This is a genomic window from Streptomyces thermospinosisporus (genome assembly GCF_039526425.1).
GTDB lineage: Bacteria > Actinomycetota > Actinomycetes > Streptomycetales > Streptomycetaceae > Streptomyces > Streptomyces thermocarboxydovorans.
Genome location: NZ_BAAAIZ010000090.1, coordinates 1 through 52,478, shown reverse-complemented (window position 1 = coordinate 52,478; position 52,478 = coordinate 1). Strand labels below are relative to the sequence as shown.

The window sequence follows — 52,478 nt, the reverse complement described above, 5'->3', positions numbered from 1 at the left end:
GGAGGCTCCGCAGGAGTGTCCCTCGGCCCGTGCTCCGCGATCTCCAGATCGGACGACGTCCACAGGTCCAGAGCCATCCCAAACCGCATGCCAGCGTTCCGGATCGCGTCGCCGATGATCTCCTTCACGGCGTCCCCGCCGCGCTTTCCTTCGGCGTTGCCGTAGCCGAGCCGCGTCACCCCGCACACCGTGAGGCGAATCCACAGGCCGCCGTTCTGGTCGTACTGCGGCAGCCCCCGCTCGTCGAGGCTGACGGGCTCCCACGTCCACCCAGGATCGACGTTCAGGAGCCGGTTCGTTGCCTCGGCGTGACCGACGTAGGCCAGATCGATGTGGGCCGAGCTGATGCTGTTGCGGCACTTCTGGCACTTGACGCGCTGGTGGTTCTTGCACGCGCCCTTCATGTCGCGGCAGGCGCCGCACCAGACGCGCGGCAGGTAGCGGATCTCGGTGTCAGGGAACGGCTCGCGGAGCCGTGCGAGGGCGGTGATTTGCTGCTCCGTCAGGGTGGTCACTGTGCGGAGTCCTTCCTGGTGGTGCTGATGAATCGGACTTCCAGCGCGGTGCCGTCATCCACGGGCACCAGCCGCGTCTCGAACGCCTCGGCCGGCAGGTACGGCGTGCCGTACTTCGGCCCGCTGATGGGATGACCGGTGCGGATCATGTAGGCCATGCCCCTCGCCGTCTGATGGCTGCGGTAGGTGTTGACGGACTGCCACACCCCCGGCTCGCGGCGGGCGTTGGCAGCGGCACGCTTGTGATCGGCGCGCGGCCAACGAGACAGCCGGCTCATGCCGCACCCCGCTGTCCCGGCACCGGCCGCGGCGCCACGATCCGGGCCAGCGCCTCCGCCAGCCGCACCACCTGCGCGCCGTACACCGGCACCGTCCCGCCGCCCAGCTCCTCGACCAGCTCTTGCATGCGCTCGTCGAACTCGTGCCGGGCGTGCGAGTCCGGCCCCTGGTGCAGCGCGGACCGCAGCAGGCTGGCCATGTCGCGGAGCTCGTCGACCAGGCCCTCCGGGTCCTCGTCAGCAGCGGTGATCAGCTCCGTGAGCACCGCCCGCGTCAGGTACGCGGTGATGTCGAGCTCGCAGCCGGACGGAGTCGCCTCCACCCGGATCGGGAACGGCCCGTCCACAGGCGTCACACTCATCGGGCGACCTCCTTCGGAGCCACCAGGCCCGCCCACGCCAGCAGCAGCACAGCCGCCTGGAACCGGGCCCACGCCGCCGCCTGCGCGACCGCCTCCGCAGTCGCGCGCACTGGCACCAGCGTCAGACGCACCGGCTGGTCCTTGTCAGCGAGGGCGAGCACCGGCAGCGCCACGAACGCGCCGAACACTCCGACGCCGACGCCGGCCGCGGCCAGCCACTCACTCGGGGATGCAGCAGGCATCACAGATCACCCGCCTCGGTGATCGGCTCGTGGAACCGCCCGCAGGTGCAGCCGTCGACCGTGCACCCGACGTCGTCCCAGTGCCAGTTGAGGGTGTGGCCGCACGTGGCGCACGGGGTGGCAAGGAGCACCCAGCCGAGGTCGTCGCTGGCCGGCGATGGCAGTTCCTCACCGTTCGCGGCGCGGCGCACGGCCGCGACGGTGAACCAACCACCGGAGACGATCCCGACGTCCTCGGCCGCGTCGCGCAGCGCGCGCACCGTGTCCAGCCGCTCCTCCAGCTCGGCGACGCGAGCGAGCAGCCACTCCACAGCCGGGAGCAGCGCCTCCCCCAGCTCGAACGGAACGCGCCGGCGACCGTCGGCCGGGGCCAGCGCCCCGCGGATGTTCAGCGCGTCGGTCCGCAGTGCGGTCAGCTCCGAGTGCTGCCGGGCCTGCCGCTCCTCCATCTCGGCGATCTGGGCCTGGGCTTCGGCCAGATCGGCGGTCGCCTCCCGCAGGCTCTCGCCCAGCGCCTCACGCTCCCCGCGCAGAATCTGGATCTCCGCCCGCATCTCCGGCGACTGCAACAACTGCGCCTTGTCCAGCGCGATTGCAAACGCCGCAGCCGTCACACGGCCCTCATCCATCGCGGCACGGATCACGTCCGCCGCCGCGGCCACACGCATCGGGTTCATGCCGTCACCGCCGATCGCCCGATCAGCGGACCGAACGCGGACTGCACCAGCCGGTACGTCCACGCGAACGACTCGCCCTCCCCGCAGTCCTCCGGGTTCTTCGGCTGCGGGCACGACAGCAGCAGCTCGCCCGACGGGGTGTGCCCCGACGGCACCCACACGTCGCCGTTACGGTCCACGAACTCCGTGCCCGGCAGCGGCGCCTTGTGCAGCGACACCACCCGCGGAGGGTTCTGCGGCCTGAGCTGGATCTGCAATGATGTGGCCATCTGTGGCCCCTCTCTTCTCTCCTGTCGAGGTGTGTGTAGGGGTCGCCGATCGGGGGTCGCCGTGCCGGTCAAAGCGGGCGGCCCTTCGGCGTTTTCACGGGAGGTCAGGCACCGGCGAGCGCCGGCTTCCTCGCGGTGCGGGTGCGGCGCGGCCGGCCGGTCGACGGGCGGGGCCGGGCGTTCTCGCGGGCTTGGCGCTTCGCCTCGGACTCCTCCAACGCGATCTGCGCGATCACGGCGAGGTCGTCCTCGGTGAACTTCAGGCGGCCGGCCATGTAACGGCCGGGGAACTGGCGGCCCTTGCTGCCGTCGCTGGGCCGGTTGTAGCCGTCGCGCAGCCACTTCTCGCCGGTCTTGCTGCCGGCGAGGTGCTCCGCTTCGGTCTTCAGGCCGAGCTTCACGGCGGCCCAGCCGACGTCGTAGTACTCGGCGAGGCCGGCCTCGTCATTCGGGGTGGGGGCGTCCGGCGCCTCGATGGCTGCCATCGGTGTCCTTCCTGTGCTGTGACTCCGGCGGTGGGGCGAGGAGTCGGTGGTCGTCTCGCTGGATCTGCAGGGCGGTGCGCAGGCGCTTGTATGTGGGGGGCCGCATCTTGCGGCGGGCGCCGGTTTCGATCTGGCTGAGGTAGGGGCCAGAGATTCCGGCGGCCGTCGCGCACTCGTTCCTGCTCAGGCCGAGTTCTTTGCGGCGGGTGCGGATAGCCGCCCCGTCCACCTGCACGGTGGGTTGGGGTCTTTCCATGCCTAGAAACTAGCGCACGGATCTAGATGCAAACTAGATGTACGCATGAGTAACTTCGAGATTCCTCTAGTTTCTTCCAGGAACCTCTAGTTTGAGCGTTCGAAACCGGGCGATCACCCTGCGTATCACGCCAAGTACACAGGTGCGTATAGCGGTAGCTAGAGGTAGCTGACATGATTGCGGTATGGCGCATTCCAGCGATCAGACCGCCCGCCACTTGCAGCGACTCGCTGCCCTCGTGGCGCAGCGACGCGCCCAACTCGGCCTCACCAAAGAGAGCGCGGCCAAGACCTGCGGCATCGCGTACATGACCTACTGGAAGATCGAGGACGCCCAGCGCGTCCGCGCAACCACCTACGCCAAACTCGAAGTCGGCTTCGGCCTGCGCGCCGGCTCCTGCAAGGCCGTCCTCGACGGCTCCGCGGACAGCGTCGTCCTCGACGACGGCACCGAACTCATCGACGGTGGGCAGATCAAGCGCCTCGACTCCGACACCCTGAGCGAAGGCATCCCCGACGCCGTCACCCGCTCCGCCATGCTCGTCGCACCCGAGCTGACCGGCCGGCAGATCCAGGAGCTAGGTGAACAGGTCATGGAGGAATTGCGAAGGCGCGGCCTCGTCCCCTAGCCCGCCTGATCTGCGCTGTTCTCCGTACAACCTTTTCGCTGTAACCGAAACGTTACCTCACGGACCGGATGAAATTTCAAACAAGCCTTCCCGTGCGCGTGATGACTATGTGACGCTAGGCGCCCACCTGGGGGTTCTCCGATAGGGCGACATAAGGGGGGCCTATGGCGACTGTGGTCACTGTCGACAGACCTGGCTTCGAGGCACAGGTCATGACGACGGGAAAGCAGATCGTCTGCATCCTGACCCCAGCAGCAGCCCACGACCGCGCGATTCAGGCGCGCGTTCGACGACTGATGCGCGGACAGGGGATCGACTGCCGAAGCTGCGCTGAATGCCCTGTCGGCAAGGCACAGTAGAGACGGTCAGCACGCGGAGAAGGCCGGCGGCAGGGGTGCCCGCCGGCCCATCCGCGACTTCACGCACATCTGGGGGGATGGCGCATGCCCTACGCGGAGCAGCGCGGCAACACATGGCGGGTGCGGTGGAACACCGGCAAGAAACACCCCGTCACCGGCCGCTGGCTCTACGACAGCCAAGGCGGATTCACCACCCGCGACGAGGCCATCGCCTACGGCCTCGACCGCGAATCCGACGTCCGCAACGACCGCTACATCTCCCGCCGCGACGGCTCGCTTCCGATGAGCGAGTACTGCAAGACCTGGCCCGACACGCAGGACGTAGGCCACCTACGGCGCAGAGCCCTCAAATCGATGATCCGCCTGTACATCGAACCACGCTGGGGCGACACAGCCATCGCCGACATCAAGGCATCCGCCGTGCGCGCATGGAAGATGTGGCTCGAGGACCAGCCCAACATCGGCGAGGACTACAGCCGGGAGATCTTCGGCGTCTTCAGCATGATGATGGACGACGCGGTCGAGGACGGCCTGCGCCTGTCCTCCCCCGTCCAGAAGAAGCGGCGCCGCGGCCGGTACAAGAAGAAGCCCCGCGAACGGAAGCGGGAGATGCGCATCGAGGACGTGCACCAACTCGCGTGCAACGCCCTCACCTACTGGGGCTTTCCCGGCTACGTGTTCATCCTGACGATGGCGTTCACCGGGATGAGGCCCGGCGAGTTGTACGCCCTGCGCCGCGAGTACTGCCACCCTGGGTGGCCCGCCACGGACCCGCGGCACGACCCGGCCGAGGAGGTGCGGTACGAGGAGGACATGGAGCGGTACGCGGGTGAGGAGCCGATGCCTGCGATCCGGGTGGAGTGGCAGCACCAGCGGGACGAGGACGGCGAGCTCAAGCTGTTCCCCCCGAAGTACGGAAGCCGGCGAACCCTGGTGGTGCCTCAGTTCCTCGCCGAGCTCCTGGCGTTGCTGCTGAAGTCCCATGACAGCGAGTGGGTGTTCCCGTCAATCAATGGCGGGGAGTTGGCGAACGCCAACTTTTCCTACGCCTACTGGCGGAAGATCGCGGACGGCCAGCCGGAGGTTGAGACGTTCACCCGTGTCCGGGGCGGCCGGGTGCAGACAGTGACCTCGCGGCGCCCCCTGCCCGAGATCCCCGCCGTGAAGAACTGGGCGGGCAAGCGTCTGTACCTGCTGCGCCACGGGCACAAGGAGTGGCTAGACGAGGACGGCCACAGCCGGATCGCCAGCGAGTCGCGGATGGGGCACGAGGTGGCCGGCGTCGAGGGTCTGTACGCCAATGTGACCCCGGCCATGGAGCAGCGGATTGCCGATACGCTCCAGGGGCGGTGGCTGCGGTTCGTTGAGTCTCTCCCTAGCGACTGGGCGCCGTCGTCTCCCACTCCTCTCCCAGTGGATCTTGGGGAGTGGATGAATGCGCAGGTCAAGGCCGCACAGTCTGCGCAGACAGAGACTGGTTCATGAAATTCATCTCCACGAAGAGCTTCATGCCGTTCGTCTGGTACCGCATCGCGCTGGGCATCGTCATCATCGCGCTGGTCGGCACCGGTGCGCTCAGCCCCGACGCGGGGGAACCGGCGCACTGACCGAGCGTTTGCGGCGCTGTGACCGTCCGGTAGCGCACTGTCAGTCCCTGGCCCTAGGCTTGTCCGCATGTCCCCCGAATTAACGACCCCTGGCCCGGTGCGGCCTGCTGCCGAGGTCAACGAGCAGATACGCGCGCTGTGGCTGCGGGCGGGCGGCTCGCTGTCCCCGCAGGAGCGGGCGGAGTACGAGCTTCTGGTGATCGAATGGGCGGCAGCGATCCGCAACCGGGTCGTCGAGGTCGCCTGAGCTCCCCTGCTCCTCCTGCCCTACCGCCCACGTGACCCCGTGTTCCCTGTGCCCCTGTGCCCCCTCTGATTCCCTTGGACCCCTCCGGCCGGTCGCTCAGCGTCCCCCGGCCACCCGCAACACCGCCCCCGTGGTGTAGGAGGCCTCCGGTGACATCAGCCAGGCGACGGCGGCGGCGATCTCGTCGGCCCGCCCCGCGCGGCGCAGCGGCACCGTGGCACCGATCTTCCGCGCCCGGTGCGGTGCGCCCATGGCGGCGTGCATCTCCGTGTCGACGACGCCCGGCGCGACCGCGTTGACGCGGATCCCTTCCGGCCCGAGCTCCTTGGCCAGCCCCACCGTGAGCGCGTCCACGGCGGCCTTGGTCGCCGCGTAGTGCACATACTCACCGGGGCTGCCGAGGGTGGCGGCCCCCGACGAGATGTTGACGATCACGCCCGAGCCCCTGGGCGTCATCAGCTGGGCGGCCCGTCGTGCGCACAGCAGCGTCCCGACCAGATTGACGTCCACGACCCGGCGCAGCGTGCCGGTGTCGACGTCGGCCAACCGGCCGAGCGGCCCGGTCACCGCGGCGTTGTTCACCAGCCCGGTCACCGGCCCCAGCCTGCTCTCGGCCACCTCGAAGAGCCGGTCCACGTCCGCCTCGACGGAGGTGTCGCCCTGGACGGCGACGGCCCGGACCCCGGCAGCCCGCGCCTCGACCACCACCTTCTCGGCCGCGTCCGGGTCCCGGACGTACCCGACGGCCACGTCGTGCCCCTCGGCCGCGAGCCGCCGGCAGGTGGCGGCCCCGATCCCCCGGCTCCCCCCGGTGACCACGGTGACAAGACGCTTCATGACTTCCTCCAGGTGACGGGGCGCGTCATCTCAGGCTCGCAGATGACCGAGCACTTCGTCGCCCAGAGGCATCGGCCGCTCGTCGGGAAGCACGGCGGCAGCCCGTTCCAGCTCACCGGCGCGCACCCGCGCACGGATCTCGGCGGCGAGCGGTGTGACGTCCTCGATGCCCACGATCCACTCGTCGGCGTACCGCGCGACCGCTTCCCCGCCGAGTCCGAGCTGCAGCGAGCGGTACGGCAGCGGGTTGAAATGCAAGTCCCGCTCCGGGTCCCACTGCACCCGTGCGGGCGCCTCGCGCAGCCGCCGCTGCCAGTCGGCCCGGTCACCGTGCAGGGCGGGCACATGGTGCGACAGGCACGCGTTGCGCAGCGCCCAGCAGAAGCCCTCCCGGCTGATCTCCAGGGCCAGCACGGTCTCCTGGTCCCTCTTCGTGCCCCAGCCGCAGCGGTACATCATCCACAGGAACGTCGGCTTGATCCAGGTCATCCGCTCCCGGCGCCAGGACGGCGGGAACCGGCCGTCGCGGGCCGCCGGGCGGCCGATGTCCGGGCGGTAGGCCTGGTAGACGGTGACGGTGGAGTCGGTGTGGCGGGCCCGTACCTCGAAGCGCGGGCGTGTTCGGCCGGTCGGTCGGTCTTCCATGGCGTCAAGGCTCGCCGCCCGCTGCCACAGGCGGCCAGTGATTTTTCCGGTCGGCGCAGCCCCCTTGGCTCCGGGCCCGTCATGGCCAACACTGTGCCGATGACGCAGCGTGTGGAGCTCGCGACCGTGAGGGACCGGCTGGCCGTGGACGAGCTGGTCACCGAGTACGCGGTGGCGGTGGACGACGGGGACTGGGCGGCGTACCGGGGGCTGTTCGCCGAGGACGGGCGGGCCGACTACCGCTCGGCCGGCGGTGTGGAGGGCGACGCCGGCGCGGTGGCTGCCTGGCTGGCGGAGAGCCTCGCGGCGTTTCCGCTGCGCCAGCATCTGATCGTCAACCGCCGGGTGCGGTTCGGGATCTGGGAGCACGACACCGGGGACACGGCGCAGGTGCAGGCCGACTACGTCACCCCGATGGGAGCCGGGACGGGCGGCGACGGTGTCCCGGCCGCGCCCGACTTCGTGTGCGGCGGCCGGTACGCGTTCGCGATGGTGCGCACCCGGGACGGCTGGCGGCTGAGCGAGGTGGTCGTACGGGAGAAGTGGCGGCGCCTTCCCGGCCGGCGGCCCGCCGGTGTGGTCGACTGAGCGGGCACCCCCGCTGATCGACGCGCCCTGTCGCGGATCACCGCCGGGACGCACACTGGAGGCAGCTCGGGGTAGAGAGGCGCCTATGAAGACGCTCGGCCAGTGGCTCGCATCCCCGTGGCGGCGTGCGGTCGCCGCCACGCTCGCGGGCGCCCTGCCTGTCCTGGCTTTCCCCGCCCCGGGGTTGTGGTGGTTCGCCCATGTGGCGCTGGTGCCGTGGATCCTGCTGGCTCGCGGCGCGCCCACGGGCAGGTGGGCGCTGCGGGACGGCTGGTGGGGCGGGTTCGGCTTCATGCTGGCGATGCATCACTGGCTGCTGCCGAACCTGCATGTGTTCACCTTCGTCATCGCCGCGCTGCTCGGAGCGCTGTGGGCGCCGTGGGGCCGGCTGGTGCGCCGGCTGCTGGGCGGCGTGCCGTCGGGGCGGGCGGTGGCGGCTGCGCTGCTGGTGCTCCCCTCGGGCTGGCTGGCGATCGAGCTGGTCCGTTCCTGGCAGGGGCTCGGCGGCCCCTGGGGGGTGCTGGGCGCGAGCCAGTGGCAGGTGGAGCCGGCGCTGCGGCTGGCGTCGGTGGGCGGGATATGGCTGCCGAGCTTCCTGATCGTGGCGGTGAACGTCGCCGTGGCCGTGCTGGTGGCCCTGCGCCGGGCGTGGGTGCCCGCGGTGGCGGGGCTGGCGCTGGTGGCGGTGGCCGTGTCCGCCGCGTGGGTGTGGTCGCCCCGTCCCGTCACTGACGACCATGTGGCCCTCGCCGTGGTGCAGCCGGGCGTGGTCACGGCGGGTGCCGGGGCCCGGTTCGCCCTCGAGGAGCGCCTCACCCGTGAGCTGGGCGGCCGGGACGTGGACCTGATCGTCTGGGGGGAGAGCAGCGTCGGCTTCGACCTGACCGCCCGCACCGACCTGGCGCGCCGGCTGGCCGCGCTGTCCCGGGAGACGGGCGCGGAGATCCTGGTCAATGTCGACGCGCGGCGGGTCGACCGGCCCGGTATCTACAAGAGTTCGGTGCTGGTCGGGCCGGAGGGGCTCACCGGGGACCGCTACGACAAGATGCGGCTGGTCCCGTTCGGCGAGTACATCCCGGCGCGCTCCCTGCTGGGCTGGGCGACCTCCGTCGGCAAGGCGGCGGGCGAGGACCGGATGCGGGGCACCCGGCAGGTGGTGATGGAGTCGGGCGGCGGGCTGCGGTTCGGGCCGATGGTGTGCTTCGAGACCGCCTTCCCCGACATGAGCCGCAGCCTCGCCGAGGACGGCGCCGACCTGCTGCTCGCGCAGTCCTCCACGTCGACGTTCCAGCAGAGCTGGGCGCCCGAGCAGCACGCCTCGCTCGCCGCGCTGCGGGCCGCGGAGACCGGCCGCCCCATGGTGCATGCCACCCTCACCGGTGTGTCGGCCGTGTACGGGCCGAGCGGGCAGCGCATCGGCCCGTGGCTGGGCACGGACGCCAGCACCACCCAGGTGTACGAGGTTCCGCTCGCCCACGGCACCACGCCCTATGTGCGCTTCGGCGACTGGCCGCCGCGGGTCGCCCTGCTGATCCTGGCGTCCTGGGCCGTGACCGCGGCCCTGGTGCGCCTCAGGCGGACGGCTCCCGGACCGCCCGGACCACGCGCTCGCACAGCTCATGAGTGGCCAGCGCGTCCCGGGCGCTGAGCAGCTTGCCCGCACGCACCGCGTCCAGGAAGGCCAGCACCGCCTGCTCGATGCCCCGCTGCCGGGCCACCGGCACCCAGTCGCCGCGACGCCGCACGGTCGGCTGGCCCTTGTGGTCGATCACCTCGGCGAGGTTGACCACCTGACGCTTGGTGTCCTGGCCGGACACCTCCAGGATCTCCTCGGCCGAGCCGCTGAGCCGGTTCATCACCCCGAGGGCGGTGAAGCCGTCCCCGGCGAGCTGGAGCACCACGTGGTGCAGCAGCCCGTCCACGACGCGGGCCCGCACGGTCATGTCGTCGACCGGTCCGGGGACGAGGAAGCGCAGAGTGTCGACGACATGGATGAAGTCGTCGAGGATCATGGTGCGCGGCTCCTCGGGGAGCCCGACGCGGTTCTTCTGCATCACGATCAGCTCGCGCGGGTGGTCCGCGCACTGCGTGTAGCCGGGGGCGTAGCGCCGGTTGAAGCCGACGGCGAGGCTCACCCCGCGCTCCTCTGCGCGCCGCACCAGCCGCTCGGAGTCGGCGAGTTCGTAGGCGAGCGGCTTGTCCACGTAGGTGGGTACGCCGGCCTCGAGCAGCCGGGTCACGATCTGCGGGTGGACCGCGGTCGGCGCGTGCACGAAGGCGGCGTCGAGGTCCTGCGCGAGCAGGGAGTCGAGGTCGGCGTGGCGCTGCCCGTCCGGCAGGTGCATGCTGTCGGCGACCCGGGCGAGGGTCTCCGGCGTGCGCGTCTGCAGGTGCAGCTCGACGCCGGGCTGGAAGCCGAGGACCGGGAGATAGGCCTTCTGCGCGATGTCACCGAGTCCGATGCAGCCGACCTTCACTGGGTGGTCTCCTCTACGGGGGGGGTTCATCTGGATCACGGGGCGGATCTCCGGATCACCGGGCGGATCCGGGAAAGAACTTTCCCTGCCCGGTCACACTGATCGTCGAGACGCAGCCGGTCAAGGGCATCACTACGACGAGGCACAGAGCATGCGGAGAAGACTGACACGCACCGCGTCCCGTGCGGACTCGGCGGACAGCCGGCGCGGCCTGCTCCTCGCTCGCGGCATGGCCTAGAGTGATGGCCGCCGAGACCAGCCAGTCGAGGGGGAGCCCGGCGCCCTGCCGGCCCGGCGGCATCTGCCGGCCCGGTCGTCGAACGCAGCGCGGCAGGGACTTCGACCACCATGTCCGTACGCTCCGCCGGCGCCGCGCGCGCCGGTCTCGTCGCCGACACCGCCCCCGCCCTGCTCGCCGAGCGCGGGATGCGCGGGCCGACCCACCGGGCGGTGGATGTGGCGGCCGGACTGCCGCAGGGCTCCACCTCGAACGTGGCCCGCACCCGCCAGGCCCTGCTGGAGCTGGCCGTGCGACGGCTCGCCGACCGGGAGGCGCGGGTGCTCGCGCTGGATGAGATGCCGGACCCGGCGGCCGGGACGGATTCCCTGGTGGACGCCCTCGCGCTCGCCACCCACCGCGCGCTGACCCGCAACCGCGATCTCACGCCGGCCCGCTACGAACTGGCCCTGGAGGCGACCCGCCGTCCGGAGCTGCGCGCCTACGTCGACGCTGCCGGGGCCCGCTTCCTCGACCAGGTCGTCGCGCTCGTCACGGCGCTGGGCTCCCCGGATCCGGAGCGGCACGCGCTGTCGCTGATCGCCTGGGCGGACGGGCTGATGTTCTCCTGCGTGGCCGGGTCCTACAGCGCCCGGGTATCCGACCTCACCGCATTGCGGGAGAGCCTGCGGGAGCTGCTGGCGGGGATGACCGGGAGCTGAGACTCCAGCACTGATCACGCCTGCGTGTCCGAGAGCGCCACTCCGAACCGAGACGCCTGAACCGCTCGGAGCCGAAACGCCTCAACCGATCGGATCGGAGGTGCCTGGCCCGCCCGGATCCGGAAAACGCCTGGAGACCAGGTGTCCCGCGGGAGAGGATGCCTCCATGACGACCGAGCGCCGCGTACCCGCCGCCGATGCCGATGAACGCACCATGCTGGAGGGGTGGTTGGACTTTCACCGCCAGACCCTCGCCTGGAAGTGCGCGGGCCTGACCGACGAGCAGCTGCGCACCGCGGCAGTGCCGCCCTCCGAGTTGTCCCTGCTGGGGCTGGTGCGGCACATGGCGGACGTGGAGCGGGCCTGGTTCCGCCGGGTGCTGGTGGACGACGACCCCGGCCCCATCTTCTACAGCGAGGCGGATCCGGACGGCGAGTTCCATCTCACCGATGCGGACACCTGGGAGCAGGCCGACACGGCCTGGCAGGAGGAGATCGCCGTCGCCCGGCGCAACGCGGCGGGCTTCGCCCTGGACGACCTCTCCAAGGGCCACAGCCGGCACGCGGGCGGCCCGGTCAGCCTGCGCTGGATCTACACCCACATGATCGAGGAGTACGCGCGGCACAACGGCCACGCCGACCTGATCCGCGAGCGGCTGGACGGCGCCACCGGCGACTGACCGTCACCCCGGAGGACCGGCGGCGCCTCCGTCCGGGGGCGGAGATCACCCGTGCGGGGCATCCTGTGCCCGTCCGGCCCTCGCCAGGCCGCCGGAACCAGCAGAGTGACGCGGGTGCATCGAACGACGACCGCAGCGACGCTCGCAGTGACCGTGGCCCTGTCGGCCCTGACCGGCTGTGTCACGGTGCAGCGTCCCGCCGCACCCGGACCTGCGGCCCCCGCCCAGTCACCGCTCGCCCGTTCCGACGGGCGCACCGGTCCCCAGATCGTGCAGGCACCGGCCCGTGAGGCCCTGGAGATGGCCGGCCCCTCCCGCCGCCCCACCGGGGCTCCCGCCTCCCTGTCACCCCGCGGCAACCAGGCCACGCCCGCACCGGGCGTCACGGCGCCGGCCGACGACCGCTCGCAGCACCGGCCCCGCGCCACGCCCCGGCCGGACCGGACCCCCGGCCGTCCTCCGGCGGACCTCCCCGGCATCCCGGAGCAGGCCCGCCGGGACCTGCGCAGCACACCGGACATCTGCGGCCTGGGCAAGCGCTACGGCGGCTGGCGCGCTGACAGCCCGGAGGCGGCCATCTGCCGGAACGCCTACGGCAGATGACCGCGGCCGGGCGGTGTGTGAACGCAACCGGGCGGGTTGGCGGACCCGTCGGCGCAGGGGCGCTGCCATGCCGGGTCGGTGGACCCGGCGGTGTTGGAGCGCTGCCAGCGCAGATCGGCAGTGCTGGCGGCGTGGGGCGCTGCCATGCCGGGTCGGTGGACCCGGCGGTGTTGGAGCGCTGCCAGCGCAGATCGGCGGACCCGGCGGTGTCAGAGGCGCTGCCTCGGCGGCCCGGCCGCCCCCTCGCCCCCGCCGTCGCCCCTGCCCCCGCCCAGCCTCCGCTCCAGGCGCCGGATGGCGCTGCGCACCCCCGCGCCGTAGCGGTCGTCGGCGAGGGTGCCGGCCGCCGAGCGGGCGCGGTGCAGGTGTACGCGGGCCGCGTCGGGGCGGCCGAGGCGGGCGTAGTCGGCGGCGAGGTCGACGTGCAGGGCCGGGTAGAGGGCGCGCACGGCGACGGCTCCCTCACCGGCGGTCGCGCGGTCGCCGCCCGCCTCCTCGGCCGCCGTCAGCGCCCGTAGGTCCCAGGCCAGTTCGGCCTCCGGGTCGTCCTGGGTGTCGGCGAGGCAGCGAGCCAGGGTGCAGCGGTGCAGCGGGTCGCCGTGCTCGCCCAGCTCCGTCCAGAGGCCGAGCAGCCGGTGCCGGGCCTCCTCCCGGTCCCCGGCGTGGTGGAGCATCACGACCTGGCCGATCCGTGTCAGCAGGTCCTCCGCCGCCACCTGCCGCTGCCCTTCGGCCACCGCACCCTCCGCACCGCTCGCCCGCTGTCCGCTGTCCGCTGTCCGCTGTCCGCTCCGACGCTAACGGCAGCGGACGGCGATGCTGGTCAGCCGCACCGTGAGGGGTGGGCCGAATGATCACGCACGGGGTGCGGGAGCCGGCGTCCCGCACCCGGAAACCGGACCACGGCCCGCGTCAGCCGAGGACGGCCCCCATCTGCCGAGGCACGGCCCGCGTCAGCCGAGGTAGTCAGCCGTGGTTCGGAATGGTCCAGTCGATCGGCTCGTGCCCCTGCGCGGCGACCGCCTCGTTGATCTGGCTGAACGGGCGCGAGCCGAAGAACTTCTTCGCCGACAGCGGCGAGGGGTGCGCCCCCTTGACCACCGCGTGCCGCGACTGGTCGATCAGCGGCAGCTTCTTCTGCGCGTAGTTGCCCCACAGCACGAACACCGCCGGGTCGGGCCGCGAGGCCACCGCGCGGATCACCGCGTCGGTGAACTTCTCCCAGCCGCGGCCCTTGTGCGAGTTGGCCTCGCCCGCGCGGACCGTGAGCACCGCGTTGAGCAGCAGCACGCCCTGCTCGGCCCACGGCATCAGATAGCCGTTGTCCGGGATGGGCGTGCCCAGATCGGCGTTGAGCTCCTTGTAGATGTTCCGCAGCGACGGCGGGATCTTCACCCCGGGGCGGACCGAGAAGCACAGGCCGTGCCCCTGGCCCTCCCCGTGGTACGGGTCCTGTCCGAGGATCAGGACCTTGACCTTGTCGTACGGCGTGGCGTCCAGCGCCGCGAAGACCTCCTCGCGGGGCGGGTAGACGGGACCCTTCGCCCGCTCCTCCTCGACGAACTCGGTCAGCTCCTTGAAGTAGGGCTGCTGCAGCTCGTCGCCCAGAACCCCGCGCCAGGACTCGGGCAGCATGGCGATGTCGGTCACGTCAACGTCCTCACGGTCGTGGTCACTTGCAGGTCTCAGAACCTACCGGTGACCACTGACATCGCGCCCCGCGAACGGTCTTACCCCGCTCTACCAGCTGGTCTTCCGGGACAGCTCCCACAGGGTCATGATCGTGGACGGGTCCAGGGCCCGCTCGGCGCCCGAGATGTCCCGGCTCACCGCCAGGAACTGCCGGCCCTGCCACAGCGGCAGCAGACGGACGTCGTCGACCAGGATCTGCTGGGCCTCCTCGAACTGCTTCACCACGTTGCCGCGGTCGCTCTCCCTGCGGGAGGTGGGCAGCAGCTTCTCGGTGACCTCGGTGACCTCGTACGGGGTGCCCAGCGCGTTCTGCTTCCCGACGAACGGGGCGATGTAGTTGTCCGGGTCCGGGAAGTCCGGGAACCAGCCACGGCCGAACACCGGGTACTCGCCCTTCTGGTAGCCGGTGACGTACGTCTTCCAGGGCCGGCTCTTGAGCGTGATCTTGAACAGGCCGGAGGAGTCCAGCTGCCGCTTCAGCTCCTTGAACAGCAGCGCCGTCTCCGAGCCGTAGCGGTCGGTGGTGTACCAGAAGGTGAGCGGCACCGGTTCGGTGATGCCCGCCTCGGTGAGGATCTGCCGGGCCTTGTCGACGCTCGGCTCGCCGAAGTCGTCGAAGAAGCCGGTCGTGTGGCCGGTCACCCCCTTGGGGACCATGGAGTACAGGGGGTCGACGGTGTCCTTGTAGACCTTGTGCGCGATGGCCCCGCGGTCGACGATCTGGGCGATGGCCTGGCGGACCGCCTTCTTGCCGACCCAGGGGTGCTTGGGGTTGAACACCAGGTAGCTGATGTCGGCGCCGGTGCCCTCGACCAGCTGGAGCTCCTCCTCCTTGGAGGTCTTGCCCTGGAGCTTTATGACGTCGGCGGCGGCCAGACCGCGGTCGGTGAGGTCGATCTGCTCGTCCCGGAGCGCCTTGACCATGGAGGCGGAGTCCTGGAAGTAGCGGATCGTCACCGCGTTGTTCTTGCGCTCCGCGTAACCCTTGTACTTGTCGTTGCGGACGAGTTCGGCCCGCTTGCCCTCCTCGTAGGCCTCGAGCTTGTACGGCCCGGAGCCGACGATGGTCTGCTCCTTGCGGAGACTGTCCGCCGGGTAGGCCTTCGGGGAGACGATCGCCATGGCGGGCGTGGAGAGCACGAACGGGAAGGTGGCGTCGGGCTGGTTGAGGTGGAAGACGACCTCGCGCTCGTTGGGCACCTGCACCCGGTCGAGGCTGGTCAGCAGACCGGCCGGGCCACCGTTGACGTTGATCCTGCGGATCCGGTCGATGGAGTGCTTGACCGCCTTGGCGTCGAGAGGGGTGCCGTCGGAGAACTCCAGGCCCTCACGCATCTCGCAGCGGAAGACGCGGTTGGAGCTGTCGGTGAACTCACAGTTCTCCGCGGCGTCCGGCTGCGGTGTGGACGAGCCGACGGGGTAGCTCAGCAGGGTCTGATAGATGTTGCGGAACAGTTCCCAGGAGCCGTCCCAGGAGGCGGCAGGATCCAGCGTGCTGGGGGCACTGGTCGTTCCGACAACGATCGGTCCCTCGTCCTCCGGGGTGTCGGACGACAGGACGCCACAGCCGGCGACCAGCGCCGATATGGACGCGATGGCCGCCACGCGCCGCAGGCATCGGTTCCGGTTGAACACGCGCACGCTCCTCGATCTGCCATACCAAGGGTCGGCAGACCTTACCGCAGTGTTCCGCCTGGTGGCTGCACTCCGTACGGTCCTTGAGACGAGACGCCCGATGACTACGTTGTCAAAGGTCCTGTGCGGCTCCGATACACCGGCACGGACGCCGTTTTCGTCAAGGGCGCCCGTGCCGGGATCGTGCTGACGCCGGCACATCCGATACCGGCGTCAGCACATGAGGTGCCGCTCGGCTCAGGCGACACCCGCGTTCAGGAAGATGCCGCCGTCGACCACCAGGGTCTGTCCGGTCACCCAGTCCGACTGCTCGGAGGTCAGGAAGGCCGCGGCGCCCCCGATGTCGGAGGGCACGCCGAGCCGGCCCAGCGGGTAGGCCGCGGCGGCCTCCGCCTCCCGGCCCTCGTAGAGCGCCTGGGCGAACTTGGTCTTGACCACGGCCGGGGCGATCGCGTTGACCCGCACCTTGGGCGCGAACTCGTGCGCCAGCTGGACGGTCAGGTTGATCATCGCGGCCTTGCTGACGCCGTAGGCGCCGATGAAGGGCGAGGGCGCGAGGCCCGCGACGGAGGCGATGTTGACGATCGCGCCGCCGTTGTCCTTCTGCCAGGCGTGCCAGGTGCGCTGGGCGAAGCCGAGGGCAGAGATCACATTGGTCTCGAACACCTTGCGGGCCACGTTCAGGTCGAGGTCGGCGATCGGCCCGAACACCGGGTTGGTCCCGGCGTTGTTGACCAGGAAGTCGACCCGGCCGAAGGTCTCCATGGTGCGCTCGACGGCGGCGGCCTGGTGCTGCTCGTCGTGCGCCTTGCCGACGACGTACATGGCGCGGTCGGCGCCGAGCCGCTCGACGGCCTCCTTGAGGGAGTCCTCGTTGCGGCCGGTGATGCAGACGCGGTCACCGCGGGCGACGAGGGCCTCGGCGACGCCGTAGCCGATGCCCCGGCTGGCGCCGGTGACCAGGGCGACCTTGCCCGAGAGTTCCACTGAAGTCATGTTCCGGTCTTCCTAGTCGAGGGGTCCGCCGGCCACGTACAGCACCTGGCCGGAGACGAATCCTGCCGCGTCGCCGGTGAAGAAGGCGATCGCGTTGGCGACGTCCTCGGGCTCGCCGACGCGGGCGACGGGGATCTGGGTGGCGGCGGCGGCCTTGAAGTCCTCGAAGCCCATGCCGACCCGCTCCGCGGTGGCCTTGGTCATCTCGGTGGCGATGAAGCCGGGGGCGACGGCGTTGGCGGTGACGCCGAACTTGCCGAGCTCCTTGGCGAGGGTCTTGGTGAAGCCCTGCAGACCGGCCTTGGCGGCGGAGTAGTTGACCTGGCCGCGGTTGCCGAGCGCGGAGGAGGACGACAGGTTGACGATCCGGCCGAAGCCGGCGTCCACCATGTGCTTCTGGCAGGCCCGCGACATCAGGAAGGCGCCGCGCAGGTGCACGTTCATGACGGTGTCCCAGTCGGAGACGCTCATCTTGAACAGCAGGTTGTCGCGGAGCACGCCCGCGTTGTTCACCAGGATGGTGGGGGCGCCGAGCTCCTCGGTGATCCGCGCGACGGCGGCCTCGACCTGCGCCTCGTCGGAGACGTCACAGCCCACCGCGATGGCCCTGCCGCCGGCGGCGGTGATCTTCTCGACGGTGTCCTTGCACGCGGCCTCGTCGAGGTCGAGCACGGCGACCGCGCGGCCCTCGGCGGCCAGTCGTACGGCGGTGGCGGCGCCGATTCCGCGCGCGGCGCCGGTGACGACCGCGACCCGCTGCTCAGTGGTGGACATTGCTGCTTCTCCTCGCCCTTGGGATGCGGCTCCTGCGGCCGTCACCCATGGGTGAGCGACCGCTTAGTACCTTCAGCAGACGTGACGCTAGAAGCCCTGGCACCCGGTGTCAACGGCACACCCGCGTCTGTGATCCATTCCCCGCCGCTTCCCCCCTCAGCCCGGCCACCTTCTGGCTTCGGCCCGGACCGCCCCTCGCTCGGTTCGGCCCGCCCTTCGCTTCGGCCCTGACCGGTCGGGGTGCGGGGCGATATCGCGCGCCGGCCGTCCGCGGCACCCGATCGGCCTACGGCTGCGCGCCCCGGCGCCGGGCCGCCCCTAGCGTCGAAACGCGAGCCACCCGCGAGGGGAAAGGAGGCGCGTCATGCGTCGTCGCACCGGTGCCCTGGGCACGCTGATCGCGCTCGCCGCGACCCTGCCCCTGGCCGGCACCGCGCACGCCGGGCCCGATGTGGACCTGGACTGCGGTGACTTCCGCTGGCAGGAGGACGCCCAGCTGGTGTTCGACGCGGACCGGCGTGATCCGCACCGGCTGGACGAGGACGCGGGTCCCGACGACGGCATCGCCTGCGAGGCACTCCCCCGCCGCTACGACCAGGGCGACACCTCCTCCATGAGCCGCCCCCGGCCCGGCACCCCCACGCCCGCCCCGGTCACCACGTCTCCCACCTCCGCCGCTCCGGGCACTCCGACCCCGACCCCCGCATCCACTCCCACGCGCACCGCGCCCCCGGCCACGGCCACGGCGACCGCGGCCACCGGCAGCGCTCCCGCCGTGCCGCCCACGACGGCGGCGCCCTCCCCGCCGCGGGGAGTTGCGGGCGGACTGGGCGGCGCGTCGGACGCGGGACCGGCCGCCTGGGAGGTGGCGGTCGGCGCGGTGTTCGTGGCGAGCGCGGCCGCGGCGGGCGGCTACCTGATCAGGCGCCGCCGCGCCTGACGCCGTTCACGCACCAGCAAGCCGGTCACCGCACCAGCACCTGAAGGAGCCGCTCCGTCTCGGCCGCCGGGTCGGCGGTGAGCCCGGTGTGCACCGGGCCGGGCTGCACGATGGTGGAGCGGGGCGCGATCAGCCAGCGGAAGCGCCGCCCGGCGTCGTCCCGTGCCGCCTGGCCCGCCGCGTCGCCGCCCGCGCACACCTGCTCGACGGCCCGCAGCGCGGCACGCACCCCGGCCAGGTCCACGTCCGGGTCGAGGGCCAGCAGCCTGGCCTCGTCGAGATGGGTGCGGGCGGCGACGAACCCGAGGGGCCGGCAGTACACCAGCACCCCGGCGTTGATGCACTCGCCGCGTTCGATGCGCGGGACCACACGCAGCACGGCGTACTCGTAGACATGGCGGCCGCTCGCCTGACGGTTGCTCATCGGTCGCCTCCGAGTCCCTGGATGCGCTGGTGGACGGTGGGGGCGCGGTCGAGCAGCGGCCGGGCGTAGGCGCGGCGCAGCTCCTCGGGGGTGTCGAAGCCCGGCTCGCCGGTCAGCCAGGCGTCCGGGATCTCGGCGGTGACCTCGGCGAGCAGGTCCTCGGTGACCTGCGGGCCGAGGTCGGCCGCGGCGGACGCCACGTCGGGGGCGAAGGGCCGCAGGGCGTGGTCGCCGGCGTCGTAGGGGCGGGCGGCCAGGGCGGCGGCGCCGGGCCAGTTGTGGTGCCAGATCATGGTCGCCCCGTGGTCCACGAGCCACAGCTCGCCGCGCCGGCGCAGCAGGTTGGGGTTGCGCCAGGAGCGGTCCACGTTGCCCACCAGGGCGTCGAACCAGACGATCCGCCCGGCCTCCTCTGCGCTCACGTCGAAGGCGAGCGGGTCGAAACCGAGCGCCCCGGAGAGGAAGTCCATGCCGAGGTTGGTGCCACCGCTGGACTTGAGCAGCTGCTGCACCTCCTCGTCGGGTTCGCCAAGACCGAGCACGGGATCGACCTCGACGGTCACCACGCGCGGCACGCGCAGTCCCAGCCGGCGGGCGAGTTCCGCGCAGACCACCTCGGCCACCAGGGTCTTGCGGCCCTGTCCTGCGCCGGTGAACTTCAGGACGTAGGTGCCGAGGTCGTCGGCCTCGATCAGTCCGGGCAGCGAGCCGCCCTCGCGCAGCGGCGCGATGTACCGGGTGGCGGTGACTTCCTTGAGCATCGCCCCAGGCTACTGGCGTGTCCCCGCAGGTCGGGCGCGCCCGGGGCCAAAGCGTGCGCGTGCGGCGGCCGGGCCCGGCCTGCCTCCCTGTTGCTCCCGGCCGGTCCGGCTGCGGCAGATCGTGAACGGGGCGGGCCCGCGGGCCGTACCTGAGACCGGATCGCGAACCCGACCGGAAGGAAGTCCCCGGCATGACCAGCGCATCGCAGCAGCCCGCACCGGGACCGGCGCGTCGGACCGTCGTGGCGGCGGTCGGAGCGGCGGGTCTCACCGCCGCGCTGACCGCGTGCTCCGGCTCGGACGACGGCGGCTCCACCTCGGTGGGCGCCGGCTCGGACGGCAAGGGCGGCGGGGGTTCGGGCGGGGGCGACGCGGCCGCCGGTGGTACCGCCCTGGCGTCCACCGCGGACATCCCCGAGGGCGGCGGCAAGGTGTTCGCCGACAAGAAAGTGGTGGTGACGCAGCCGAAGGCGGGCGAGTTCAAAGCGTTCTCGGCGACCTGCACCCATCGGGGCTGTGTGGTCAAAGGCATCGCCGACGGGGTCATCAACTGCCCCTGCCACAACAGCAGGTTCTCCATCGCCGACGGCAGTGTGCAGGGCGGGCCGGCACCCGAGCCGCTGCCCGCCGTGGAGATCACCGTGAACGGGGACTCCATCACGCTCGCCTGACCGGTCAGTACCGGACCGTACGGCACTGGCGGGCGCGGGTGTCCGCGGGGCCGGGCTCGTCGGGCGGGCCGGTCAGGTGGGTCAGCAGTTCGCCGGTGGTCGTCAGGGTGGCGACCAGGGCGAGGGTGTGGCGGATCAGGGCGCGGGTGTAGTCGGCGGGCACGCCCGCGATGGCGTCCGTGGGGACGACCACGGTGTATCCGCGGTTCACCGCGTCGAACACGGCGTTGGGCACGGCCACATTGGCCGAGACGCCGGTCACGATCAGGGTGTGGCAGCCGAGGTTGCGCAGCAGTGCGTCGGCCTCGGTGCCCTGGATCGGGGAGAGCCCGTGCAGCCGCCGCACCACGAGGTCCTCGTCGGTGACCTCGATCGGGGCGGCGACGCGGACGGCGGCGCTGCCGGTCAGCTGCCGTACCGGGAGCCGTTCGGCGGCGCGGAACAGCCGGGCGTTGCGGCCGGCGCCCCGGCCGTCCGGGCGGCGTTCGGCGACGGCGTGCAGCACCTGGACGCCGCATGCGTGCGCGGCGGCGACCAGGCGGGCGATGTTGCCGAGGGCGCCCGAGGAGCGGGCCTCCTCGGCGAGTTCGGGCAGCGCGCTGCCGGCTCCGACGACGCCCTCCTGGCACTCGACGGTGAGCAGGGCGGTGCCGGCCGCGTCGAGCGGGTGGCCGAGCTGGGTGTGTAACGGCACGGTTCCCCCTGGGCGTCGGCTGGTGGGCGGGGTGAGGTTAGTCACGATTGCGTGCGGAAGGAAGACATCTCATCCTTCTCTGACGTGATGTCAGAGGATCATCTCTGGCACGACGTGGGAGCAGGACGGGAACAAGAGGGGGACGTATGGCCGCCACGCAGCGCCGGGGCCGGAAGATCATGATGACGCCCGGTGAGCTGGACGAGTTCCTCACCACGCAGCGCACCTGCCGGGTCGCCACGGTGTCCGCGGACGGCATGCCGCACGTCAGCGCCCTGTGGTTCGTCTGGGACGGCACCTCGCTGTGGCTGTACTCGGTGGTGCGGAGCAAGCGGTGGGCGCAGCTGCGCCGGGATCCGCGGGTGGCGGTCGTGGTGGACACCGGCGAGGAGTACGAGGAGCTGCGCGGGGTGGAGCTGTCGGGCCGGGTGGAGTTCGTGGGCGAGATTCCGCGCACCGGTGAGCTGTGCGCCGAACTCGATGTCCCCGAGACGCTGTTCGCCCGCAAGAACTTCGGGCTGGACGAGATGCCGCACGACGGCCGGCACGCCTGGCTGCGGCTGACCCCGGAGAAGATCGTGTCCTGGGACTTCAGAAAGCTGGGCGCGGTGCGGTAGCCGGTCGGAAAGCCGGGCGCAGTGAAGCAGCCAGACTCATCCGGCCTTCCTGCCCGCCTCCTGGAGCGCGTGCACCGCGGCCCGGATCGACGGGCGGCGGTCGGCGTCCGCGCGCCAGACGACCAAGACATGCCTGCGCACCCGCTGCTTGAGCGGCACGGTGACGACGCCGTCGGGCAGCGGATTGCGCCCGAGCATCGGGGCGATGCACACGCCCAGGCCCGCGGAGACCAGGGCGAGCTGGGTGTGGCTCTCGGCGGCCTGGTGGCCGATGACGGGCTCGACGCCCCTGGAGCGCAGGGTGAACATCAGCCACTCGTGGCAGAACTCGCCCTCGCCCCAGGTGATCCACTCGTCCTCGGCGAGTTCGGCGAGGTCGACCTCGTCGCGGCCGGCGAGCCGGTGACCGGCGGGGACGGCGACGTCGGCCGGGTCGTCGAGGATGGGTGCCTTGACCAGCCCGTCGGGCAGCGGCAGCGGCTTGTTGTACCAGTCGAGGACCACCGCGAGGTCCAGATCGCCCCGCACGACTCCGGCGATGCCGTTCTCCGGCTCCAGTTCGCGGGAGCGCACCCGGAGCGCCGGATGCTCCTCGCGCAGGGCGGCGAGGGCGAGCGGGAACAGTCCGCGGGCGGCGGTGGGGAACGCCGAGATGCGCAGTTCTCCGGCGACTTGGCCGCGCTGCGCCTCCAGGTCGGCCTGGGCGAGCTCGACCTGGGAGAGGATGCGCGCGGCGTGCCCGGCGAGCAGCCGTCCGGCGTCGGTGAGCCGGACGCCCCGGCCGTGCTTGGCGAGCAGCCGCTGCCCCGCCTCGCGCCGGGCCACCGCGCCGGTCTCGTCCGTGACGGGCACCCAGACGTTCATGCCGCTGCGGCCGTGGGCCGTGATCCCGCGCCGGGCCAGCGCCTCGAGCAGCGCCTCCCGGCGCCGGGTGTAGGAGGCCGCCACCGCCTCGGGGCCGACCGTGCGGGCGGTGCGCAGCCGCACCAGGGCGCGCTGCAGCAGGAGGCTGACCCAGCCCGGCCCGAGCCGCTGCCGCCCCCGCACCAGGTCCACCGTCACCGGGTCGCCGGTGAGGACCGCCAGCCGCAGATCGGGTCCGTAGGCCTTGGCGGCGGAGCGGACGAAGGCCCAGCTGCGGGTCGTACCGGCGAGCGGGTGCAGCGGCAGTCCGGCGATGAGCGGCGTCAACGACGAGCCGGAGGACCTGGGCCTGCCCCACTGGGCCGGCGTCGTCCCCCTGCGCAAGGGCTACGGCACACCGATCGCCGACCCGGATCTGGCTCCGGGCACCGGACTCCCGCAGTACCTGCGGGATGTGTGAGGCGTGACTCCGTGAGCTGACCGCCTCCGGGATCCCTGACGGCGGCGCCTCAACGGTTCGTGACCCGCATGTGCGGGGCCTTCCCTCCCGGTGAGCGAAGGCCCCGTCCCGTCCAGGGCCGGAGAGGAATCCCGGTCAGACCGGCACCGTGTCCGCCGCCTCGGCCTGCGGCCCGCCGCGCGCTCCGCGCGCCTCGCTCATCGCCAGGCCCGCGACCGAGCCCAGCATCAGCAGAGTGCCGGCCAGTGTCGTCACGGTGAGCCGCTCGCCGAGCAGGGTGACCGCGAGCACCGCCGCGCTCACCGGCTCCAGCAGCATGATCACGGAGACCGTGGCGGACCGGACGACGGCCGCACCGGCGAAGTAGAGGCCGTAGGCGAGCGCCGTCGGCACGGTCGCGATGTAGGCGATCAGCCCCGCCAGCAGGGCGGGGTCGTCGGCGTGCGGCAGCAGGCCCTCGACCGCCGCGAGCGGCAGCAGCAGCACGCTGGTGACGGCGAAGGCGTCGACGGTCGTCCCGGAGGCGTCCGTCCGGCCGTCGCGGCCCCACCAGCGGGTGAGCAGGGTCATCGCCGAGTACCCGGCGGCGGACAGCAGCGCGAGCAGCACGCCCCAGGCGTCCACCGTCGCCTCTCCCCCGCCGAGCACGAGCACCACAAGGCCGAGCAGCGCGCCCGCCACCGCGGCGGCTCCGGTGCCTCCCAGGCGCTCCCCGAGGAGCACCCGCGCCCCGAGCGCGATGAGCACGGGCCCCGCACCGAGGGTGACCACGGTGGCGACGGCGAGGCCGGTGGCGGAGACGGCGGCGAAGTAGGCCGTCTGGAAGACGGCGAGCCCGGCCCCGGTGGCCGCGGCGCGCAGCGCACGGCGCCGCAGCGGCTCGGGTCCGGCGGTCCGGGCACGCGCCAGCAGCAGGCGGGCCCCGAGCAGCAGCACAAGCCCGGCCGCGCAGCGCCAGAAGGACAGGGTGACGGGCCCCATGTCACCGGCCCGGTAGGCCAGGGAGGCGGCGGCGCCCGCGGTGCCCCAGGCGGCACCGGCGACGATCAGATACAGCAGGCCACGCCCGACGGGCAGGGCCGAGGAAGCGTTCGACACGAGTTCTCTCCGCAGTAGCGCGCACACGCCCGAGCGGGCGGGGCGCGGAAGTTCGGAAGGATCCCCGAGGGCGAGCCGGATCAGCACTCGACAGGAGCGCCGGCTCGGCGGGATCCACGGACCTCGTCCGCGGGCAGCACCGTCAGACCCGGCGAGCTGCCGGGCCCTGGGACGGAAGGGCCCGCCTCAGGCGGCCGGGGGCGGAAGAACAAGTGCGCGTGCGTGCATGATCAGCACCCTAGGCCGCCTTCCCCGGAGCGGACAACTCCCGTTCGGGTCCGCCACCGGCCACGGGCTGCTCCGAGCCCTTCGCCGGGGCGGAGGACTGGGCGATGAAGGCGCCCGCCAGCACGACCACACCTCCGACGATCTGCGGCGCCGACAGATGCTCGCCGAGCAGGACCCATGCCAGTACGGTCGCGATGACCGCTTCCAGGCAGGCCACCACGCCGGCGACCTGGGGCGAGAGGCGGCGCACCGACAGGACGCCGGTGACATAGGCGATCACCGTGGCGAGCAGGACGATCCAGGCCAGCAGCGCGAACGCGGCGACCGGGGTGCCGTTCATCTCCGCGCTGCCCGCGAGCACCGGCCAGTCCATGGACCAGGGGCGGGCGACGACGGTGAGGACGGCGGCGCCGATCAGCAGCCCGTAGGCGATGACACCGAGCGGGTCGGGTGCCTCGTCCCCGGCGTCGCCGCCCCGGTCGGAGAGAACGAAGTAGCCGACCTGGCAGCAGGCGGCGCCGAGCGCCAGCAGCAGTCCGAGGGCGTCGAAGCCGAGCCCGGCCCACACCTCCACGACGCAGGCGAGCCCGCCGACCGCCAGCGCCACACCGACCGCGGCGGCGCGGGTCACCGGCCGGCGCTGCACATACCGCACCCAGCCGAGCACCAGCGCCGGCGCCAGATACTCGACCAGCAGCGCCACACCGACGGGGATCCGGGAGATGGCGGCGAAGTAGCAGGCCTGCACACCGGCGACGGCGAACAGCCCGAACCCGGCGAGCAGTCCCGGACGGCTGCGCAGCAGCCCCCGGTGACGCACCGCCAGCGGCACCATGACGAGGGCGCCGCCGGCCACCCTGAGCCAGACGACGTGGAGCGGGTCGAGTCCCGCCTCGATCAGCGGCTTGGCCGCGACACCGGATCCCCCGAAGGCCACCGCGGACAGCAGGGCGAGGCCCAGGCCTATGCCCTTGCCGCGATGGCTCCGGGTGCTGACAGACGTATGCACCGGCCCATGATGACAGGCGACGACAGGAGCGTCACCCCCTATGACACCTGTCTCACGGGCTGGACGCAGGGCAGCGCGCGGCGGAGGAGGAGGCTGCGGAAGCGTCAGGCCACCAACGCGTCCCGGATGCCGGTGCGTTCACCAGGAGGCCGGGTCCTGGCGCCCCACGGGGCACCCTCCGCCGGCACCGCCGGGCGACGGGTCCGCCAACCCGTCCTCGTGACGGCCGTCGAGCGTCTCGACGCGGGTGTACACGTCGTGCGGATCGATGCCGGCCCGCTGCAGGACCTCGACGGCTCGCGCCTGGGGGTCGGTGACGAGCGCCGCGAGCAGGTCCACGCCCCGGACCGCGGCGTCGTCGCGGCGCCGGGCGCGCTCCTGGGCGTGCTCCATGCAGGCGGCGGCCAGCGGCGAGAACCCCTCGGCCTCCGTCACCACGGGAACGCCGCCGGAGTCCTCGACCCCGCCCTGCCAGCGCAGTCCGTAGCCGATGCTGCGCTGGACCAGGTAGCCGAGCAGCCGGGCGATCCCCGGGCCGTCGCCGAAGACGGACCGGACCTCGGCGTCGCTCTCCAGCAGCGAGTGCAGCAGATGAGCGGTGTCGATCTGCCGGTCCCCGTCCCGGAGCACCCGGCGGCGGGCACCGGCGACGGCCGCAGCCAGCTCCGGGCTGAGCCTGGCATCGTTGTCCGCGCTCCGGCCGGACCGCTCCTGCGGTTCCCGGTCGGACTGGCGTGGGATACGGGGTTGCACGCCCCCCACCTCATCAGCCCCAGGGAGCCTGGTCATCCCCGGGGGGAAGCATTCCGGCGTCCCACAGGAAGCTGACACGGCCGCCCGCCATCTCCTCCTTGCGGATGAGATCAGGCCGTTCTCCCCCGAGGGGCGCGCCGCCTTGCGCCGCGCCCCCGAAGGCAACCGATGAACCGCGCCGTTGGTCCAACTGGGTCATGGAGAGCAGCTGCTGGCTGGTGGCCCTGCCCGCGGTGGACGGCAGACAGTACGTCTACCGCGTGCACGCCCCCGAGGACGCGCTGCTCGCCGACCTGTTCCGGGAGGCGTGGCACTGCCACGACGAGGGCCCCCACCCCCGCGCGTGGGACGTCTTCGACGCGGCGGCCATACGCCGGATCGGCTGACGACCCGCGCACCGTTCCTGCCGCAACGGCACGGCGCCCCGCACACCTGTCGTGCGCGAGGCGCCGTGCCGGGTTCCCCTGAAATGACCCTCCGTCAGTGCTCGTCGGCGAGGATCAGATACAGCTTCTTGCGGGCCTCGTTGATGACGGCGAGTGCCTTCTCGCGCTGCTCCTTGCTGCCGGTCTTCCAGACCTGCCCGAAGGCCTCCATCAGCCCGAAGCCGGCCTGGCGGATCTCGTTGAGCGCCTCCCAGTCGACCCCGCGCGAGGCCTCCTCCCAGGGAGCCTCGGGGCCTTCCTCGGCGGCCGCCCGGCCCTCATCGGTGAGCGAGAACAGCCGCTTGCCGCCCCCGCCCTCGGTCTCACTGGTGATCAGCCCCTCGTCCTCCAGCAGCTGGAGGGTCGGATACACCGAGCCGGGGCTGGGCTTCCAGGCCCCTCCGCTGCGCTCGGCGATCTCCTGGATCATCTCGTAGCCGTGCATGGGCCGGTCCTTCAGCAGGGCGAGGATCGAGGCCCGTACGTCACCGCGCCGTGCCCTTCCCCTCGGTCCGCCGCGTCCTCGTCCGCCCCAGGGGCCATGCCCGAATCCCGGGCCGAAGCCCGGCCCGCCGCCGGGACCTCCCGGCCCGAAGGGCCCGAACGCCGCACGCAGCCGCTCGGTATCTGCGACGAAACCGCCGCGCCGCTCGCCGTGACCGCACCCGTGCTCGTAACCGTGCGTACGCATCGCAACCACTCTCCATTCCATCGTTGATCTGTCGCGATGCCTCAACGATATATCGGTAGCTGCGATGCGACAAGGCTCGGGCCGGGGGCGGTGCGGAAATCGGCCCGCAGGCCGGTCACGCGGCGGGAACGCCGCCGACGAAGGTGCGTTCCGGTCGGGAGGCCACGAGTTCGACGGTGGCGCCGGCTCGGAAGTCGTCGCCGAGGACCCGCGTGATCGCATCGGTGAGCGCGGCGCCGAGGCGTGCGGTGATCTCGGCGGCATCGGGGCGGTCGAAGACGCCGGCACGGACTCCCAGCACCACCGAGGCGCATGTGTCCACGGCCTTGCCGCCCTGCCCGAAGCGGCCCGCGGGAACCCCGGCCAGGCGGACGCCGACGAGGTCGCGGGCCCAATCGCCGTAGACGCCCACGACCGCGTCGGTCAGCGCGGCGATCAGCGCGGGCTCGTTCCCGGCCAGCCTGTTCTCTGGAAGGTGCACGGCCAGATGCGGCATAGTCGGCCCCGTTCCCTTTGACTACAAAGCCTTTGCTTTCAAAGGTATCTGGAAGGGGTCGCCGATGCCCACGGAATCGGACGGTCCGGCCGTCGATGAGGCCGTCCGCGGCCTGCTGCTGCTCATGCCCCGGCTGGTGAGCCGCGCCAAGCGCCTGCCCGTGCCGCCGGCGCTCCAGGGGCTGGACCTGGCACCGCGGCACCTCGCTCTGCTGGCCCACCTGGAGTACGACGGCCCCACGAGCATCAACGAGCTGGCCGACCGGCTGGAGGTGGCCCCGACCACGGTCAGCCTGATGGTCAGCGAGCTGTCACGGCCGGGGGTCCTGCAGCGCACCGCCGACCCTTCCGACCGCCGTCGCCGCATCGTCGCCATCGCCCCCGCCTACGCCGCGGCGATCGGCGAATGGCTCTCCGGCAGCGCCTCCGCCTGGGAGCGTGTCATGCGCGAACTGAGCCCCGCGGAACGCGCCACGGTCATCAAGGCCCTGCACGCCTACGAGGCCGCCCTGGAGCAGTCGGCCCGCCGGCAGCCGAACGCGTAGCCGCGTCAGCGGGCCGGGACCAGCCCCGCCCGAGTCGGACGCCGTCCCCCGGCAACCGGGCCAGCACTCGTGAATTGGCCTTGGCCCGGGGCCTCGGGCGGCCCCTACGGTCGGGGCATGCGGATCCGAATCGTCGATGCCTTCGCCGACCGTCCCTTCGCCGGTAACCCCGCCGGAGTGCTGCTCCTTGACTCCTTTCCGGACGACGTCTGGCTGCAGAACGTCGCCCTGGAGGTGAACCACGCCGAGACCGCGTTCGCCCATCCGCTCCCCGCGGGCGGTGAGGCCGACTGGGCGCTGCGCTGGTTCACCCCCGCCACCGAGGTCGCCATGTGCGGCCATGCCACGCTCGCCACCGCCCACGTCCTGCGCTCCACCGGCACCCATGAGGGGCCGGTGCGGTTCGCCACCCGCAGCGGGGTGCTGATCGCCACGCCCGAGGAGGACGGGTCGATCACCCTGGACTTCCCCACGGCGCCGCTGACGCCCGTCGAGATCCCCGGGGACCTGGTGAAGGCCCTGGGCGCCGAGCCGCTGGCCGCGTACGACACCGGCCCGCAGGTCGGGGACCTGCTGGTCGAGCTGGCGGCCGAGGAGGACATCCACGCGCTGCGGCCCGACATCGGGGCGCTGTGCGAGCACTCCGAACGCGGCATCATCGCCACGGCCCGCGCGGCGGACCCCGCCGGCGGCTACGACTACGTCTCGCGCTGCTTCTTCCCCAACGCCGGCATCGACGAGGACCCGGTCACCGGCAGCGCGCACACCGCGCTGGCCCCGTACTGGTCCGAGCGGCTCGGCCGCACCGATCTCACCGGTCTGCAGGCCTCGGCCCGCTCCGGCCGCGTACGCACCCGGCTGCACGGCGAGCGCACCCTGCTGAGCGGCCGGGCGGTGACCGTCATCGACGGGGAACTGCTGGTCTGACCGCCCCGTTCCCGCAGGGGCGCCTCCTGCGCGCCGCCGCTCCGGTCACGCCGTCGGCAGCCAGTCGACCTTCCCCGCCAGCAGCGCGTATCCGACGAAGGCCCCGATGTCGAGCAGCGTGTGCGCCACCACCAGCGGGCCGACCCGGCCCCAGCGGCGGTACAGCCAGACGAAGACCACGCCCATCACCATGTTGCCGATGAAGCCGCCGATGCCCTGGTAGAGGTGGTACGAGCCGCGCAGCACCGAGCTCGCCGCCAGCGCGGCTCCCGGCGACCAGCCCAGCTGCCCGAGCCTGCGCAGCAGATAGCCGACGACGATGACCTCCTCGACGACGGCGTTCTCCAGCGCCGAGAGGATCAGCACCGGGAACTTCCACCACACCTCCGGCAGCGCCTCCGGCACCACGGTGAGGTTGAAGCCGAGGCCGCGTGCGGCCAGGTAGAAGGCGATGCCGGTGCTGCCGATCACGGCCGCGATCACCGCGCCGCGCGCCAGGTCGGACCAGGGGCGGGTGCGGTCGAAGCCGAGGGTGCGCAGCCCCTCTCCCTCCCGCATCAGGAAGTGGGCGACGAGGGCGACCGGCACCAGGGCGGTGGCGATGCCGAACAGCTGCCAGGCCAGGTCGAGCCAGGGGCGGCCGGGCGCCGCCGAGGCGTTGAGGGTGGCCGCCTGGTCCTTCAGGCCCCCCGGTTTGGTGACCGAGCCGATGAAGCTGATCAGTGCGGACACGCCGCTCGCGCCGAGGGACAGCGCGAGCACCAGCAGCATCTCGCTGCGCAGCACCGTCCGGGTCAGCCCTGCCCGGGCATGGGAATCGGCCGCACCCGGGCCTGCCTCCGCCTGCACACCTGCCTCCACTTCACCGACCGGTCCGATCAGGTCCGATCAGTATGAACGGCGCGGCTGTGCGTGCGCCGACGGCCGGGGACGGCGGTCAGGCTGGGGGCGCCGGTCACGCCGGCGACGCCGGGGACACCGGGGACACCGGCGACACCGGCGACACCGGCGACACCGGCGACACCGGCGACACCGGGGACACCGGGGACACCGGGGACGCCAATCAGGCCGGGGACGCCGGTCAGGCCGTCGGGACCGGCTCCGGCAGGCCGATCGGCCAGGTGTGCACGGGGTCGCCCTGCTCCATCAGGGCCCGGTACCGGCGGGTGGTGGCGGCGAGGGCGGCGTCCCGCGGCAGGCCCTGCTCCAGGGCCCGGTGGAAGGTGGCCGCCTGCCAGCTCGCTCCGTTGGTCCGGCGCCGGCACCGCTCCTCGATCACCCCGAGGTACAGGTCCCGGTCGGCCGGTTCGATGCCCCAGGCGTCCAGCCCGGCCTCGGCCAGCGGCAGCAGCTCGTCCCGGACCAGGGCGACGGCGTCGACCTCGGTGGTGCCGCCGTAGCGGCCGCGCCGGGGCCAGGTGAGGCGGGCGTCGATGCCGTGCTTGCAGGCGGCGTCGAAGTTCGCGGCGGCCGCCTCGAAGAGCAGCCGGGACCACACCGGGCGGCTCTCCTCGGCGAGGGCGCGGACCACCCCGTAGTAGAAGGCCGCGTTCGCCACGACGTCGGTGACGGTGGGCCCGGCGGGCAGCACGCGGTTCTCCACCCGCAGATGGGGGACGCCGTCGGCGACGCCGTAGACCGGGCGGTTCCAGCGGTAGATCGTGCCGTTGTGCAGGACCAGCTCGGCGAGCGAGGGCACGCGGCCCTTGTCCAGCGCCTCGAGGGGATCCTCGTCGTCGCAGATGGGCAGCAGGGCCGGGAAGTAGCGCAGGTTCTCCTCGAAGAGGTCGAACGCCGAGGTGATCCACCGCTCCCCGAACCAGGTCCGCGGCCGCACGCCCTGCGCCTGCAGCTCGGGCGGGCGGGTGTCGGTGGACTGCTGGAACAGCGGCGGCCTGGACTCGCGCCACAGCTCACGGCCGAACAGGAACGGAGAGTTGGCGCCGACCGCGATCTGCGCGGCGGCCACCGCCTGCGCCGCGTTCCACACGTCGGGGAAGCGGGCCGGGGTGACCTGCAGATGCAGCTGCACGGAGGTGCAGGCGGCCTCGGGGGCGATCGACTTCGAGGTGCAGCGCAGGTGTTCCACGCCGTCGATGTCGAGGCTGAAGTCCTCTCCGCGGGCGGCCACGATCTGATCGTTGAGCAGGGTGTAGCGGTCGACGTCGGAGAGGTTGGAGGAGACCAGGTCGTCCCGGTCCAGCGTCGGCAGAATGCCGATCATCACGATTCCGGCGTCCACCTCGCGGGCTTTCCGGTCGGCATACGCGAGTGAGGTCCGCAGTTCCTCGGCGAGCCGGTCGAATACCCGCCCCTGAAGCCGGTGCGGGGCGATGTTCACTTCCAGATTGAACATGGCGAGTTCCGTCTGGAAGTCCCGGCTCGCGATGCGTTCGAGCACCTGAGCATTCAGCATTCTCGGCATGCCGTCGGCACCCGCGAGATTCAATTCGATCTCCAGCCCCATGAGATTCCTGGGGCGGTCGAACCGCTTCTCCGCCAGGAGTCGCTCCAAGCCCGTCAGACACCTGCGGAGCTTGTCGCGGTAGCGCTGGCGATCGGACAGGTCGAACTGACCTGCCACGACCTTCTCCCCCATCGAAGCGTCCTTCCTCATGGGCGGGCCGTCAGACGGCCGCCGGGTCCCGGTCCACAAGCAAGGATGCCCAGCGGATGCGATCGATAACGTCCCGCCCCGGGCCGCCCGCCGCTACCCTGGTCGATATGACCAGCGGCACATTCACCGGGCATGCCGCGGAACGGATGTTACGGGCCGGTTGAGAACTCGTGAAAAACACCGACCGCAATTGGCCGTCCGCCGGGCCGGTGTATTCCGAGGTCATCGGTGTGCACCCGGCCCGGAATCGGGATGAATGTCGCGTTTCAGCGGCCTGAAGTACCCTTGCGCACCGCCCCGGAAACAGGTAGGCGAAACACAGTCTGAACACGTGTCGTATAAACTTCCTGCACAAGGCAGAAGGTTGGCGCCCACGGTCGAGTGATCCAGCCGCGAGGCGTTGTCCGTAAGGCCTCACCCCGCCTCGCGCTCCGACCCCCGGCCCCTGCCTTTCTGACCTTCGCGAGCTGACAGCGCCGTCCGCCACGCCCCACCACGCCACGCCCTCGTGCCACTGTGCCTTCGAATGAGAGGCGACCCACCATGCCGCTGCATGTCCCCCAGGCTCCCGCGCCCGCACTGCGTTCCGTCCTGACCGCGCTCTCCTCCCCCACCGCGGTCCGCGAGGCCCGAACACCGTCCCTGCTCGCCGCGCAGGGACCGCTCACGCCCGAGCTGCCGCTGCCCGTGCATGTGCTGGACCGGATCACCGCCGAGGGCGTCTCCGCGACCCGGCTGGCCGGCTGGCGCTTTCTGATCAGCGGCAGCGAGCGCGCGGTGGCCGCCGCGGACGCGGTGCTCACCCCCGACGGCTGGACCTTCTCCCGGTTCTTCGAGGGCCCGTACATCGCCTCCACCGAACTGGCGGTGCGCCAGGCCGAGGCCATGGCGCAGCCGTATCAGCCCCGGCTGCTGTCGGTGCCCGGCCTGTACATGCTGACGCTCTGGCTGCACGGCGACACGGCCGCGGACGGCGCCACCGGCCACCCGGCCGCCACGGATCTGCTCGTCCCGCTCGCCCCGGCTCCGCCCGGCATCGCCGCGCACCGCCCGCACCGGGTCGCCGAACTCCTGCCGGTGCTGACCCTGCGCGTGACGCCCACCCGCCTGCTCGGATCTCCCGCCTGACACCGCCCGGGACGCTCTGTGCACGGCTGGGTGCGCAGAGCGTCCCGCCGGGCCGGACTAGCCCTATCCGGCCACCGAGAACCACCCGAAGTGACAGTGCAGTTGGGCTGAACCGTCCGCGCGGGTGACACGTCATGAACTGGTGAGGAGCGGTGCCGCGAAATGCCTGCGGAAAACCGTCCATGGGGCAACACTGGTTCCGACCGACTTATCACAACGGGGGGCGGCCATGAACGACGCTTCAAGCCGCGCAACTGACACAACAGCCAACCCACAGGTCACCACAGAGCGAGAGAACCCAGCCATGTGCCAGCACCAGCCACCGTGCCCCTCAGCAGACTCCGCCGACCGGGAATCCGCCCGTCTCGTGGCGCACCACCCGGAGCAGGGCTGGAGCCTGCTGTGCAACGGTGTCGTGCTCTTCGAGGACACCGGTGAACTCCTGCCCGACGGCAGGATCATCGCGCCGCAGCGTCCGCGGAGCACCGCCCAGGTGATGACCACCGCCTGAGCATCCCCGCCCGGGGACCACGAAGGGGGCCGGACCGCGCCAGCTCACTGCGGACCGGCCCCGACGCATGTCCGGGGCCCTTCACTCACCGTGATCCCGCCGCTGGGAGGCAGTGACGGCACGGTGCAGGCGCCCGAAAAGCCCGGTCACCCCTTCGTCGCGCCGGCGGTGAGGCCGCCGACGAGCTGCCGCTCGGCCACGGAGTAGAAGGCCAGCGCGGGAACCATGGCCAGCACCAGATAGGCGAAGACCCGCGCGGTGTCCGCCGAGTACTGCCCCTGGAACTGCTGCACGCCGATCGGGATGGTCCACCACGTGGACTCGGTGAACACCAGCAGCGGCAGGAAGAAGTTGTTCCAGCTGGTGACCACGGCGAGCACCGAGACGGTGCCCAGCGCCGGCCGGGCCATCGGCAGCAGGATCCGCCAGAAGAAGCCGAACGGCCCGCAGCCGTCGAGCGTGGCCGCCTCCTCCAGCTCCCCCGGGATCTGCCGGAAGAAGCCCCGCAGGATGATGATGGTCATCGGCAGCCCGAAGGCGGCCTGCGGAAGGATCACGCCCAGCGGATTGTCCAGCAGGCCCATGGCGCGCAGCAGCAGGAACAGCGGCAGCGCGGCCACCGCGAAGGGGAACATCAGCCCCATGGTGAACAGGGTGAACAGCAGCTCCCGCCCCCGGAAGGCGAACCGGGCGAAGGAGAACGCGGCCAGCGCCGACACCGCGACCACCAGCAGCGCCGTGGCCACCGCGATGAAGGTGCTGTTGCCGACCAGCCGCCAGAAGTCCGCGGAGGCCAGGATGCCGGTGTAGTTCGAGCCCACCCACGGGTCGGGCAGGCCGACGGGGTTGCGGGAGAGCTGGTCGGTGGACTTGAACCCGGAGAGCACGGCGTACAGCAGCGGTACGGCCATCACCGCTCCCACCACGATCAGCATCACGTGCAGCGGCAGCGTCCGCGGGAAGCGGCCGCGCGGGGGCCGGGGTTCACCGCGGTTGTCCGCGCTCTGCTTCTCCGTGGGCTTTTCCGCGGGCTTCTCCGCGGACTTCTCTGCGAGGGTCACTTCACACCTCCGCGCATGGTCGTGGTGGCACCCTCCAGGTCCCGGCGCAGGACGAACCGCTGGTAGGCGAGGGCGAAGACGAGGCTGATGCCGAACATGACCACGCTGATCGCGCTGGCGTAGCCGACCTGGTAGCGCTTGAAGCCGTACTGGAACATGGTCACGGCCATCGTCTCGGAGTGGTGGTCGGGGCCGCCCTGGGTGATCACCCACACCAGGTCGAAGAGCTGGATGGACCCGATCACCGACAGGAACACACTGATCCTGATCGTCGGCGCGAGCAGCGGCAGGGTGACGTTGCGGAAGCGCTGCCACGGCCCCGCCCCGTCGATCAGCGCGGCCTCGGTCAGCTCCTTCGGCACGGCCTGGAGCCCGGCGAGGTAGAGCATCATGTGGAAGCCGAAGTACTTCCACGTCATCACCAGGAACAGGGTCGCCATCACCATGTCGGGGTCGGCGAACCACTCGCCGCCGAGTCCCTCCAGGCCGGCCTTGCCGAGCAACTGGTCGGCGAGCCCGTCGCCCGGCGCGAAGATCATGGCGAACAGCACACCGGTGATGGCCTCGGACAGCACGTACGGGGCGAAGAACAGCATCCGGTACACCGCCCGGCCGCGCATGCGCTGATTGAGCATCACGGCCAGGGCGAGCGCGAACGGCAGCTGCAGCGCCAGCGACAGCGCGACCAGCAGGAAGCACCGCCACAGGTCACCCAGGAACACCGGGTCCTTCAGCAGCCGGGTGAAGTTCTCGCCGCCGATGTAGTCGGACGGCATGCCGAAGCCGCCCCACCGGAAGAAGGCGGCGTAGCCGGCGAACAGGATCGGCAGCAGCACCAGCACGGCGAACAGCAGCAGCGCGGGCACCTGGAAGCCGACGGCGGTGAGCCAGGTCCGGGTGCGCAGCCGCCGGCGCCCGCGCACCGCGGAGCGGGGCGAGGGCGGCGGGTCGGTCCGGGGGCCGGTCTTCTCCACCGGCGGGAACGTGGAGGGCATCGACGGCTACTGCTCTTCCTTCGCGGCCTTCGTGATCGACTGGGCGACCTGCTCGGGGGACTTGGACCCGGCGATGAGCGCGCCCACCGAGTCGTTGACCTCCTGGCCGACGGCGGGGGCGTAGGCCTGGTCGAGGTAGAGCTGGAAGCCGGTGGCGCCCTTGAGCTGCTTCTGCACCGCCTGGAGATTGCGGTCGGTCAGGGCCTCCTCGGCCGCGGGGACCACGGGCAGGACGCCGGTCTTCTTCACGAGTTCGCGGTCCGTGGTCTCGGAGGCGAAGAACTTCAGGAAGTCCACGGCGGCCTGCGGTGCGCCGCGTCGCAGCGCGTGTCCGCCGCCTCCGCCGAACACCTCGGTGATGCTGCCCTTTCCGCCCTCGACCGCCGGGAAGGGGAAGAAGCCGAGGTCGTCGCCGAGCCCCTTGCCCGCGTCGGCCTGCACCACCGGCGCCCATTGTCCCATCAGCTCCATCGCCGCCCTGCCGTTGCCGACGGTGGCGGCCTGGCCGGTGGGTGTGGAGTAGGAGGCGCCCAGGAAGCCCTTCTGGAACGGCTGCAGGGCGACGAGTTCCTTCACATGCTCGCCGGCCTCGACGAATCCGGGGCCGGTGAAGTCCTTCTCCTCGTTGGCCTTGGTGAGGGCGTCGATGCCGGCGGTGCGCATCGCCAGGTACGCCCAGTAGTACATGCCGGTCCAGGTCTCCTTGCCGGCCAGGGCGAGCGGTGTGACGCCGGCGGACTTCAGCTTGCGCACGGCGTCGAGGAAGCCGTTCCAGGTGGTGGGCGGCTCGCCGATGCCGGCCTTCTTGAAGAGCGCCTTGTTGTACCAGAAGCCGACCATGCCGATGTCGAAGGGGATGCCGTAGAGCTTGTCGTCGAGCAGGTAAGGCTCCTTGGCGACGGGCAGCAGGCCCTCGGAGAAGTCCTTGGTGCGGTCGGTGAGGTCCTCGACCAGCCCGGCGTCGACCTGCTGCTTGAGCACACCGCCGCCCCAGGTGTGGAATATGTCCGGCAGCTTCCCGGAGGAGGTCAGCGCGGTCATCTTCGCCTTGTAGGCGTCGTTCTCGAGCTGGACGATCTTGATCTTGACCTTGGGGTTCTGCGCCTCGAACTTCTTGACCAGGGCGGCCCAGACGGTCTTGGTGGGCTCGGTGGTGGAGATGTTCCACCACTCGATCGTGGTCGTCCCCGACGACCCTCCGTCCGAGTCGCCGCCGCAGCCGCTCAGTGCGGTGATGCCCAGACCGGCCGCGGCGGAGGCCGCCAGGAAGCCGCGGCGGGACAGTGCCGGGTCGCCCATGTCATGCGCTCCTTGGTGGTAGGGGGCGGGTGTCCGCGCATCCGCCCCACCGTGCGTCGAAAGTTTCGAACGAGATCCAGAAACATGCGTTGTTGCCGCACCCTAGAGACAGCCACCAAAGGGTGGCAAGACCTTGTGCAGGGCAAATCTGCGGCCAGCGGGGCGCGCACTCGCCGGACTACGGCCTCGAGCGGACGAAACTTTCGGATCTTCGAGCGAACGTTCCGGCGGCATCGGACGGTATGACCGGTCACCGGACCGGCACCGGACCGTCACCGGCCCCTTGCGGCCTATCGTGATCGGCATGCAGTCCTACACCATCGGCCAGGCAGCACGGCTGCTCGGCGTCAGCCCGGACACGGCCCGCCGCTGGGCCGACGCCGGGCGCCTCACCACCCACCGCGACGAGAACGGCCGCCGCCTGATCGACGGGCGCGACCTGGCCGCGTTCTCGGTCGAACTCGCCCGCTCCACCGCCGCCGAGGAGGGCACCTCCTACACCTCGGCCCGCAACGCCTTCCCCGGCATCGTCACCGCGATCAGGCTCGGTGACGTCGCCGCCCAGGTGGAGATCCAGGCCGGCCCGCACCGGCTGGTCTCCCTGCTGACCCGGGAGGCCGTCGAGGACCTGGGCCTGGAGGTCGGCATGGAGGCCACGGCCCGCGTGAAGTCGACAAACGTCCATATCGACCGCACCTGACGTCGACCGCGTCTGACGGGCCGGGTCGGTCCGGACACGGAAAGGGCTCCGCCCCGGCCGTGCGGCCGGGGCGGAGCCCTTCACTGCGGCGTCAGGCGCCGGGCGATCGGTTCTTCGGACGCGGTGGTCGTCAGTCCTCGTACGCGTCCAGCGGCGGGCAGGAGCAGACCAGGTTGCGGTCGCCGTAGGCCTGGTCGATCCGGCGCACCGGCGGCCAGTACTTGTCGGCGGCGCTCACCTCGCCCGGGAAGACGGCCTCCTGCCGGCTGTAGGGATGCTCCCACTCGCCGCCCAGCATGGACGCCGTGTGCGGGGCGTTGCGCAGCGGGTTGTCGTCCGCGGGCCACTCGCCGGAACCGACCTTCTCGATCTCGGCGCGGATGGCGATCATCGCCTCGCAGAACCGGTCGAGCTCGGTGAGGTCCTCGGACTCGGTCGGCTCGATCATCAGCGTCCCGGCCACCGGGAACGACATGGTCGGCGCGTGGAAGCCGTAGTCGATCAGCCGCTTGGCCACATCGTCCACGGTCACGCCGGTCGCCTTGGTCAGCGGGCGCAGGTCGATGATGCACTCGTGCGCGACCAGCCCGCCGGGGCCGGTGTAGAGCACCGGGTAGTGCGGCTCGAGGCGCTTGGCGATGTAGTTGGCGCTGAGCACGGCGACCTGGGTGGCGCGCTTGAGGGCCTCGCCGCCCATGAGCCGGACGTAGGCCCAGGAGATCGGCAGGATGCTCGCCGAGCCCCACGGCGCCGCGGAGACCGGCCCGACCCCGGTCTCCGGTCCGGCCGCGGGCTGGAGCGGGTGGTTGGGCAGGTACGGGGCCAGGTGCGCCCGCACGCCGACCGGGCCGACGCCGGGACCGCCGCCGCCGTGCGGGATGCAGAAGGTCTTGTGCAGGTTCAGGTGCGAGACGTCGCCGCCGAAGTGGCCGGGCTTGGCCAGGCCGACCAGGGCGTTGAGGTTGGCGCCGTCGACGTAGACCTGCCCGCCGGCCTCGTGCACCCGGGCGCAGATGTCGGCGACGTGCTCCTCGAACACACCGTGCGTCGAGGGGTAGGTGATCATCAGCACCGCCAGCTCGTCGCGGTACTGCTCGATCTTGGCGCGCAGGTCCTCGACGTCGACCTCGCCGTTGTCGGCGGTCTTGACGACGACTACCTTCATGCCGGCCATCACGGCGCTGGCGGCGTTGGTGCCGTGCGCGGAGGACGGGATGAGGCAGATATTGCGCTGCTCGTCGCCGTTGGCCCGGTGGTAGCCGCGGACGGCGAGCAGACCGGCCAGTTCGCCCTGGGACCCGGCGTTGGGCTGGAGCGACACCTTGTCGTAGCCGGTGACCTCGGCGAGGCGCTCCTCCAGCTCGCGGATGAGGGTGAGGTAGCCCTCGGCCTGCTCGGCGGGCGCGAAGGGGTGCAGCGCGCCGAACTCGGGCCAGGTGACCGGCTCCATCTCGGTGGTCGCGTTGAGCTTCATGGTGCAGGAGCCCAGCGGGATCATGCCGCGGTCCAGCGCGTAGTCGCGGTCCGCGAGGCGGCGCAGGTAGCGCAGCATCGCGGTCTCGGAGCGGTGCTGGTGGAAGACCGGGTGGGTCAGGTACTCGTCGGTGCGCAGCAGGGCGTCCGGCAGCGCGTCCCCGACGCTCGCGTCCAGGGCCTCGACGTCGCCCTCGGTACCGAAGGCGCGCCACACGGCGGCGAGCTGCGCCCGGCCGGTGGTCTCGTCGCAGGCGAGGGAGACGTGGTCGGCGTCGACCTGGCGCAGGTTGACTCCGTTGTCCCGGGCAGCGGCGACGATCTCGGCGGCCCGGCCCGGGACCCGCACGGTCAGGGTGTCGAAGTAGGAGCCGTGCACGATCTCGGCGCCGGCGGTGCGCAGGCCCTCGGCGAGGATGGCGGCGTAGCGGTGGGTGCGCCGCGCGATGGTCCGCAGGCCCTCCGGCCCGTGGTAGACGGCGTACATCCCGGCCATCACGGCGAGCAGCACCTGGGCGGTGCAGATGTTGCTGGTGGCCTTCTCGCGGCGGATGTGCTGCTCACGGGTCTGCAGCGCCAGCCGGTAGGCCTTGTGTCCGTCCGCGTCCACCGAGACGCCGACCAGGCGCCCGGGCAGGCTGCGCGCCATCTTCTCCTGGACGGCCATGTAGCCGGCGTGCGGCCCGCCGAAGCCCATGGGCACGCCGAAGCGCTGGGTGGTGCCGACGGCGATGTCGGCGCCCAGCTCGCCGGGCGACTTCAGCAGGGTGAGCGCCAGCAGGTCGGCGGCGACGGTGACGAGCGCGCCGAGCTCGTGCGCCTGGTCGATCACCGGCTTGATGTCGCGGACGGCGCCGGAGGCGCCCGGGTACTGGATGAGGACGCCGTTGATCTCACGCTCGGCGATCTCGGCGGGGATGCCCTCGCTGAGGTCGGCGACGACGACCTCCACGCCGGTCGGTTCGGCGCGGGTCCGGATCACGGCGATGGTCTGCGGCAGCGCGTCCGCGTCGACCAGGAACAGGCCCTTCTTGTTCTTGCCCATGCGCCGGGACAGCGCCATCGCCTCGGCTGCGGCGGTGCCCTCGTCGAGCAGGGAGGCCCCGGAGGTCGGCAGGCCGGTGAGGTCGGCGACCATGGTCTGGAAGTTCAGCAGCGCCTCGAGCCGGCCCTGCGAGATCTCCGGCTGGTAGGGCGTGTAGGCCGTGTACCAGGCGGGGTTCTCCATCACGTTCCGCAGGATCACGGGCGGGGTGAAGGTCCCGTAGTAGCCGAGCCCGATCATGGAGTCGAGCACCTGGTTGCGGTCGGCCAGCGAGCGCAGCTCGGCCAGCACCTCGGCCTCGGTGCGGGCGCCCGGCAGGTCCAGCGCGTCGGCGTTCTTGATCACATCCGGCACCGCGGCGGCGGTCAGCTCGTCGAGCGACCCGTAGCCGACCTGGGCGAGCATCTTGGCCCGGGCCTCGTGGTCGGGGCCGATGTGGCGCTGCTCGAAGGGCGTTCCCTGTTCGAGCTCGGAGAGCGGAGTGCGGTGGGCGGTCATTGCGGAGGCCTCCTGGTCTGACGACCTTCGAGGGGCACCACGGCGCGGGTGCCCGGACGGCCTCCCCCTCTGTCATCTCGACCTGAGAGCTTCACCGGATCGCCGTAAGGGACCCGGCTTTCACCGTCGGTGAGAGCGGAAGCCGTGACACCCGCCCTGCTTTCCAGAGTGACCTCGTCCGTGCGGTACGTGGGCCTGAGAGATTCCGGGGAGGATTTGCTCCTTCGGCGCCTCCAGTGGGGCCTGGAGGACTCTCCCGCACAGGGTCAGCGGCCGTCTGCCAGCGTACCAGCGAGAGCAAGGCCGGGCCCTGGCCGGGAACCTTCGAGTGGCCGCCGCATCGTTTGTGCCGTTTTGTAGTACTTACGGATGAGTTTTGCGACCAGTGGAGGGCCCGTGGACACCGACATCGATCCGCGCAACCTGATCGGCCGCAAGGCGTTCGACCGCAACGGAAACCGCATCGGCACGGTCGACGAGGTGTACCTCGACGACGCCACCGGCGTGCCCGAGTGGGCGGCGATACGCACCGGCCTGTTCAGCAGGGACGCGTTCGTTCCCCTGGAACCGAGCGAGCTGATCGACGGCGCCCTCCACGTGCCCTACGACCGCGCCCTGATCAAGGACGCCCCCGACTTCGGCGTGGGCCGCCACCTCTCCCCGGAGCAGGAGCTCCAGCTCTACCACCACTACGGCCTGGACGTGGCCGCCCCGCCCCCGCTCCGGGACCGCGACTTCGGCAAACTGGCCGGCAAGGACAAGCAGACCTGACCCCCGCGGCGTACGGGACCGACGGCCTCCGCGGATAACTCCGCCGTCGTCCCTGCGGGCCCCGCCCCACCGTCCGTCCCCGTGCCGGCGGGTGCCGCCCCTGCACCACGTCCCGTGACCGCGGGTGCCGCGTCCCCGTCCGCTTTCGCGCCCGCGTGCGCCGTCCCGCCGTCGGTCCTCGCGCAGGCGTGCTCCGCACGGCCTTCGGGCCTTGCGCCCGTGGCCGCGCCGCCCTCCATCCCCGTGCCCGCAGGCGCCGCGCCGCCGTCCATCCCCGTGCCCGCAGGTGCCGCGCCGCCGTCCATCCCCGTGCCCGCAGGTGCCGCGCCGCCGTCCATCCCCGTGCCCGCAGGTGCCGCGCCGCCGTCCATCCCCGTGCCCGCAGGTGCCGCGCCACGGTCCGTCGTGACCGCAGGCGCCACACCACCGTCCGACCTCGGACCCGCGGACGCCGCATGACGGCCCGCGCCCGCGGACGCCACACCACGGCCCGTCTCTGTGCCCGCAGGTGCCGTACCGCCGTGCGTCCTCGTGCCCCCGGACGCCGCAACACCGTCCGCCCCCGGGCCCGCGGATGCCGCCCCGTCATCCGTGCCCGGCTCCCTGTGCGCCGCGTCGCCGCTTGCGGCAGGCCCCGCTTCCGCACCCTTTGGGCGTCGCGTACCCGCCGCCGAGGAGGCCGGGGACGGTCTTCGGGTCACCAGCGGCAGCGGGTCCGCCGGCTCGAGCGCCGGGTCGTCGACCCGGAAGGTCCGGACCCGTCCCGGGGGCGAGTCCGGGGTTTCGAAGCGCACGGTCACCCGGCCGAGGCCGCTGCCCTGCACCCAGCCGTGCCCGTACTCGGCGTGCCGCACGTCGTGGCCTGCGGGCCAGCGGCGCTCGGCCGGCGCCGGTGCCTCCTGGGTCGGCTCGGTCACCGGTTCCCCGGCGCCCGGGGACGAGTCCTCCTCGCGCTCCCCCGCCGCCTGGGCGAAGAGGTCCTCCTGGGTGAAGTCGGCCAGTCCGCTCACCCCTACGCCGAGCAGCCGCACCCCGCCCGTGGTCTCCACGGAGTCCAGCAGCCGCGCCGCCGCCTCCCGCACCACGGCCGGGTCGTCCGTGGGGCCGCGCAGGGTCTCGGACCGGGTCAGCGTGGAGAAGTCGTACCGGCGCACCTTCAGCACGATGGTCCGCCCGGACAGTCCGGCCGCGCGCAGCCGGCGCACGCACCGGTCGGCGAGCCGGCGCACCTCCATCGCCACCCGCACCCGGTCGTGGATGTCCACGTCGTAGGTGTCCTCGACGGACACCGACTTGGTCTCCCGCTCGGCCACCACCGGCCGATCGTCCCGCGCCAGCGCCATCGCGTAGAGCGCCTGCCCGTGCGCCTTGCCGAGCAGCCGCACCAGCTCGTCCTCGCCGGCCTCGGCCAGCTCGCCGACCGTGTGGATGCCGGCCCTGCGCAGATGGTCACCGGTGGCCGGTCCGACCCCCGGCAGCGTGCGCACGGACAACGGCGCCAGCAGCTCCCGCTCGGTGCCCGGCTCGATCACGGCCAGCCCGTCCGGCTTGGCGTGCTCGGAGGCGATCTTCGCCAGCATCTTGGAGGCCGCGAGCCCCACCGAGCCGGTCAGCCCGGTGACCTCCCGGATGTCCGCGCGCAGCTTGGCGCCGGCCAGCCGCGCCGAACGCTCGTCCCAGGCGGTCCCGCCGGCCTCCAGGTCCACGAACGCCTCGTCCAGGCTCAGCGGCTCCACCAGCGGCGACAGGGCCCGCAGCAGCTCCATGACCTCCTCGCTGATCGACCGGTAGAACGCGAACCGCGGCACCAGATACGCGGCGTGCGGGGCGAGCCGCCGCGCCTGTGCCATGGGCATCGCGGAATGCACCCCGAAGACCCGCGCCTCGTAGGAGCAGGTGGCAACCACCCCGCGCGGTCCCAGCCCGCCCACGATCACGGCCTTCCCGCGCAGGCTCGGCTTGGACGCCTGCTCCACCGACGCGAAGAAGGCATCCATGTCGAGATGCAGAATCGTAGGCGCGGACCTCACATCTCCGATGCTGCCCTACGCCACTGACAAGCGCTTCAGACCGCCCGGTTGCGGCGGCGGGCCAGCTCGTCGGCCGGGTTGTGCCCGATCAGCGTCTCGCCGGTGTCGATGCGTTCCCCGTGCAGCTGGGACAGGGCGTTCTCGACGTCCCGCCACACCACGCCCACGGCGATCCCGAAGATGCCCTGGCCGCCCTGAAGCAGGGCGTGCACCTCGTCCGGCGAGGTGCACTCGTAGACCGTGGCGCCGTCGCTCATCAGCGTCATCCGCTCCAGGTCACGGAAGCCGCGCTCACGCAGATGCTGCACGGCGGTGCGGATGTTCTGCAGCGAGACCCCGGTGTCGAGGAACCGCTTGACGATCTTCAGGACGACGACGTCCCGGAAGCTGTAGAGCCGCTGGGTCCCCGAACCGTAGGCGGGCCGCACGCTCGGTTCGACCAGGCCCGTGCGGGCCCAGTAGTCGAGCTGCCGGTAGGTGATGCCGGCCGCGGCACAGGCCGTGGGCCCTCGATAGCCGATCTGCTCGGACGCCATGGACGCAGCCCCTCCGCTGTCCGGCACCGGTGTCGGCCGCTGCGGAGCGCGGGCGGCGGTACCGTTCTGGGCCGGGTAGCCCATGTTCGACCGAAGCCGGGAGCCGGGAGGAGGGTACGGCCCGCCCGCCCCGAGGCTGCGCCCGGGGGCACCTCCCGCCGTACCGTCGCCGCTGCTTCTCACGCCGACCTCCGTCCTTGACCTGCCTCCTCGACGGTAGGCAGTCACCAAGGGTGCGTCAACGATCGCCACACTCGGCACGCCGAGTGATAATCACCCTAAGAGTGGTTTCCCGTGCCCGTCCGCCGGGAAAGGCTAGCCGAATGGCCTCTGGCGGGGCGGTCGGTCACTGGTTGCTGGTCCCGAAGTCCTCCGGCGAGATCTGGTCGAGGAACTCGCGGAACTTCTCGACCTCGTCCTCCTGTTCGTCTGGGATGGCGATGCCGGCGTCGTCGAGCACCGTGTCACTGCCGTAGATCGGCGTCCCGGTGCGCAGCGCCAGCGCTATGGCGTCGGACGGGCGGGCGCTCACCTCCACCCCGCTCGCGAAGACCAGCTCCGCATAGAAGACGCCCTCACGCAGATCCGTGATACGCACTTCCGTGAGCTCCTGGCCCACGGCCTCGAGCACGTCCTTGAACAGGTCGTGGGTCAGCGGCCGTGCGGGAGCCATGCCCTGCTGGGCGAAGGCGATGGCCGTCGCCTCCCCCGGTCCGATCCAGATGGGGAGGTAGCGGTCCCCTCCCACTTCACGCAACAGCACGATCGGTTGGTTGGAGGGCATTTCGACCCGGACACCTACGACATCGAGCTCGTTCACACAGCAACCCTAGGCCGTGCCCGGGACGTTTGGGTAGTCGGACCGGGATCGGGTGGCGAATCCGGCGCCACAGGACCTCGCGATCAGGGCAGACGGACGCCGAGCGCCGTCCGTACCAGCGCCGCGTGCAGCTTCACCGTCAGCCCGGCCAGCTCCTTGGTGCGGGCCTCGGCATGGGCCCTGGTCTGCGGGTTGCGGTGGCGTCTGAGCGGGGCGACGACCTGCTCCACCAGGCCGGCCTCCCGGTCCGCGGCGGCCTTCATGGCTCTGAGGTGCCGCGGCTCGATGCCGTGCCGTCCCAGCTCCCCGACCAGCTCGGCGATGGTGACCGCCTCGGCGTCGTAGACGCCGTCCTCCACCTGGGTGAGCAGCCCGTACGACTCCCACTCCGCGAGCGTCCGCTCGTCGATGCCGGCGGCCGCGAGCAGCTGCTCCCGGCCGATGCGGGCCGCGGTGGGGCCGTCGGCCACGGGCTCGCCGGCGGTGTGCGCGTCCCGCTGGCGGCCCACCGCGGGCAGCAGGACCGCCTCGCCGCGCTCCATCGCCGCCAGATGCTCACGGATCACCTTCAGCGGCAGATACAGGTCCCGCTGCATCCTGAGCACCAGGCCGAGGCGCTCGACGTCGGCGGCGCTGAACTTGCGGTACCCCGACGGGGTCCGCTGCGGCTCGATGAGCCCCTCCGACTCCAGGAAGCGGATCTTGGAGATGGTGACCTCGGGGAACTCCTCGCGCAGCACGTTCAGCACCGTGCCGATGCTCATCAGTCCGGTGTCCGGTGCGGCGGTGCCGTGCCCGGCACCGCCGCTCGGTGTGTGAGGCATGAACCTTCCCTCGGTCCCCGGTCGGCGTCCGGGGAGGGTCAGTAGCCCCGCTGGCTCGTGTAGAAGACCAGCCGGTACTTGCCGATCTGCACCTCGTCGCCGTTGGACAGGGCGACCTGGTCGATCCGCTCGCGGTTGACGTAGGTGCCGTTCAGGCTGCCCACGTCCGCGACGGTGAAGGAACCGTCCGGGCCCCGGCGGAACTCCACGTGCCGCCGGGAGACGGTCACGTCGTCCAGGAAGATGTCACTCTGCGGATGACGGCCCGCCGTGGTCAGGTCGCCGTCGAGCAGGAAGCGGCTGCCCGCGTTCGGCCCGCGGCGCACGACCAGCAGCGCCGACCCCTGGGGCAGTGCGTCCACGGCCGCCTGCGCCTCCGGGGACAGCGCCGGCACCGGCGTCTGCCCGGTGGCCTCGGCGTCGTAGGCCTCGATACCGGAGATGGAGATGGTGGACGTCGTCTCGGACGACCGCTCCGGGGTGACGCCGGGCCTCAGGGGGGCGCCGCAGTTGGAGCAGAAGCGGCTGTTCTCCGCATTGCGGTTACCGCACCTCGTACACACCAGGGCCGACATGGACGGATCCTCCTGCCGCGGCTGCCCACCAGGGGCTTGGGACGCGTACGGGCCCGAAAAGTCTCCACCCGTACCTGAGGTTGACGGTTGTCCGAAACCTATGCCGCCCTGCTGGGCAGGGTCAACCGACGGCGCGCCCTGGCCGCCGACCTCGTCCCGGAACAGCGGACGCTGCCCTTCCGCCTCGGGCTGTGCGCGGTGCTGAGGGGTGGCGTCGCCGCTGCCCTCTCGCGCGCTCTTGCCGAACAACTTCGCAAACAACTTCACGGGCGATTCCCCTTGACCGAAACAGACCCGCCCGTGGGGCAGGACGAACCCTGACTGAACACTCTGGCCGACCCGGACATCCTCACAACGTCCGTATCCACCAGACAGTTTCCACCACGCACCAGCCAATCGGTGCGCCGACCCCCCGCAAGCTCATGCCCGCGCCGGACGCCCCCCGCATACCCCCCGTTCACTGGGAGGACGACCGAGCGTAGTCAGGCCGCTTCGCCGCTCGCAAGGCATCGACGACGATCTTGGTCGACCGTTCCACGGCTACGGTGGCCTGTTCCTTCTCGAGAGTCTGCACCACGCCTCCGGGAATGTTGAGAGCCGGCTCCAGGTCCTGCGGCTTGCCGATGACCTTGAAACGATAGGGGGCGTTGATCTTGTTCCCGTCGACGCTCACTCCGTTGCCCGAATCCGCGAGATAGGTCCCGGCGACGACCCGCACGCCGTTCACCTGGATCGCCTCGGCCCCGGCAGCGCGCAGCTCCTGGATGGCGTCGAGCAGCATGTCCGCCTCGACCGTCCCCTTCGTGTCCTCGATGGTCATCGTGATCCCCGGGCCCTGAGCGGCCACGGTGCCCGCCAGTACGCCGAGTTGCCGCTCCTTCTCGATCGTCTGCTTGCGGGCCTCCTCGGCCTGGTCGGAGCTGTTCTCCAGCTCGTCGCGCTGCTTCTCGAGCCCTTGCTTCTCGTCCTCCAGACGCTGAGTGCGGTCGTCGAGTTCATCGAGAATGCGCACGAGATCCTCCTGGCGGGCCCCGCGCAGGGCGCTGTCGGTCTCGCTGTTGGAGGCCACCTGGACGGCCAGGCCGAAGCCGAGGCCGAACAGCAGCAGCGCCACGATGAGTTGGGCCCGGGTGACGCGGGGCGGCCACAGCCCGTTGATCAGCCGCTGCCGCCCGGTGAGCTCCGGCGCGGCATCGGAGCCGGGCCCCTGCCGGTCGTCCGCCTGCCCGGCGGGCCGCGCCGCGCCCGCCTCGGCCTCCCGGTCGGCCTTACTGCCGGCCTTCGCCTCGCCCGGCACCTCGTCCGGCAGCTCCTTGCGCAGTCCGCCCGCCCGTGCTGCCGGGGGCGCGGCCTTCGGCTGCTCGCCGCCCGCCCGCTCGCGTGCCCCCTGCTCGCGTGCGCTGCCGGGCTCGCGCCCGCCGTCGTGCTCGCGCTCGCGCTCGTTGTCCTGCTCGCTCATCGGCCTCACGCCCGGAACACGTGCCGGCGGATCGCCGCGGCGTTGGAGAAGATGCGGATGCCGAGGACCACCACGACACCGGTGGACAGCTGCGCTCCCACGCCCAGCTTGTCGCCGAGGAACACGATCAGCGCGGCGACGACCACGTTGGACAGGAACGACACCACGAAGACCTTGTCGTCGAATATCCCGTCGAGCATGGCCCGGAACCCGCCGAAGACGGCGTCCAGCGCCGCCACCACGGCGATCGGGAGATACGGCTCGACGACGGCAGGAACCTCGGGCCGGACCAACAGGCCGGCCACGACTCCCACGACGAGGCCCAGTACGGCGATCACGATGTGCCCTTCTCGGTTTCGGATATCGGCTGTGCGGTGCGCACGATGACGCTCGGTGCGGCGGGCAGCCGGAGGTCGTCCTCCACGGAGAGGGCGGTCCGGATGCCGTAGTTCTCCTGCAGGGCATGCAGATACAGGCCGTCCGCGCTGTTCTGGAACCGGTCGCTGAGATTCCGGCCGTCCCCCACCGCCAGCACCGTGTACGGCGGCACCAGCGGCCTGTTGTCGACCAGTATCGCGTCGCCCGCCGCCCTGATCGCCGACAGGGCGGTGAGCCGCTGTCCGTTGATCGAGACGGCTTCCGCGCCGGACGCCCACAGCCCGTTGACCACGCGCTGCATGTCACGGTCGCGGACCCGGCCCGTGTCGGAGAACCCGGAGGCCGAACGGGGGTCCCCCTCGCCGCCCGCGCTCGACCCCTTGGCGTCGTCGACCACGAGCTTCACTCCGGGCCCGTGCACCGGTGTGGCGCCGGACAGGATGCCGACCAGTTCGGACCGGGCACTGCTGCCGCCGTGCCCGATCGCCTCGCGCTGCCGGGCGCTGACCTCCGCCCGCAGTTTGTCGACGCTCTTCTCCAGCCGGTCGGCGGCCTCGGTCTCCCGGTCGATCCGGTCGATCAGCTCCTCGCGCTCCTTGGCGACGACCGGTGCGGCCACCCGTGCCTGCGCCGCTCCCACGGTCACGACCAGGGCGGCGAGCACCAGCCCCGCGGCGAGCCCCAGCTTGGCCCTGAGCGTCTTCGGCAGGCCCCCCTCCCCCTCGGCCTTCTTCCGGGCTGCGGCCTCGGCGTAGCCGTCGTCGAGACTGTGGTCCATGACGTTGGTGAGCAACGACATCGACGCATCCGGGCGCGGCGGCCGCTGGGGGGTGCTCCGAACAGGGGGTTGCTGCGGCATGCCGCACATCGTCGCACGCCGCGCCCACTGCCTTCGAACGACCCTGCCCGTGTGCCGGGCGGCACCCCCTCGGGGCACTGCCCGGCACACGGGCTCGGTTGGTTTCGGGGTCCGCCGCTACCGGCCCGCGCTGTCCACCACGGCCGACCACTCGTCGAGCAGCGCCTGCGCGGAGGCGTCGTCCGGTCCCTCGGCCCACAGGTGCGTGACCGCCTCGGCCGGGTCGGGCAGCACCATCACCCAGCGGCCGTCGGCCTCCACCACCCGCACGCCGTCGGTGGTGTCCACATGGCGGTCTCCGGCCGCCTCGACGACCCGGCGCATCACCAGGCCCTTGACCGCCCACGGGGTCGCCAGGTCCCGCTTGATCACATGCGCACGCGGGATGCGCGCATCGATCTGGCTGAGGGTCAGCTGCGTGCGCGCGACCAGCCCGATCAGCCGGACGAACGCCGCGGTGCCGTCATAGACACTGCTGAACTCGGGGACGATGAAGCCGCCCCTGCCGTCACCGCCGAAGATGGTGCCGTCCTCGCGGCCGACGCGGGTGAGGTCGTCCGGCGAGGTGGTCGTCCACTCGACCTGGGTGCCGTGATACGCGGCCACCTGCTCGGCGATCCGCGTGGTGGTCACCGGGAGCGCCACCCGGCCGCTGCGCCGCTCGGCGGCGATCAGGTCGAGCATCACCAGCAGGGCCCGGTCGTCCTCGATGATCCGGCCCTTCTCGTCGACCAGGGACAGCCGCTCGCCGACCGGGTCGAAGCGCACGCCGAACGCGGCGCCCGAGGAGGCCACGATCTCCCCGAGCCGGACCAGTCCCGCGCGCCGCTGGTCGGCCGTCTCGGTCGGCCGGGACTCGTCCAGTCCGGGGTTGATGGTCAGCGAGTCCACCCCGAGCTTGCCGAGCAGGCTCGGCAGCACCAGGCCGGCGCTTCCGTTCGAGGCGTCCACGACGACCTTGAGCCCGGACTCGGCGATCCCGGTGATGTCGACATTGCGCAGCAGCGAGCCGGTGTACGAGTCGAAGACGCTGGACGGGAAGTGCAGGTCGCCGATCTCGCCGGGGAACGCACGCCGGTACTCCTGGCGTGCGAACACGCGGTCCAGCTTGCGCTGGCTGGCCTGGGACAGGTCGGCGCCGTTCCCGTCGAAGAACATGATGTCGACGGAGTCCGGCACACCGGGGGTGGTCCGGATCATGATGCCGCCGGCGCTGCCCCGCGCGGTCTGCTGCCGGGCCACGGGCAGCGGCACGTTCTCCAGGTCGCGCACGTCGATGGCGCTGGCCTGCAGCGCGGAGATGACCGCCCGCTTGAGCGCGCGGGCACCGCGGGAGTGGTCGCGGGCCGTGGTGACCGTCGAGCCCTTCTTGAGGGTCGTCGCATAGGCTCCGGCCAGCCGCACGGCCAGCTCGGGGGTGATCTCGACGTTCAGGATGCCGGAGACGCCGCGGGCGCCGAAGAGATGCGCCTGCCCTCTGGACTCCCAGATCACCGAGGTGTTGACGAAGGCACCGGCCTCGATGGTCTTGAACGGGTAGACCCGCACATTGCCCTGGACGATCGATTCTTCACCGATCAGGCACTCGTCACCGATGACGGCGCCGTCCTCGATCCGGGCCGCCCGCATGACGTCGGTGTTCTTGCCGAGCACGCAGCCGCGGAGGTTGCTGTGCGGCCCCACGTAGACGTTGTCGTGGACGACGGCCTTGTGCAGGAAGGCGCCGCTCTTGACGACGACGTTGGAGCCGATGACCGTGTGCTCGCGGATCTCCGCGCCGGCCTCGACCTTGGCGTAGTCGCCGATGTACAGCGGTCCGCGCAGTACGGCGTCGGGGTGCACCTCGGCGCCCTCGGCCACCCAGACGCCCGGGGAGATCTCGAAGCCGTCGATGTCGACGTCGACCTTGCCCTCGAGGACGTCGGCCTGCGCCTTCACATAGCTCTCGTGGGTTCCGACGTCCTCCCAGTAGCCCTCGGCGACATAGCCGTAGATCGGCTTGCCTTCCTTCATCAGCTGCGGGAAGACATCACCCGACCAGTCGACGGGCACGTCGGGCTCGACATAGTCGAAGACCTCGGGCTCCATCACGTAGATGCCGGTGTTCACGGTGTCGGAGAACACCTGGCCCCAGGTGGGCTTCTCCAGGAAGCGCTCGACCTTTCCGTCCTCGTCCACGATGGTGATGCCGAACTCCAGGGGATTCGGCACACGGGTCAGGCAGACCGTGACCATCGCGCCCTTTTCCTTGTGGAAGTTGATGAGCTCGGTCAGGTCGAAGTCGGTCAGCGCGTCGCCGGAGATGACGAGGAAGGCATCGTCCTTCAGAGCCTCCTCGGCGTTCTTGACGCTTCCTGCGGTGCCGAGTGGCTTCTCCTCATTGGCATAGGTGAGCTCCATACCGAGCTCTTCGCCGTCACCGAAGTAGTTCTTGACGAGTGACGCCAAGAATTGGACAGTCACAACGGTTTCGTTGAGCCCATGCTTTTTGAGCAGCCGCAGAACATGCTCCATGATCGGCCTATTGACCACCGGCAGGAGCGGCTTGGGCATGCTTGAGGTCATGGGGCGCAGGCGCGTGCCTTCGCCCCCGGCCATCACAACGGCCTTCATGTCGGAAGCGTCCTCCTCGAAGAGACGACGGTCTGGCCGACTCACCCACCAGGATTGTCCCGCACAGTTTTCAAGCGGGCGACCGCACCGGCATGCGCGCGCCTGTCAGCGGGTTCAATCGGCCATGGCGTCCGCCCGGACCAGTCGGCGGACTTGCACCACGTAGAGGACTCCTGCCCACCAATACAGGGTTGTACCCCATCCGGCGAACGCCCATCCGAAAATAGCAGCGAGTGACGCGATCCAGCCACTTCCGTCACTGAGCAGGAGCAGCGGGAAGGCATACATCAAGTTGAAGGTGGCGGCCTTGCCGAGGAAGTTCACCTGCGGCGGCGGATAGCCGTGACGCCGGAGGATACCCACCATCACCAGCAGAACCAGCTCTCGCGCCAGCAGCACACAGGTCAGCCACAGCGGCAGAATCTCGCGCCAGGTGAGACCGACCAAGGTCGAAAGTATGTAGAGCCGGTCGGCCGCGGGATCGAGCAGCCGGCCCAGGCTGCTGATCTGGTTCCATCGCCGTGCGAGCTTGCCGTCCAGATAGTCGGTGACACCGCTGAGGGCCAGGACCAGCAGGGCCCAGCCGTCGCTCTTCGGACCGCCGAACTCGGGGCGCAGGATCAGCCACAGGAACAGGGGCACGCCGACGAGCCTCGCCATGCTGAGGATGTTCGGGATGGTGAGGACACGGTCCGTCTGGACGCGAGTCTCCTGGACCTCCACCCGGGGGCCTCCTGTGGGGAAACGAGCCAACGATGCTCCCTGACCTTACATCAACGCAGAAAAGCTCCGGCTCTCGGGCTGTACGCCCAAGAGCCGGAGCTGCAAAAGGAGTTCGGCGGCGTCCTACTCTCCCACAGGGTCCCCCCTGCAGTACCATCGGCGCTGTAAGGC

The 52,478-nt window shown here is 71.5% G+C and carries 58 protein-coding genes, 3 pseudogenes and 1 riboswitch (1 of these 62 running past the window's edge); of the genes and pseudogenes, 20 read left to right on the top strand and 41 right to left on the bottom strand.

The features are described from left to right. From ABD207_RS25610 to ABD207_RS25575, 8 genes are all read right to left on the bottom strand, one after another. A protein-coding gene (locus tag ABD207_RS25610; protein ID WP_344015493.1) for a hypothetical protein crosses the window boundary here: on the bottom strand, positions 1-515 show its 5' end (the start). Its footprint begins 520 nt before the window's first position; only the first 515 of its 1,035 coding nucleotides appear in the window; its start codon is at positions 513-515; the stop codon falls past the left edge of the window. Then, positions 512-793 (bottom strand): hypothetical protein, encoded by a 282-nt coding sequence (locus ABD207_RS25605; RefSeq protein WP_344015492.1) that lies wholly within the window; start codon positions 791-793, stop codon positions 512-514. The genes ABD207_RS25610 and ABD207_RS25605 overlap by 4 nt, the downstream gene beginning before the upstream one ends. Further along, positions 790-1,155 (bottom strand): hypothetical protein, encoded by a 366-nt coding sequence (locus ABD207_RS25600; RefSeq protein ID WP_344015491.1) that lies wholly within the window; start codon positions 1,153-1,155, stop codon positions 790-792. Before ABD207_RS25600 ends, ABD207_RS25605 begins: the two co-directional genes overlap by 4 nt. Then, positions 1,152-1,397 carry a hypothetical protein gene (locus ABD207_RS25595; protein ID WP_344015490.1) on the bottom strand — a complete coding sequence of 82 codons (246 nt, stop codon included), beginning with the start codon at positions 1,395-1,397 and terminating at the stop codon, positions 1,152-1,154. The genes ABD207_RS25600 and ABD207_RS25595 overlap by 4 nt, the downstream gene beginning before the upstream one ends. After that, on the bottom strand, positions 1,397-2,074 hold the full coding sequence (locus ABD207_RS25590; protein WP_344015489.1) for a hypothetical protein: 678 nt from the start codon (positions 2,072-2,074) through the stop codon (positions 1,397-1,399). Before ABD207_RS25590 ends, ABD207_RS25595 begins: the two co-directional genes overlap by 1 nt. Next, entirely contained in the window at positions 2,071-2,343 is a 273-nt protein-coding gene (locus ABD207_RS25585) for a hypothetical protein (RefSeq protein ID WP_344015488.1), read from the bottom strand. Before ABD207_RS25585 ends, ABD207_RS25590 begins: the two co-directional genes overlap by 4 nt. A 104-nt stretch (positions 2,344-2,447) precedes the next feature. Further along, entirely contained in the window at positions 2,448-2,828 is a 381-nt protein-coding gene (locus ABD207_RS25580) for a hypothetical protein (protein ID WP_344015487.1), read from the bottom strand. After that, positions 2,788-3,084, bottom strand: a complete 297-nt coding sequence (locus ABD207_RS25575) for a helix-turn-helix domain-containing protein (RefSeq protein ID WP_344015486.1) — start codon at positions 3,082-3,084, stop codon at positions 2,788-2,790. Before ABD207_RS25575 ends, ABD207_RS25580 begins: the two co-directional genes overlap by 41 nt. A gap of 184 nt (positions 3,085-3,268) precedes the next feature. Between ABD207_RS25575 and ABD207_RS25570 the strand changes: the two genes are divergently transcribed. The 4 genes and pseudogenes from ABD207_RS25570 to ABD207_RS25555 all read left to right on the top strand — a co-directional run bounded on the left by ABD207_RS25570 (position 3,269) and on the right by ABD207_RS25555 (position 5,925). Further along, positions 3,269-3,712: a hypothetical protein gene (locus ABD207_RS25570; RefSeq protein WP_344015485.1), complete on the top strand. Its 444-nt coding sequence runs from the start codon at positions 3,269-3,271 to the stop codon at positions 3,710-3,712. 443 nt (positions 3,713-4,155) lie between these two features. Then, entirely contained in the window at positions 4,156-5,556 is a 1,401-nt protein-coding gene (locus ABD207_RS25565) for an integrase (RefSeq protein WP_344015484.1), read from the top strand. Next, positions 5,547-5,678: pseudogene (locus tag ABD207_RS25560) on the top strand (undecaprenyl-diphosphatase); the annotation flags it as partial. The gene ABD207_RS25565 and the pseudogene ABD207_RS25560, both read left to right, overlap by 10 nt. Before the next feature lie 67 nt (positions 5,679-5,745). Continuing rightward, positions 5,746-5,925 carry a hypothetical protein gene (locus tag ABD207_RS25555; protein WP_344015483.1) on the top strand — a complete coding sequence of 60 codons (180 nt, stop codon included), beginning with the start codon at positions 5,746-5,748 and terminating at the stop codon, positions 5,923-5,925. 96 nt (positions 5,926-6,021) lie between these two features. On the opposite strand, the gene ABD207_RS25550 is transcribed toward ABD207_RS25555, so the two are convergent. Further along, positions 6,022-6,762: an SDR family NAD(P)-dependent oxidoreductase gene (locus tag ABD207_RS25550; RefSeq protein WP_344015481.1), complete on the bottom strand. Its 741-nt coding sequence runs from the start codon at positions 6,760-6,762 to the stop codon at positions 6,022-6,024. Between the two features lie 30 nt (positions 6,763-6,792). Further along, the gene (locus ABD207_RS25545) at positions 6,793-7,407 is read right to left on the bottom strand and encodes a DUF4291 domain-containing protein (RefSeq protein WP_344015480.1); all 615 of its coding nucleotides are present in this window, start codon (positions 7,405-7,407) and stop codon (positions 6,793-6,795) included. A 99-nt stretch (positions 7,408-7,506) separates the two neighbouring features. On the opposite strand from ABD207_RS25545, the gene ABD207_RS25540 reads away from it, so the two are divergent. After that, a complete protein-coding gene (locus tag ABD207_RS25540; RefSeq protein ID WP_344015479.1) occupies positions 7,507-7,995 on the top strand; it encodes a nuclear transport factor 2 family protein in 489 nt (162 codons plus the stop codon). A gap of 85 nt (positions 7,996-8,080) precedes the next feature. Continuing rightward, complete coding sequence (lnt, locus tag ABD207_RS25535) at positions 8,081-9,643, top strand: apolipoprotein N-acyltransferase (RefSeq protein ID WP_344015478.1); 1,563 nt, start codon at positions 8,081-8,083, stop codon at positions 9,641-9,643. On the opposite strand, the gene ABD207_RS25530 is transcribed toward lnt, so the two are convergent. Continuing rightward, complete coding sequence (locus ABD207_RS25530) at positions 9,567-10,472, bottom strand: Gfo/Idh/MocA family protein (protein WP_344015477.1); 906 nt, start codon at positions 10,470-10,472, stop codon at positions 9,567-9,569. The genes lnt and ABD207_RS25530 overlap by 77 nt on opposite strands. Positions 10,473-10,820: 348 nt before the next feature. On the opposite strand from ABD207_RS25530, the gene ABD207_RS25525 reads away from it, so the two are divergent. From ABD207_RS25525 to ABD207_RS25515, 3 genes are all read left to right on the top strand, one after another. Further along, positions 10,821-11,411 (top strand): TetR/AcrR family transcriptional regulator, encoded by a 591-nt coding sequence (locus ABD207_RS25525; RefSeq protein WP_344015476.1) that lies wholly within the window; start codon positions 10,821-10,823, stop codon positions 11,409-11,411. Positions 11,412-11,577: 166 nt separating this feature from the next. Further along, positions 11,578-12,090: a DinB family protein gene (locus ABD207_RS25520; RefSeq protein WP_344015475.1), complete on the top strand. Its 513-nt coding sequence runs from the start codon at positions 11,578-11,580 to the stop codon at positions 12,088-12,090. A 114-nt stretch (positions 12,091-12,204) separates the two neighbouring features. Next, positions 12,205-12,693: a hypothetical protein gene (locus ABD207_RS25515; RefSeq protein ID WP_344015474.1), complete on the top strand. Its 489-nt coding sequence runs from the start codon at positions 12,205-12,207 to the stop codon at positions 12,691-12,693. 209 nt (positions 12,694-12,902) lie between these two features. On the opposite strand, the gene ABD207_RS25510 is transcribed toward ABD207_RS25515, so the two are convergent. From ABD207_RS25510 to fabG, 5 genes are all read right to left on the bottom strand, one after another. Next, a complete protein-coding gene (locus ABD207_RS25510) occupies positions 12,903-13,430 on the bottom strand; it encodes a hypothetical protein (protein WP_344015473.1) in 528 nt (175 codons plus the stop codon). Positions 13,431-13,659: 229 nt separating this feature from the next. Further along, entirely contained in the window at positions 13,660-14,343 is a 684-nt protein-coding gene (gene ung / locus ABD207_RS25505) for a uracil-DNA glycosylase (protein ID WP_344015472.1), read from the bottom strand. 90 nt (positions 14,344-14,433) lie between these two features. Continuing rightward, on the bottom strand, positions 14,434-16,020 hold the full coding sequence (locus ABD207_RS25500; RefSeq protein WP_344015471.1) for an ABC transporter substrate-binding protein: 1,587 nt from the start codon (positions 16,018-16,020) through the stop codon (positions 14,434-14,436). Between the two features lie 237 nt (positions 16,021-16,257). After that, positions 16,258-17,016, bottom strand: a complete 759-nt coding sequence (locus tag ABD207_RS25495) for an SDR family oxidoreductase (protein ID WP_343998387.1) — start codon at positions 17,014-17,016, stop codon at positions 16,258-16,260. Positions 17,017-17,028: 12 nt separating this feature from the next. Further along, positions 17,029-17,790 carry a 3-oxoacyl-ACP reductase FabG gene (gene fabG, locus ABD207_RS25490; protein ID WP_344015470.1) on the bottom strand — a complete coding sequence of 254 codons (762 nt, stop codon included), beginning with the start codon at positions 17,788-17,790 and terminating at the stop codon, positions 17,029-17,031. Between the two features lie 364 nt (positions 17,791-18,154). Between fabG and ABD207_RS25485 the strand changes: the two genes are divergently transcribed. Next, on the top strand, positions 18,155-18,730 hold the full coding sequence (locus ABD207_RS25485) for an excalibur calcium-binding protein (protein ID WP_344015469.1): 576 nt from the start codon (positions 18,155-18,157) through the stop codon (positions 18,728-18,730). A gap of 25 nt (positions 18,731-18,755) precedes the next feature. Here ABD207_RS25485 and ABD207_RS25480 read toward each other — a convergent pair whose 3' ends face one another. Together ABD207_RS25480 and ABD207_RS25475 are read right to left on the bottom strand one after the other, a co-directional pair. Next, complete coding sequence (locus ABD207_RS25480; RefSeq protein WP_344015468.1) at positions 18,756-19,154, bottom strand: DUF3037 domain-containing protein; 399 nt, start codon at positions 19,152-19,154, stop codon at positions 18,756-18,758. After that, on the bottom strand, positions 19,151-19,915 hold the full coding sequence (locus ABD207_RS25475) for a HipA family kinase (protein WP_344015467.1): 765 nt from the start codon (positions 19,913-19,915) through the stop codon (positions 19,151-19,153). The genes ABD207_RS25480 and ABD207_RS25475 overlap by 4 nt, the downstream gene beginning before the upstream one ends. Before the next feature lie 191 nt (positions 19,916-20,106). Between ABD207_RS25475 and ABD207_RS25470 the strand changes: the two genes are divergently transcribed. Then, positions 20,107-20,586, top strand: a complete 480-nt coding sequence (locus ABD207_RS25470; protein WP_344015466.1) for a Rieske (2Fe-2S) protein — start codon at positions 20,107-20,109, stop codon at positions 20,584-20,586. 4 nt (positions 20,587-20,590) lie between these two features. On the opposite strand, the gene ABD207_RS25465 is transcribed toward ABD207_RS25470, so the two are convergent. Further along, a complete protein-coding gene (locus ABD207_RS25465; RefSeq protein WP_344015465.1) occupies positions 20,591-21,280 on the bottom strand; it encodes a cysteine hydrolase family protein in 690 nt (229 codons plus the stop codon). Positions 21,281-21,426: 146 nt separating this feature from the next. Here ABD207_RS25465 and ABD207_RS25460 point away from each other — a divergent pair, with 146 nt between their 5' ends. Continuing rightward, positions 21,427-21,897, top strand: a complete 471-nt coding sequence (locus ABD207_RS25460; RefSeq protein WP_343998394.1) for a pyridoxamine 5'-phosphate oxidase family protein — start codon at positions 21,427-21,429, stop codon at positions 21,895-21,897. 36 nt (positions 21,898-21,933) lie between these two features. Here the strand turns inward: ABD207_RS25460 and ABD207_RS25455 are convergent, their stop codons facing one another. Next, positions 21,934-23,088, bottom strand: coding sequence for a LysR substrate-binding domain-containing protein (locus ABD207_RS25455; RefSeq protein WP_425580822.1), 1,155 nt, complete (start codon positions 23,086-23,088; stop codon positions 21,934-21,936). Between ABD207_RS25455 and ABD207_RS25450 the strand changes: the two are divergent. Further along, positions 23,081-23,221 (top strand): annotated as a pseudogene (locus tag ABD207_RS25450) (pyridoxamine 5'-phosphate oxidase family protein); the annotation flags it as partial. The gene ABD207_RS25455 and the pseudogene ABD207_RS25450 overlap by 8 nt on opposite strands. Positions 23,222-23,356: 135 nt before the next feature. On the opposite strand, the gene ABD207_RS25445 reads toward ABD207_RS25450, so the two are convergent. The 3 genes from ABD207_RS25445 to ABD207_RS25435 form a co-directional block, all read right to left on the bottom strand. Next, entirely contained in the window at positions 23,357-24,319 is a 963-nt protein-coding gene (locus ABD207_RS25445) for a DMT family transporter (RefSeq protein WP_344015464.1), read from the bottom strand. 238 nt (positions 24,320-24,557) lie between these two features. Continuing rightward, complete coding sequence (locus ABD207_RS25440) at positions 24,558-25,556, bottom strand: EamA family transporter (protein ID WP_344015463.1); 999 nt, start codon at positions 25,554-25,556, stop codon at positions 24,558-24,560. 138 nt (positions 25,557-25,694) lie between these two features. Beyond that, positions 25,695-26,309 carry a Clp protease N-terminal domain-containing protein gene (locus ABD207_RS25435; RefSeq protein ID WP_344015462.1) on the bottom strand — a complete coding sequence of 205 codons (615 nt, stop codon included), beginning with the start codon at positions 26,307-26,309 and terminating at the stop codon, positions 25,695-25,697. A 197-nt stretch (positions 26,310-26,506) separates the two neighbouring features. On the opposite strand from ABD207_RS25435, the gene ABD207_RS25430 reads away from it, so the two are divergent. Next, entirely contained in the window at positions 26,507-26,695 is a 189-nt protein-coding gene (locus ABD207_RS25430) for a hypothetical protein (RefSeq protein WP_344015460.1), read from the top strand. Positions 26,696-26,789: 94 nt separating this feature from the next. On the opposite strand, the gene ABD207_RS25425 is transcribed toward ABD207_RS25430, so the two are convergent. Next, on the bottom strand, positions 26,790-27,425 hold the full coding sequence (locus tag ABD207_RS25425; RefSeq protein WP_344015459.1) for a PadR family transcriptional regulator: 636 nt from the start codon (positions 27,423-27,425) through the stop codon (positions 26,790-26,792). Positions 27,426-27,540: 115 nt separating this feature from the next. Continuing rightward, entirely contained in the window at positions 27,541-27,906 is a 366-nt protein-coding gene (locus tag ABD207_RS25420; protein WP_344015458.1) for a hypothetical protein, read from the bottom strand. 79 nt (positions 27,907-27,985) lie between these two features. On the opposite strand from ABD207_RS25420, the gene ABD207_RS25415 reads away from it, so the two are divergent. Both ABD207_RS25415 and ABD207_RS25410 read left to right on the top strand, forming a co-directional pair. Continuing rightward, positions 27,986-28,465 carry a MarR family winged helix-turn-helix transcriptional regulator gene (locus ABD207_RS25415; protein WP_344015456.1) on the top strand — a complete coding sequence of 160 codons (480 nt, stop codon included), beginning with the start codon at positions 27,986-27,988 and terminating at the stop codon, positions 28,463-28,465. Positions 28,466-28,582: 117 nt separating this feature from the next. Beyond that, positions 28,583-29,392, top strand: coding sequence for a PhzF family phenazine biosynthesis protein (locus ABD207_RS25410; protein ID WP_344015455.1), 810 nt, complete (start codon positions 28,583-28,585; stop codon positions 29,390-29,392). A gap of 45 nt (positions 29,393-29,437) precedes the next feature. Here the strand turns inward: ABD207_RS25410 and ABD207_RS25405 are convergent, their stop codons facing one another. After that, complete coding sequence (locus ABD207_RS25405) at positions 29,438-30,241, bottom strand: CPBP family intramembrane glutamic endopeptidase (protein ID WP_344015454.1); 804 nt, start codon at positions 30,239-30,241, stop codon at positions 29,438-29,440. A gap of 232 nt (positions 30,242-30,473) precedes the next feature. Then, entirely contained in the window at positions 30,474-31,991 is a 1,518-nt protein-coding gene (locus ABD207_RS25400; protein ID WP_344015620.1) for a glutamate-cysteine ligase family protein, read from the bottom strand. Positions 31,992-32,552: 561 nt separating this feature from the next. Here ABD207_RS25400 and ABD207_RS25395 point away from each other — a divergent pair. Together ABD207_RS25395 and ABD207_RS25390 are read left to right on the top strand one after the other, a co-directional pair. Then, positions 32,553-33,137 carry a hypothetical protein gene (locus tag ABD207_RS25395; protein ID WP_344015453.1) on the top strand — a complete coding sequence of 195 codons (585 nt, stop codon included), beginning with the start codon at positions 32,553-32,555 and terminating at the stop codon, positions 33,135-33,137. Positions 33,138-33,441: 304 nt separating this feature from the next. Then, positions 33,442-33,648, top strand: coding sequence for a DUF5999 family protein (locus tag ABD207_RS25390; RefSeq protein ID WP_167996991.1), 207 nt, complete (start codon positions 33,442-33,444; stop codon positions 33,646-33,648). A gap of 146 nt (positions 33,649-33,794) precedes the next feature. On the opposite strand, the gene ABD207_RS25385 is transcribed toward ABD207_RS25390, so the two are convergent. From ABD207_RS25385 to ABD207_RS25375, 3 genes are all read right to left on the bottom strand, one after another. Beyond that, positions 33,795-34,583 (bottom strand): carbohydrate ABC transporter permease, encoded by a 789-nt coding sequence (locus tag ABD207_RS25385; RefSeq protein WP_344015619.1) that lies wholly within the window; start codon positions 34,581-34,583, stop codon positions 33,795-33,797. Positions 34,584-34,705: 122 nt separating this feature from the next. Beyond that, positions 34,706-35,704: a carbohydrate ABC transporter permease gene (locus ABD207_RS25380; RefSeq protein ID WP_344015452.1), complete on the bottom strand. Its 999-nt coding sequence runs from the start codon at positions 35,702-35,704 to the stop codon at positions 34,706-34,708. A gap of 6 nt (positions 35,705-35,710) precedes the next feature. Then, positions 35,711-37,003 carry an extracellular solute-binding protein gene (locus ABD207_RS25375; protein ID WP_344015451.1) on the bottom strand — a complete coding sequence of 431 codons (1,293 nt, stop codon included), beginning with the start codon at positions 37,001-37,003 and terminating at the stop codon, positions 35,711-35,713. Between the two features lie 304 nt (positions 37,004-37,307). Between ABD207_RS25375 and ABD207_RS25370 the strand changes: the two genes are divergently transcribed. After that, the gene (locus tag ABD207_RS25370; RefSeq protein WP_344015450.1) at positions 37,308-37,703 is read left to right on the top strand and encodes a TOBE domain-containing protein; all 396 of its coding nucleotides are present in this window, start codon (positions 37,308-37,310) and stop codon (positions 37,701-37,703) included. A 130-nt stretch (positions 37,704-37,833) separates the two neighbouring features. Here ABD207_RS25370 and gcvP read toward each other — a convergent pair whose 3' ends face one another. After that, on the bottom strand, positions 37,834-40,719 hold the full coding sequence (gene gcvP / locus ABD207_RS25365; RefSeq protein WP_344015449.1) for an aminomethyl-transferring glycine dehydrogenase: 2,886 nt from the start codon (positions 40,717-40,719) through the stop codon (positions 37,834-37,836). A gap of 173 nt (positions 40,720-40,892) precedes the next feature. Beyond that, a riboswitch (glycine riboswitch) is annotated at positions 40,893-40,988 on the bottom strand. Between the two features lie 127 nt (positions 40,989-41,115). Between gcvP and ABD207_RS25360 the strand changes: the two genes are divergently transcribed. Next, positions 41,116-41,490 carry a PRC-barrel domain-containing protein gene (locus ABD207_RS25360; protein ID WP_343998408.1) on the top strand — a complete coding sequence of 125 codons (375 nt, stop codon included), beginning with the start codon at positions 41,116-41,118 and terminating at the stop codon, positions 41,488-41,490. A gap of 694 nt (positions 41,491-42,184) precedes the next feature. Here ABD207_RS25360 and ABD207_RS25355 read toward each other — a convergent pair. The 10 genes and pseudogenes from ABD207_RS25355 to clsA form a co-directional block, all read right to left on the bottom strand. Next, a pseudogene (locus ABD207_RS25355) lies at positions 42,185-43,520 on the bottom strand (DNA polymerase IV); the annotation flags it as partial. 35 nt (positions 43,521-43,555) lie between these two features. Continuing rightward, positions 43,556-44,239, bottom strand: coding sequence for a MerR family transcriptional regulator (locus ABD207_RS25350; protein ID WP_344015448.1), 684 nt, complete (start codon positions 44,237-44,239; stop codon positions 43,556-43,558). A 163-nt stretch (positions 44,240-44,402) separates the two neighbouring features. Continuing rightward, complete coding sequence (locus tag ABD207_RS25345) at positions 44,403-44,876, bottom strand: bifunctional nuclease family protein (RefSeq protein ID WP_004934251.1); 474 nt, start codon at positions 44,874-44,876, stop codon at positions 44,403-44,405. 83 nt (positions 44,877-44,959) lie between these two features. Further along, complete coding sequence (gene ftsR, locus ABD207_RS25340; protein WP_344015447.1) at positions 44,960-45,700, bottom strand: transcriptional regulator FtsR; 741 nt, start codon at positions 45,698-45,700, stop codon at positions 44,960-44,962. 38 nt (positions 45,701-45,738) lie between these two features. Next, on the bottom strand, positions 45,739-46,671 hold the full coding sequence (locus ABD207_RS25335) for an FHA domain-containing protein (protein ID WP_344015446.1): 933 nt from the start codon (positions 46,669-46,671) through the stop codon (positions 45,739-45,741). Positions 46,672-46,732: 61 nt separating this feature from the next. After that, complete coding sequence (locus ABD207_RS25330) at positions 46,733-47,734, bottom strand: DUF881 domain-containing protein (RefSeq protein WP_344015445.1); 1,002 nt, start codon at positions 47,732-47,734, stop codon at positions 46,733-46,735. Positions 47,735-47,739: 5 nt separating this feature from the next. Then, positions 47,740-48,072 (bottom strand): small basic family protein, encoded by a 333-nt coding sequence (locus tag ABD207_RS25325; RefSeq protein ID WP_344015444.1) that lies wholly within the window; start codon positions 48,070-48,072, stop codon positions 47,740-47,742. After that, on the bottom strand, positions 48,069-48,980 hold the full coding sequence (locus ABD207_RS25320; RefSeq protein ID WP_344015442.1) for a DUF881 domain-containing protein: 912 nt from the start codon (positions 48,978-48,980) through the stop codon (positions 48,069-48,071). The genes ABD207_RS25325 and ABD207_RS25320 overlap by 4 nt, the downstream gene beginning before the upstream one ends. A 108-nt stretch (positions 48,981-49,088) precedes the next feature. Continuing rightward, positions 49,089-51,584: a sugar phosphate nucleotidyltransferase gene (locus ABD207_RS25315; protein WP_344015441.1), complete on the bottom strand. Its 2,496-nt coding sequence runs from the start codon at positions 51,582-51,584 to the stop codon at positions 49,089-49,091. A 114-nt stretch (positions 51,585-51,698) separates the two neighbouring features. Beyond that, positions 51,699-52,307, bottom strand: a complete 609-nt coding sequence (gene clsA, locus ABD207_RS25310) for a cardiolipin synthase ClsA (RefSeq protein WP_344015440.1) — start codon at positions 52,305-52,307, stop codon at positions 51,699-51,701. Positions 52,308-52,478 lie beyond the last annotated feature (171 nt).

What these genes read in the sequence shown, in the direction of transcription:
- ABD207_RS25315 (WP_344015441.1), bottom strand. Translation starts at nt 51,584, where the DNA reads ATGAAGGCCGTTGTGATGGCCGGGGGCGAAGGCACGCGCCTGCGCCCC.
- ABD207_RS25580 (WP_344015487.1), bottom strand. Translation starts at nt 2,828, where the DNA reads ATGGCAGCCATCGAGGCGCCGGACGCCCCCACCCCGAATGACGAGGCC.
- ABD207_RS25590 (WP_344015489.1), bottom strand. Translation starts at nt 2,074, where the DNA reads ATGAACCCGATGCGTGTGGCCGCGGCGGCGGACGTGATCCGTGCCGCG.
- ABD207_RS25380 (WP_344015452.1), bottom strand. Translation starts at nt 35,704, where the DNA reads ATGCCCTCCACGTTCCCGCCGGTGGAGAAGACCGGCCCCCGGACCGAC.
- ABD207_RS25370 (WP_344015450.1), top strand. Translation starts at nt 37,308, where the DNA reads ATGCAGTCCTACACCATCGGCCAGGCAGCACGGCTGCTCGGCGTCAGC.
- ABD207_RS25495 (WP_343998387.1), bottom strand. Translation starts at nt 17,016, where the DNA reads ATGACTTCAGTGGAACTCTCGGGCAAGGTCGCCCTGGTCACCGGCGCC.
- ABD207_RS25485 (WP_344015469.1), top strand. Translation starts at nt 18,155, where the DNA reads ATGCGTCGTCGCACCGGTGCCCTGGGCACGCTGATCGCGCTCGCCGCG.
- ABD207_RS25425 (WP_344015459.1), bottom strand. Translation starts at nt 27,425, where the DNA reads ATGCGTACGCACGGTTACGAGCACGGGTGCGGTCACGGCGAGCGGCGC.
- ABD207_RS25600 (WP_344015491.1), bottom strand. Translation starts at nt 1,155, where the DNA reads ATGAGTGTGACGCCTGTGGACGGGCCGTTCCCGATCCGGGTGGAGGCG.
- ABD207_RS25470 (WP_344015466.1), top strand. Translation starts at nt 20,107, where the DNA reads ATGACCAGCGCATCGCAGCAGCCCGCACCGGGACCGGCGCGTCGGACC.
- ABD207_RS25330 (WP_344015445.1), bottom strand. Translation starts at nt 47,734, where the DNA reads ATGAGCGAGCAGGACAACGAGCGCGAGCGCGAGCACGACGGCGGGCGC.
- fabG (WP_344015470.1), bottom strand. Translation starts at nt 17,790, where the DNA reads ATGTCCACCACTGAGCAGCGGGTCGCGGTCGTCACCGGCGCCGCGCGC.
- ABD207_RS25400 (WP_344015620.1), bottom strand. Translation starts at nt 31,991, where the DNA reads ATGGGGGAGAAGGTCGTGGCAGGTCAGTTCGACCTGTCCGATCGCCAG.
- ABD207_RS25475 (WP_344015467.1), bottom strand. Translation starts at nt 19,915, where the DNA reads ATGCTCAAGGAAGTCACCGCCACCCGGTACATCGCGCCGCTGCGCGAG.
- ABD207_RS25390 (WP_167996991.1), top strand. Translation starts at nt 33,442, where the DNA reads ATGTGCCAGCACCAGCCACCGTGCCCCTCAGCAGACTCCGCCGACCGG.
- ABD207_RS25430 (WP_344015460.1), top strand. Translation starts at nt 26,507, where the DNA reads ATGGAGAGCAGCTGCTGGCTGGTGGCCCTGCCCGCGGTGGACGGCAGA.
- ABD207_RS25570 (WP_344015485.1), top strand. Translation starts at nt 3,269, where the DNA reads ATGGCGCATTCCAGCGATCAGACCGCCCGCCACTTGCAGCGACTCGCT.
- gcvP (WP_344015449.1), bottom strand. Translation starts at nt 40,719, where the DNA reads ATGACCGCCCACCGCACTCCGCTCTCCGAGCTCGAACAGGGAACGCCC.
- ABD207_RS25555 (WP_344015483.1), top strand. Translation starts at nt 5,746, where the DNA reads ATGTCCCCCGAATTAACGACCCCTGGCCCGGTGCGGCCTGCTGCCGAG.
- ftsR (WP_344015447.1), bottom strand. Translation starts at nt 45,700, where the DNA reads ATGCCTCACACACCGAGCGGCGGTGCCGGGCACGGCACCGCCGCACCG.
- ABD207_RS25585 (WP_344015488.1), bottom strand. Translation starts at nt 2,343, where the DNA reads ATGGCCACATCATTGCAGATCCAGCTCAGGCCGCAGAACCCTCCGCGG.
- ABD207_RS25460 (WP_343998394.1), top strand. Translation starts at nt 21,427, where the DNA reads ATGGCCGCCACGCAGCGCCGGGGCCGGAAGATCATGATGACGCCCGGT.
- ABD207_RS25415 (WP_344015456.1), top strand. Translation starts at nt 27,986, where the DNA reads ATGCCCACGGAATCGGACGGTCCGGCCGTCGATGAGGCCGTCCGCGGC.
- ABD207_RS25605 (WP_344015492.1), bottom strand. Translation starts at nt 793, where the DNA reads ATGAGCCGGCTGTCTCGTTGGCCGCGCGCCGATCACAAGCGTGCCGCT.
- lnt (WP_344015478.1), top strand. Translation starts at nt 8,081, where the DNA reads ATGAAGACGCTCGGCCAGTGGCTCGCATCCCCGTGGCGGCGTGCGGTC.
- ABD207_RS25575 (WP_344015486.1), bottom strand. Translation starts at nt 3,084, where the DNA reads ATGGAAAGACCCCAACCCACCGTGCAGGTGGACGGGGCGGCTATCCGC.
- ABD207_RS25480 (WP_344015468.1), bottom strand. Translation starts at nt 19,154, where the DNA reads ATGAGCAACCGTCAGGCGAGCGGCCGCCATGTCTACGAGTACGCCGTG.
- ABD207_RS25375 (WP_344015451.1), bottom strand. Translation starts at nt 37,003, where the DNA reads ATGGGCGACCCGGCACTGTCCCGCCGCGGCTTCCTGGCGGCCTCCGCC.
- ABD207_RS25520 (WP_344015475.1), top strand. Translation starts at nt 11,578, where the DNA reads ATGACGACCGAGCGCCGCGTACCCGCCGCCGATGCCGATGAACGCACC.
- ABD207_RS25395 (WP_344015453.1), top strand. Translation starts at nt 32,553, where the DNA reads ATGCCGCTGCATGTCCCCCAGGCTCCCGCGCCCGCACTGCGTTCCGTC.
- ABD207_RS25545 (WP_344015480.1), bottom strand. Translation starts at nt 7,407, where the DNA reads ATGGAAGACCGACCGACCGGCCGAACACGCCCGCGCTTCGAGGTACGG.
- ABD207_RS25540 (WP_344015479.1), top strand. Translation starts at nt 7,507, where the DNA reads ATGACGCAGCGTGTGGAGCTCGCGACCGTGAGGGACCGGCTGGCCGTG.
- ABD207_RS25385 (WP_344015619.1), bottom strand. Translation starts at nt 34,583, where the DNA reads ATGCTGATCGTGGTGGGAGCGGTGATGGCCGTACCGCTGCTGTACGCC.
- ABD207_RS25550 (WP_344015481.1), bottom strand. Translation starts at nt 6,762, where the DNA reads ATGAAGCGTCTTGTCACCGTGGTCACCGGGGGGAGCCGGGGGATCGGG.
- ABD207_RS25525 (WP_344015476.1), top strand. Translation starts at nt 10,821, where the DNA reads ATGTCCGTACGCTCCGCCGGCGCCGCGCGCGCCGGTCTCGTCGCCGAC.
- ABD207_RS25410 (WP_344015455.1), top strand. Translation starts at nt 28,583, where the DNA reads ATGCGGATCCGAATCGTCGATGCCTTCGCCGACCGTCCCTTCGCCGGT.
- ABD207_RS25595 (WP_344015490.1), bottom strand. Translation starts at nt 1,397, where the DNA reads ATGCCTGCTGCATCCCCGAGTGAGTGGCTGGCCGCGGCCGGCGTCGGC.
- ABD207_RS25320 (WP_344015442.1), bottom strand. Translation starts at nt 48,980, where the DNA reads ATGTGCGGCATGCCGCAGCAACCCCCTGTTCGGAGCACCCCCCAGCGG.
- ABD207_RS25565 (WP_344015484.1), top strand. Translation starts at nt 4,156, where the DNA reads ATGCCCTACGCGGAGCAGCGCGGCAACACATGGCGGGTGCGGTGGAAC.